Origin of the sequence: Parathalassolituus penaei, assembly GCF_026626885.1 — a bacterium.
Taxonomy (GTDB): Bacteria; Pseudomonadota; Gammaproteobacteria; order Pseudomonadales; family Oceanobacteraceae; genus Oceanobacter; species Oceanobacter penaei.
Genome location: NZ_JAPNOA010000058.1, coordinates 115344 through 173014, shown reverse-complemented (window position 1 = coordinate 173014; position 57671 = coordinate 115344). Strand labels below are relative to the sequence as shown.

Genomic DNA, 57671 nt, shown 5'->3' with positions numbered 1-57671 from the left:
GTGCAGCGTCCCGCACCGCCATCATCTCGGCATGGGCAGATGGGTCCAGACTGCCAATCGGGCAATTCGCCCCCAGGCCGACCACCAGCCCTTCACGAACCACAACCGCTCCAACCGGTACTTCACCCTGATCACCGGCCAGTTGTGCCAGCGCCAGAGCCATATCCATCGCCTGTTCGTCGCTTGTAACCGACTGACCATACCAATCGGGCAAGATTGCTACCGAGGACATACTCCTCAGCCACCGGACTTGCGAACAGTAAAACCGCGTTTGGTCAGCTCGGCAGCCAGCAAATCACGCTGATCCCCCTGAATTTCGATGATGCCATCTTTCAAAGCACCACCAACGCCACACTTCTGTTTCAATTCCTTGGCGAGGGTTTTCAACTCAGGGCCAACCAATGGCACGCCCGTTACCAGAGTAACGACTTTACCACCACGGCCTTTGCTTTCACGGGATACACGGACAATACCGTCACCGGCCGGAACCTGAGGTTCGCCACAACGGCATTCATTGATGGGTTGACTGCACTCCGGACAGGCGCGTCCGAATTCGGTTGAATATACAAGACCACCGGATTTGTTCTGTTTTGCCATCCGACTTACTCCCGGGCTATCACAAAGGCGCTCACACTAATGCAAGCCGGGACGGAGGGCAAACCAGCGCTTATCCCACAAACGGCAACAACAGGATTACGCTGGTTCCCTTGCCTTTTTCACTCTCGATTTCAAGGCTGCCGCCATGGTTGGCCATGATGTTATACGCCACCGTCAGCCCCAGACCGGTGCCCTTGCCAATTTCCTTACGGGTAAAAAACGGATTGATCGCACAGCTCAGGTCTTCAGGTGACATCCCCATACCTGAGTCCTTCACCACAATACGAATGCCATCGGCTACTTCCTCCGCAGCCACTTCGATTCGCCCGTTTCCAACAATGGCTTCCTGAGCGTTGTGAAGGATGTTGCGGAACACCAGACGGAGCTGGCCGGGAATGGCATCCACCGTCGGTAAACCTTCCATATAGGTATCCAGCCGGATGTTATCAACAGCATCCAGACGCAACTCGGCGACCGCCTGACGCATCAGCTCCGCCAGATTCACCGCCACCTTGGCCTGCCCTTCACAGTCGGCAAAGGTACGCAGTTCACTGACGATATTACGAACACGCTCAAGGCTTTGCTGGGAGGTTTGCACCAGCTCCGGCGCGTCGTCACGCACAAACTCGATATCGATGGCACGACGCATGGTTTCCAGCGATTGACGTATCGCAGCGTCCGCAATATCAGCCTCTACAGCCTGATATTGCTCGGCCAGTTCGATCAGCTCGGTCAGGTATTCACTGAGAGTAGCGATATTGCTGTACACAACCGCCACCGGATTATTGATCTCATGGGCAATCCCCGCCGCCAGATGGCCTAATGAGGCCATGCGCTGCGCCTGCAGCAACATTCGCTGGGTGCGCTGGAGTTCATTCAGGCTGTTTTGCAGACGCGAGTTACTGTCGCGTAATTCCTGGGTGCGAGCTTTTACTTTTTCTTCCAGTTTGTCGTTCAGATAATGAGCTTTCTGCTCTGCTTCACGCCGTTGCACCATCTCGCTGTCAATGGCTTGCAGCAGGCTGTTGATCTTGGCTACCAGCTCGTCGAATTCATGCAACTGCAGATTGGCCTCCAGCTTGGTATTCAGACTGGAAGCAGGGTCCAGCTGGCGGATATGTTCGGTCAGTTCCTTGATTGGACGCGTCAGGCGTTCTCGCAATACCACAATCAGTACCAGCGCCAGAAACGCGTTACGAGCAACTTCTATAGCAGCCGTTACCAATGCCCGCTCGCGAAATCCCTGGTGAATACGATTAGTATCCAGCCACAGCTTCAAAACCCCACTCTGGACCTCTGCTCCGCTCATTGGATCAATCGTAATCACGGGTACCTCCTGCTCTTCAAATAACAGCTGCCGCCGCTGATCTGCGGTCTGCCCGCCGCTCAGTTCGTAACCGGATGTGGAATCATGAATGGTTACCGCGACCACGGCAGGGTTGAGTAACAACCCTTCAAAAATCGCCTCAATCGCTTCGGTATGGTACTGCTGCAACGCCAGACCGAGCTGACGACTCTGATAGGCCAGCTGGTTATCCAGCTGCTGGTGAAAGCGCTCGTGATCATCAACGTAATCCTTACGAATCTGCACACCACTGAACAGCACCCCAACCAGGATACTGAACAGCAAGACATAAATGGTCAGCTTGCTTTCGACGGATGTGAATCGGGTACCCAAGGTGGCATCAACTCTCCATTAGTGATTCCACCAGTATAGACAGCACTGCCAGGACCGCTGGTTAAAATACCGGTAATGCCGAACGATCAATCACCTTGCGCATGACAAAGCTGGAATGCACACCACTGACGCCTTCAATACGGGTAAGGGTGCCCAGCAGAAAATGCTGATAGTCTTCCATGTCACGAACGATAATTTTCAGCACATAGTCTGCCGACTGGCCGGTAATCAGATAACACTCCAGCACTTCGGGACACTGGGCGACCTGGCTTTCAAATGCCTCGAAACGCTCCGGGGTGTGTTTATCCATACTGATATTCACCAGCGCCAACAGATCCAGCCCCAGCTTGCGAGCATTCAGATGGGCCCGATAGCCTTCTATTAACCCCATATCCTGCAGCGCCTTGATCCGCCGAGAACAGGGAGACGGCGATAACCCTACATTTTCCGCCAACTCCAGATTACTCAGCGAACCGTCCTGCTGTAACAAATCCAGCAGCCGACGATCAGTACGATCCAGTTCTGGCAATGGCTCGCGCACACGTGGCGCACGAAAATGGCTGTTTTGGTTGTTATTCGGCACAAGAATGCCCTCAGTGAAAACCGGATAGATATTTATTGCACAAATTAAAACTTACACGCAATTAATAACCCTAAAATCCTTCAAATACTGGCAACTTTGCAACCATTCACCCCAACAGTGGCGATAGACTGTATCTGTCGTCAATGATGCAAACAGGAAATCGCCATGACCACCCATCGCTACAGCAATCCACGTTTCAACCCGGCCCGTTACCGCCGTTTTGAAGTGATCAACAAACGCGACCGCCGCTGGCCAGACCAGCAGATCCAGGTTGCGCCGCTGTGGTGCTCTGTGGACCTGCGTGATGGTAACCAGGCTCTGATCGAACCAATGTCCGTTGCCCAGAAACAGGCCATGTGGGGTTTGCTGGTAAAAATGGGCTTCAAGCAGATTGAAGTCGGCTTCCCTTCCGCTTCCCAGCCGGATTTTGACTTCGTGCGCTGGTTGATCGAAGCCAACCAGATTCCGGCCGATGTCACTATTCAGGTACTGGTGCAGGCACGTGACGAACTGATTGAACGTACTTACGAAGCGTTGGAAGGTGTTCCGCGTGCCATCGTGCACGTGTACAACTCCACCTCTCCGACCCAGCGTGAAAAAGTATTCGGCCTCGACAAAGCCGGTATTATTGCCGTCGCTCGTAAAGGTGCAGCCAAGGTAAAAGCCGAAGCAGAAAAACACCCGGAAACCCAATGGACCTTCCAGTACTCACCGGAAAGTTTCTCTGGCACCGAAGTGGACTTCGCAGTTGAAGTCTGTGATGCCGTGATCGACGTATGGCAACCAACTCCGGACAACAAGGCCATTATCAACTTGCCGGCCACCGTTGAATCCGCGATGCCAAACGTCTTCGCCGACCAGATCGAACTGTTCTGCGATACCGTGAAAAAACGCGACAGCATCCTGATCAGCATTCACACCCACAATGACCGTGGTTGTGGTGTAGCCGCGGCCGAAATGGCCATCTTGGCCGGTGCCGACCGCATTGAAGGCACCTTGCTGGGCAACGGCGAACGTACCGGCAACATGGACATCGTCACCATGGCCATGAACATGTACAGCCAGGGCATTGATCCGGAACTCGACATCAGCATCGCCGACGAAATCATCGCTACTGTAGAAAGCTGCACGGCCATCAAGACCCACCCACGTCATCCTTGGGTTGGTGAACTGGTTTACACCGCGTTCTCTGGCAGCCACCAGGATGCTATCCGCAAGTGTCTGGCCGTACAGAAAGATGAAGCCTACTGGGATGTGGCCTACCTGCCAATCGACCCACAGGATATTGGCCGCAACTACCAGTCTGTGATTCGTGTAAACAGCCAGTCAGGTAAAGGTGGTGCGTCTTACCTGCTCGAACAGGCCATGGGTGTAACCTTGCCACGCTGGGTACAGATTGAACTGGCGCAACCGGTGCAGAAACAGGCCGAGCAGCAGGAAGGCGAATTGTCGACTGAAGACATCGTGCGGGTATTCCGCAAGAACTTCATGACCAGCCATGGCCAGTTGCAGCTCGACAGCTACCAGATCGACAGCCACGGTGGTGAACACCGCGTGCAAGCCGGTCTGAACGATGGCAGCAATATCCGTCTGGTACACGGCCACGGTAACGGTGCACTCAGCGCCTTCACCGATGCCTTGCACAAGGCGCTGGGTATCACCGTACAGGTGGTTCAGTTTGACGAGCAGGCGGTTTCCGAAGGCTCCGATGCCCAGGCGATTGCCTTTATTCAGGCAAACATCAATGGTCAGCGTTTCACCGCGGCCGCGCAGGATGAAGACACCTTGAGTGCCAGCATGAATGCCATCCTCGCAGTTGTAAATCAGGCATTGGAACAGCAAGCCGCTGTCGCCTGATTAACCCATCCAGCCAATCCACCGCCTTCCGGCAGATTGGCTGAAAATGGCTCTGTGGTAAAAACAGGGCCATTTTCTCTTAATGAGCCCCGCATTAACCCCTACCATAAGACTATCTGTTTTAAGTCTTTTACAACTTAAGTAGGTACTCGTATCTCATTATAAAGCGTTAGCATCTGGCGCGTTTTGACACAACACAAACGTTCAGTATTTACGCTCCTACGGAACCCCGTACCATGACTCAAAGTTCACGCATGCTCTGCCCTGCCCTTCAGGATCTCCTGATGAGTGCAGAAGCCGCCGCCCAGCTTATTCCTAACGGCTGTACCGTTGGTATGAGTGGTTTTACTGGTGCGGGATATCCAAAAGCAGTACCAAAAGCACTGGCCAGCCGCATCGAAAAACTGAATGAAGTCGGTGAACGTTTCAAGATCAACATCTGGACCGGTGCATCTACCGCTCCGGAACTCGACGGTGAACTGGCCAAGGTGGACGGCATTAACATGCGTTTGCCATTCCAGTCTGACCCGATCTGCCGCGCCAAGATCAACGACGGCACCATGGACTACATCGACATTCACCTGTCGGAAGTATCCCAGTACGCCTGGTCTGGCTTCCTAGGCAAGATGAACATTGCCCTGGTTGAAGTCAGCGGCATTCTGGAAGATGGTCGTCTGATTCCATCATCTGCTATTGGTAACAACAAAACCTGGTTGGAACAGGCTGACCACATCATCCTGGAAGTCAACAGCGGTCAGAGTAGTGGCCTGGAAGGCATGCACGACGTGTACTACGGCACTGCCTTACCACCAAACCGCAAACCAATCATGATTACCAATCCAACTGACCGTATTGGTGAAAAATACCTGCAGTGCGACCTGAGCAAGGTGATTGCCGTTGTTGAAACCAACGCGCCAGACCGCAACTCCCCCTTCAGCGCTCCGGATGAAGTATCACACCGCATCGCTGGCCACATCCTTGATTTCTTCAAGCGTGAAATCGAAATCGGCCGCCTGCCACCCGAACTGCTGCCAATCCAGTCTGGTGTAGGCAACATTCCAAACGCCGTACTGGAAGGTCTGGATGCAGGTCCTTTCCGTAACCTGACCGGTTTCACCGAAGTCATTCAGGACGGCATGCTGAAAATGCTGAAGTCCGGCACCATGACTGCCGTGTCTTCTACTGCATTCTCCCTGAGCCCGGCGGCCATGCAGGAACTGAACGACAACATCGATTTCTACCGTGAACGCATCATCCTGCGTCAGCAAGATATCAGTAACCACCCTGAGCTGATCCGTCGTCTGGGTGTTATTGCCATGAACGGTCTGATCGAAGCGGATATTTACGGCAACGTAAACTCTACCCACATTATGGGTAGCCGCATGATGAACGGTATCGGTGGTTCTGGTGACTTCGCGCGTAACGGTTACCTGTCGATCTTCGTAACCCCGTCTACTGCCAAAAACGGCACCATTTCTGCGATTGTTCCGATGGTTTCCCACGTGGACCACACCGAACACGACGTCAAAGTAGTGGTAACCGAATATGGTCTGGCTGACCTGCGTGGCCTGTCTCCACGTCAGCGCGCTCTGAAGATCATCAACAACTGCGCGCACCCGGACTTCCGTCCACGCCTGCTCGACTACTTCGAGCGCGCTTGCGCCAGTGGCCGTGGCATGCACACTCCGCACCTGCTGGGCGAAGCTCTGAGCTGGCACCAGCGTTACGAAGAAACCGGCAAGATGTAATCAAACCGGTTCCGGCCGCGCGTATAACACCGCGGCTGGAATATTCTGGCTGGCAAACCATGCCAGCCAGGATTTCTGATTCGCCTGTAATTGATCTCCAGGCCCTTTCACTTCCAGTAACTGGTAACCGCCATCCGGTTCCAGAATCAGCAAATCCGGCAACCCTGAACGATGTGCTTTCGGGTCCTGCCAGATAAACTCAAACATGGCTCGCCAGTGTTCAAGCGGTATACGCTTCAGAACCGTTTCGAACCAACCCTGCTCCAGACCTGCCGCCACAAACTCCCAATACACAAACGGGTTTTGTATACCCATCTTGTCGATAGCCCGTTGCTGAACACGGTCGATCCAGACACCGCTGTCGAGGTCCGCCTCTATTTCCTGCAACCATAACTGGCGCCTGGTCAGAAAATCCGGCTCATACAGATCATCGGGGCGATACTGGAACGGGTGAAAAAAAGCGCCTTCAACCGCCGCGAATAACAACGGCCAGTACAATAAACCAAACACCGAAACAATCAGTGCGTTTTCGACATAGATTCCTGGCCTGCCCTGCTCCGCCAATAAATCCAACACCGCCTGCTCAACCCGAGGCCAACGCTGTTTCCAGTCAGTCGGCAAGTTTAAAAACTGTTCTGCGGGTAACGCCGCTGCCTGATACCAGTCGATCACACCGGATGTTTGCAAACGTTGACGATCCAGTTTGCCGAGCTGCTTGCCCAATCGAGGCACAAAGCCTTGCAGGAATTGCCATTCATCTTCGGAGTAACTGTTAAACCAGGCAGCTCGGCACTCCGCCAGCGCTTGCCACGGATCACGAATCGCCAGCAGACGAATACGCCGTTCGCGTGCCGGATGGCATTCGCAACTCTGATACCAGTCCAGCGCCAGTTCCGGCAAAGCCAGACGCTCGGCCTGTCGCGCCAACCGTGTCACCATACGCATCCAGCGCCGCTGCAACCATTCATCATCAACCACTCGTTCGCGAATATCCTGCAGCGCATTCCATCGCAGCTGCAAGGCATCGGCATCAGCGGCTTTTAGCCAGTCATCATCGGGAGACAGATGAAACAACGCCCGATGGGCATCCAACTGAGTACGACTGTGAAATGGACACAGGCTTGCATCCAACGGCAAATCTTCATAACGAGCGAGGCCAAGATCCCGCAAAACAAACTCGGTGAGGCTTTGCTGCAAATTGCCAAAGTACAGTAGCAACAGGGTTTCCAGCCATTGTGAGCAGTCACTTACCAGCTGCCACCAGAGAGCCGTCTGTAAATCACAGCGCTGTAATTGCCCGGCCGTCAGTGCCTGTTTGCAGATCTCATCCAGCTGCTCACGGCGCCAGCTTTTCAGCTTGCTGCGACTAACACCCGTTATTCCAACCAGCTGATCCCCCCAGGCTTGCAGTAACTCGTCGCGGTTGTACAGGGCCAGCCATTCATCCACGCCCACCAGATCGTTCAGTTCAGCACGAGCGGTAATAACCCGCACCCAGCCTGCCGACACCAGCTCGGCCACTGGCTCTATCAGATCGGGTAATTCAGCCCAAGCCAGTCGTTCAGAACGGAACAGATTGCCTTTGCGGGTCAGCAGACGCACCAGCAAGGCCAGCGCCTGCGGTGATAACAGCAGAGCCATCGAAGTGAGTTGGCGCTCACGCTCCGTCTGGAGTTCAGCAGGTAATAAACCGGCACGATCCAGCAGTTGCTGGAAGTTATCGCGGTAATAAAAAGGCGGGAGAGTGATGGTATTCATGACCACACACTAGCAGAGGGCAGCGCCTCACGACCAGTTGTGTGGCCACAAACACTCAGCAGATCTGGTTAATGCAGAGGTGTCGCCAGCATTTCCTGAATAGCAGCAAGCGCCGCCTGGCAATCAAGGCCATTGGCTTCAAGTGCTGCCGCTTCGTTGCGATTCGGATACTGATTCAGAAAACCGAGAGCGGCGGTGCGTTTGGGGCCAAGATCGAGACGTCGGCAATGCCCCAGCAACACTTCCGGATGCAGGTCGGTCAGAATCAGACGATGCTGAACATGTTCCGGAAACAGACTGCTGATCAGCGATTCATCGGCCAGATAACGCTCTTCCTGCTCATCGCGAGCAACCCGGAACCGGCCCGGTTCCAGAATATACACCAGCGAATGAGCGGTTCCGGCTTGCTTCAGCGCCGCCGATACCTCACGAGCGATATTTAACGCCCGACTGCCACAGGCCACCAATTGCAGCTCAGCACCACAGTTGCCTGCCAGGCAGAGTGCGCCATGCGTCACCAGCTGCTCAGCCTGACGCGGCTCCAGCGGAATATGTTCATGCTCGTCCAGCACCAGCTGGCTGATCACACCAAATTCACCGTAACACTGCTTCAGACAACACATCGCCGTATTGGCATCCGGCACCATCAGCACCCGTACCTGATCCGCGTTCTGCGCCAGCATGGCTTCGGAAAACTCCAGCAAACGTGAGCCGGACTGACTGCCTGCCAACCACCAGTCGCTGCGGGTTAACAGGGGAATCCCCACCCACGCCGCCGGTTCGTCCACCATGGCCTGGGCTCGGGCAAAATGTGAGGACAACAACAAAGGGTCCAGCGCCGCCAACGCCTGCTGGTTATCCAGCAGCACCAGATTCAGTCCCATCTGATTGCCGAGTACCACCGACGCCATTTCCAGTCCATCCACCACTTCCACAATGGCACCGGATGGCTGATACCCTTCTTGCTGTAACGGCGAAATCTGGCGAACCTCGAGCAAATCCAGCGCCGTTGGCAAACGCTTGCGGGCTTCAACCGGCGCAGCCGCCAGCCGGACTCGCAAATGCGGATTCACTTCCACAAAATCAACAAAATACTGATCAAGCGCCGCCAGCATGGCAGAAGGCTCATGGCGCCAATGGGGTGCCGGGCGATTAACCGTCACCATCGAGGCACGCCGGTTACGCACTGTCAGCTTCATGGCCGATGCCGCCGCCTGCCACAACGCTTGCGGCTGGCGTGCACGCTGATACAACTCGGCAGCACATTGGGCATCATCTGCCGTTGATGACCACCAGTTGGCACCACGAACATAAACCATCGGGAAAGCCACCGGCGGTTCCAGTTCGTCTTCCACATAATCAGCAGCAATCTGGCCAAGGCGGGTTTCGGCTTCGAGAATCGCACACAAACAGGCGGCTGGATCACTACCATCGACAATACGGGTCACGCCAGCAGGAACCGCACCATCATCACAATCGACTAATACCGGCACCAGTAAACCGCAATCTTCTGGATGCCACCAACGCAGCGATTCCAACAACATGCCAACACCACGACTGTCGAGTAATACCAGCAGACGTTCACCGGGCAAAACCTGATGAACTGCCTGCCACTCGGTTGGTGCACCAACCGGCGCACGCACACCGGTCAACTCAGGAGAAATCCATGGTCCCGGATTCGACTGACTTTCCGACAAATCACCAAAATCAGCCAGCAAGGTTGCCCAGTCGACCGACTCACAACGACTGCCATACCGATGGCGACGATCCAGAGGCGCGGTTTCGAGCATCAACTGCAATACTTCGAGTGCCGCACCGGCATCACTGATATCGGTAAACCAGTCGCGTTGATGACGAGTCAGACGGTTCAGGGCCAGACGGGCACACAGAACCGGAACAGAAGCAAGCGCCCGGCGGGTATCACCGACAGCTTGTAGGCGTAAGGCATCATCAGGCAAAGTAGCGTCATCACACCAGCGCTGCAAACGGGTCAGCTGCAACACCATCCATGCCACATGATTACAGAGCACATCCAATTGGGTTAACAGCTTGAGGCACATGGCTGGATGGTCCACATAACCCGCTTCAGCCAGGTGTTCGACCAGCTTCCAGACTTCCGACTGCACGGCATCAGAATGCTGGATCAGCCCACGTCCCTGCGCCCATTCGGCAAAAGCCGGGTTGGTATTACGATACTGTTGTGTCAGCACCGCCAGCGATTCATTGATTCCCGCCGCCGGCTCAGCCAGCCGTTTGTGCCTCATGTTCGTCTCCGACGCAATTCTTGTAGTGGCAAGCATTGCACCGGAGGATAGAAGTTGGGTCTGACCATGATCTTGTCACATATCAATTATTACCCAGCCACTGGTCATTGATACCAGTCCACACGGTATCAGGTCAGGTTTATGGCAGATGATTTTTGACCCGGCCCATGTGGACAGCTTATTCAACGAACGACCGCCCATAAAAAAAGCCACCCGAAGGTGGCTTCTTTTACACTCGCAGGGCCGATCAGGCTGGCTGCTGAATGCCTTTCATGGTCAGCTTCACGCGGCCTTTTGGATCAACGTCCATTACGTGTACGTTAACCATCTGGCCTTCTTTCAGGTAGTCAGAGACGTTTTCAACACGCTCTTCGCTGATCTGGGAGATGTGCAGCAGACCGTCCTTGCCAGGCAAAACAGTGATGAATGCACCGAAGTCCACGATCTTGCTGACTTTACCAGTGTAGGTAACGCCTACTTCGATCTCGGCAACGATCGCTTCGATCATGCTGCGAGCCAGTTCGGAAGCTTCTTTGCCAGCTGCGAAGATCTTGATTTCGCCGCTGTCGTCGATGTCGATAGAAGCACCAGACTTGTCGGTGATGTCACGAATGGTGGCACCGCCCTTACCAATCACTTCACGGATCTTGTCTGAAGGAATCTTCATGGTGGTCATGGTTGGCGCGTTCTCAGCCAGCTGCTTGCGCGGCTCAGCGATAACAGCGTTCATCTGACCCAGAATGTTCAGACGGGCAGCCTTGGCTTTTTCCAGGGCGATTTCCATGATCTGCTCGGTGATACCTTCGATCTTGATATCCATCTGCAGTGCAGTGATACCTTCGTCAGTACCGGCAACCTTGAAGTCCATGTCGCCCAGGTGGTCTTCGTCACCCAGGATGTCGGTCAGAACGGCAAACTTGTCGCCTTCCTTAACCAGACCCATGGCGATACCAGCCACTGGAGCTTTCAGCGGAACACCGGCATCCATCAGAGCCAGGGAAGCGCCACACACGGAAGCCATGGAAGAAGAACCGTTGGATTCGGTGATTTCAGAAACCACACGAACGGTGTACGGGAATTCTTCGTGGGCTGGCATCATGGCCTGAACGCCACGACGGGCCAGACGGCCGTGACCAATTTCACGACGACCTGGAGTACCCATACGACCAGCTTCACCTACCGAGAATGGAGGGAAGTTGTAGTGGAACAGGAACGGGTCGTCCTGGGTGCCGTGCAGGAAGTCGATCATCTGCGCGTCACGGGCAGAGCCCAGAGTGGTCACCACGATCGCCTGGGTTTCACCACGGGTGAACAGAGCAGAACCGTGAGCGTTTTTCAGAACGCCAGTTTCGATGGTCAGAGGACGTACGGTGTCGTTGTCACGACCATCGATACGTGGAGCGCCATCGATAACACGCTGACGTACTACTTCGTACTTCAGGGTGCCAACCATTTCGGATACGTCATCAGCGCTGAAGCCTTCTTCACCGTCTTTGGCAGACAGTTTTTCAACAGCAGCAGAAGTGATTTCGTCCAGACGAGAGTAACGGGCCATCTTCTCGGAGATGGTGTAAGCCTCGCTGATAGCAACGGCAGTTTCCGCTTTAACAGCGTTGTACAGAGCTTCGTTGCGAGCAGCAGCAGACCAGTTCCAGCCTTCGATACCCAGTTCAACAACCCACTCGCTGATCGCAGTGATAGCAGACTGGAATGCAGTGTGGGCGAACAGAACAGCACCCAGCATTTCGTCTTCGGTCAGTTCATCGGCTTCGGATTCAACCATCAGCACGGCGTCTTTGGTACCGGCAACCACCATGTCCAGCAGGGATTCTTCCATCTGGGCACGGGATGGGTTCAGGATGTAGCCATCATCTTCGGTGAAACCAACACGAGCACCACCGATTGGGCCGTTGAATGGAATACCGGAAACAGCCAGAGCACCGGAGGTGGCGATCATGGCCAGGATATCCGGGTTAACGGTCTTGTCAGCAGACATTACAGTCACGATTACCTGAACTTCGTTCATGAAGCCTTCAGGAAACAGTGGACGGATTGGACGGTCGATCAGACGGGAGGTCAGGGTTTCGTTTTCGCTTGGACGACCTTCACGCTTGTTGTAACCACCAGGGATACGGCCAGCGGCGTACATTTTTTCCTGGTAGTGAACAGACAGCGGGAAGAAGTCCTGACCAGCTTTAACAGACTTGGCACCAACCACAGTGGCCAGAACCTGGGTTTTACCCATGGTAGCCAGAACTGCACCATCGGCCTGACGGGCTACGCGGCCAGTTTCGAGGGTTACGGTATCATTGCCAAACTGGAAAGTCTTGGTACGTGCGACGGGTTTATTGCTCATTAATAAACGATTCCTTTGAATTTTAACGGTCCTGTATCACCGCCGGTGCTTCTAAGCATTGGCCCCGGAATTCCGGACACAACAGAAGCCCATAGGTCCCACAGCCGGAACCGGCGACAAATGGTTAGAAGCACCACCGCAACAAACAGCGGGGTTGGCACCACAGTGTTTACAGGTGTAATGGAGTATGGACTGAAAAGCTCCAACATGCTGCGAGATGCAGAGTCGGACAACAGTTCCGGAGAGGATGGGCACAAGCCCTGTCGGATACAACAAAAGCCCCGAAGGGCCTTTGCTGCAAAAGCGCGAGATTAGCGACGCAGACCCAGACGCTGAATCAGGTTCAGGTAACGGGAAGAGTCTTTCTTCTTCAGGTAGTCCAGCAGCTTGCGACGCTGGTTAACCATACGGATCAGACCACGACGGGAGTGGTGATCTTTACCGTGTTCCTTGAAGTGACCCTGCAGGCCCTGGATGTTAAAGGTCAGCAGAGCAACCTGAACTTCCGGAGAACCAGTATCACCTTCAACAGTTTGGAACTCTTTTACGATCTCAGCTTTCTTTTCAGCAGACAATGCCATCTTCATTTACTCCGAAGAATGTGCGTCAGGATAAACCTGATGTTAAAAAGACATCGCTACCGTGCACATTAACAGTAGGATGATTCCGCCCCGGAAAACCGGCGACGAAAAACGGTGCTGTGACTCAGACCGGTGCGACAGGATCAAACAGGGCAACATTCAACAACCGAGTGGGTTGCAAACGGCCTTTCTGGATGGATCCGACACCGATAAACTGTCTGACGCCAGATTCAGCGGCCCACAATTGTACCGAAGCTGCATCGTCGAGGCTAGTATTGAGTGCCTGCCCCAGCATTACTTTTTGCGCCTGCGCCCACGACAGCTCAGCAAACGGCCAATGTGGCACGGCAGACTCCATCGGCATCAGCAAGGCATCCAGTGCGGCATAATCCTGGGCCTCGAACAAGGCTTCAAGATGATCAAGGCCAATCATCTGGCTACCACGATATGGCCCCGTCAGCACCCGATGCAAACGGCTGACATAAGCACCACACCCAATCGCCTCACCGATGTCTTCTACCAGAGTGCGAATATAGGTGCCTTTGGTGCAGACCACATTCAGATCCAGTTCGCAGCCATTACGGAAATCGAGCTTTTCAAGCTCCAGAATACGAATAACACGACGTTTGCGCTCGGCAATTTCGGTGGCTTCTTCAGCCGTCATACCCTGCCGGGCCAGCTCATACAAGGGTTTGCCATTGAACTTGAGCGCCGAAAACATCGGCGGCACCTGTTCAACGTCACCACGAAAACGCTCCAGCACCGCTTCAATAGCAGCATCATCGAGCTCGGGAACCGGCCGGGTGGACACAATCTCACCTTCGTTATCACCGGTGCTGCGGACAATACCAAGGTGCGCAGTGGTTTCGTAGCCCTTGTCGGATTCCAGCAACAACTGGGAAAACTTGGTGGCTTCGCCCAGACAGATTGGCAACAAACCACTGGCTTCAGGATCCAGAGCGCCGGTATGACCAGCCTTACGAGCGTTATAGATACGCTTTACGACCTGCAATGCCTGGTTGGAGCTCATGCCCAGCGGTTTGTTGAGCAGAACAATGCCGTGAACGTCACGGCCGCGATTACGTCGAGCCATTGATATCTGTGCCAGCCTGCTTACTCGTCAGATGAACTGTCACCGTCAGCCTGAGCGGCTGAACGACCGGAACGTACCTCATCTTCGGTACGAGCCTTGCGAATCAGATTAGTGAGGTGATGACCACGATCGAAGGACTCGTCGTAGTGAAAACGCAGATGCGGCGTAATCCGGGTGGTCAGGAAACGCGCCAGCTCGAAACGCAGGAAACCGGCAGCATCGTTCAGAATGGTTTCAGTCTGGACACGAATTTCGGCATCCGTTTCGCCGCGTGCGCCCATCACTGTGAAGTAGATATCGGCATAACCAAGATCCTTGGCAACCTTGACGTGGTTGATGGTGACCATGCCGAGGCGTGGGTCTTTCAGATCAAACTGGATTTTACGTGCCAGCTCGCGCTGGATCTGCTCGCCCAGTCGCGAGGTACGGCTGAATTCTTTTGGCATCCGGATACTCCGCCATGTTGGCTCTTGGGAGCCACGAATCATTGGATTTCACAGAAAACAAAGCCCGGACTGACCGGGCCTTGTTTCTGTAGAACTGACTGTACCGCTTACAGGGTACGAGCCACTTCCTTGACGTCGAACACTTCAATCTGGTCGCCAGGGCGAACGTCCTGATAGTGCTTCACGCCGATACCACATTCCATACCCTGGCGAACTTCCGCCACGTCGTCCTTGTAACGACGCAGAGATTCCAGTTCGCCTTCGTAGATCACTACGTTGGAACGCAGAACACGGATCTTCTTGTGACGGTACACGATACCATCAATAACCATACAGCCTGCAATCTGACCGAATTTCGGAGAGTTGAAGACATCACGCACTTCGGCGATACCCACAATCTCTTCACGCAGTTCAGGAGCCAGCAGACCCGCCATCGCCTGTTTCACGTCATCCAGCAGATCGTAGATCACGCTGTAGTAACGCATATCGATACCAGCGTTCTCAACGATACGCTTGGCTGCGTTGTCGGCACGTACGTTGAAACCGAATACCACCGCAGAAGAAGCAACTGCCAGAGTCACGTCAGTTTCGGTGATACCACCAACACCGGAGGACACCACGTTCACTTTCACTTCGTCGGTAGCCAGTTTCTGCAGGGAGCTATGGATCGCTTCCAGAGAACCACGTACGTCGGTTTTCAGAACGACATTCAGAACCGCTTGCTGACCATCGGACATACCGGCGAACAGAGCATCCAGCTTGGCTGCCTGTTGACGCTGCTGAACCTGTTCACGGGCACGGGATTCACGGAATTCCGCCACATCACGGGCTTTCTTCTCGCTTTCCACAACCATGAAGTTGTCACCAGCATCCGGAGTACCGTTCAGACCCAGGATTTCTACCGGGATAGAAGGACCAGCGCTTTCTACTGGCTGACCGTTCTCGTCCAGCAGGGCACGGGCACGACCGTAGCAGGTACCAGCCAGAACGATGTCACCTTTCTTCAGGGTGCCGCTCTGAACCAGCAGGGTAGCTACCGGACCACGACCTTTATCCAGACGGGACTCTACTACCACACCCATGGCCGGGCCATCGAAGTGAGCAGTCAGTTCCAGAATTTCCGCTTGCAGCAGTACCGCTTCCAGCAGGTCATCCACACCCATACCGGTGTGAGCAGACACTGGAACGAATGGTACGTCGCCGCCCCAATCTTCCGGCAGAACACCACGTGCAGACAGTTCGTTCTTCACGCGATCGATGTCTGCAGACGCCTTGTCCATCTTGTTGATGGCCACTACCAGTGGAACACCGGCAGCACGGGCGTGCTGAATCGCTTCTTCAGTTTGTGGCATCACACCGTCGTCGGCCGCCACCACCAGAATCACCACGTCAGTAGACTGGGCACCACGGGCACGCATTGCGGTAAACGCAGCGTGACCAGGGGTATCCAGGAAGGACACCATGCCACGGTCGGTTTCTACATGGTAAGCACCAATGTGCTGGGTAATACCACCCGCTTCGCCAGACGCCACTTTGGTACGACGAATGTAGTCGAGCAGAGAGGTCTTACCGTGGTCAACGTGACCCATTACTGTAACAACCGGAGCACGTGGTTTCTCGTCGCCTTCATAGGAAACGGATTCAGTCACTGCAACTTCCAGTGCGTTGTCCGCAATCAGCTTGGAGACCTTGTGACCCATTTCTTCTACCACCAGAGTGGCAGTGTCCTGATCCAGAGTCTGGTTGATGGTCGCCATCACACCCATACCCATCAGAACCTTGATCACTTCACCTGCTTTAACGGCCATCTTGGCAGCCAGATCACCAACAGTGATCGCTTCTGGCAGCTCAATATCGTAAATGACCGGCGCAGTTGGCTTGGTAAACGCGTGCTCGTTGGACTGACCACGACCGCCACGGCCCTTGGCCTTTGGCTTGCCGCGACCGCCACGACCACCACGACCACCTGAATCCTCGTCATCACTACCAAAGCGGCTGTCTTCACGAGTATCGGAACGCTTGCGATCCTGGGCCTTGGTGCCTTTCTTGTTGCGAGCATCTTCCTGACGAGCCTGGGCTGCTTCAGCTTCAGCGCGTTTTTGTGCTGCCTCTTCATCAACCGGAGCACGGCTCTTGTTGCGATCAGCACCAGCAGCGGTGCCACGAGGAGCAACACGCGCTTGTGGAGGACGCGGACCACGATCACCACCACGGTTATCAGGACGGTCACCATCACGTTGTGGACGGTCGCCTTCGCGTTGTGGACGGTCGCCTTCGCGTTGCGGACGATCGCCACTACGGTTATCCGGACGATTGCCGCCATCACGTGGAGGACGATTACCATCACGTGGAGGACGGTTGCCATCACGTTGTGGACGATCGCCATCACGCTGAGGACGGTCACCATCACGCGGTGGACGCGCTGGACGGCTGTCATCGCGGTTACCACGATTGTCGTCACGGTTGCCGCGGTTATCATCACGGTTGCCGCGGTTATCATCACGGTTACCACGATTGTCATCGCGATTGCCATCACGGGCTGGACGATCGGAACGCTCACGTACAGTGGCTACAGGGCCACTGGAGTTGCGATTGTCCTGACGCGGACGAATCTGTGCCGTTGGCGCCGAGTCAGTACGAGCACGTGCAGGGGCTGCAGGTGCTTCAGCAGCAGAGGCTACAGCCGCTTCACGAGCAGACTTTGCAGCGGCTTCAGCAGCCTTAGCTTCTGCTTCCTGACGCACAACTTCCGCCTGACGAGCGGCTTCAGCTTCCTGATCCACTTCATCGCGTTTTACATAAGTACGCTTTTGACGCACTTCGATAGAAACCGCTTTTTTGCCACCCTGACCAGTTTTCAGAGTAGTCGTCACCTTACGCTTCAAGGTGATCTTCTGTGGGCCAGAGGCTGCTTCGCCGTGACTCTTCTTCAAAAAGGTCAGCAGACGCTGCTTTTCATCATCAGAAACTTTCTGAGCGGCTGCCGTTTGTGGCAAACCAGCTTCTTTCATCTGGGACAACAAGCGATCAACGCTGGTCCCAACCACGTCGGCGAGTTCTTTAACTGTTACTTCTGCCATACGTATCTCCTATGCCGAGCGAGTGGATTAGTCGTTGCCCTCAAACCAGGGCTTGCGGGCGGTCATGATCAGATCCGCCGCTTTTTCTTCCGTCATATCCTCGATGTCCATCAAATCATCGATGGACTGCTCGGCCAGATCTTCCATTGTACAAACTCCCTTGCTGGCCAGAACCAGGGCCAGGTGCTTGTCCATACCATCCATCGCCAGCAGGTCTTCGGATGGCTGGGCTTCTTCCAGCTTCTCCTCGGAAGCAATCGCCTGAGTCAGCAAGTAATCTTTTGCACGATTACGCAGCTCAGTCACGATGTCTTCGTCCAGACTATCAATGGACAGCATCTCGTCGAGCGGCACATAAGCCACTTCCTCGAGAGTTGTAAAACCTTCTTCAACCAGAAGTACAGCAAGATCCTCGTCGATATCGAGGGTTTTCATGAAGTTGTCGATGTAGCCAGAAGCTTCCTGGTTCTGCTTGGCAGCAGCGTCCTCGACGGTCATGACGTTAATTTCCCAGCCAGTCAGTTCGGAAGCCAGACGCACGTTCTGACCGCCACGACCAATTGCCTGGGCGAGGTTATCTGCCTCGACAGCCACATCCATGGTGTTGGTGTCTTCATCCATAACGATCGACGCCACATCGGCTGGAGCCATGGCGTTGATCACCAGTTGTGCCGGGTTGTCATCCCACAGCACGATATCAATACGTTCGCTGCCACCCAGTTCGTTGGTAACAGCCTGCACACGCGCACCACGCATACCAACACACGCACCCACAGGGTCGATACGCTTGTCGTTGGTTTTTACAGCGATTTTGGCACGCGAGCCCGGATCACGGGACGCGCCCTTGATCTCAATAACTTCTTCCGCAATTTCCGGTACTTCGATGCGGAACAGCTCGATCAGCATTTCCGGACAGGTACGACTCATCATCAGCTGAGGACCACGGTTTTCCGGACGTACGGCTTGCAGAACAGCACGTACACGCTCGCCCATACGCATCACTTCACGACCGATCAATTGGTCTTTTGGCAGCAGGCCTTCAGCGTTGTTACCCAAGTCAACAATAATATTGTCACGGGTCACTTTCTTGACAGTACCGTTAATGATTTCACCAACACGGTGCTGGTACTGATCAACGATCTGGGCGCGTTCAGCTTCACGTACTTTCTGTACGATGATCTGCTTGGCAGCCTGGGCAGCAATACGACCGAAATCCGGGTTTTCGATACGTACTTCGTATGTGTCGCCAGGTTGCAGATTGGTATCAATCTCGTGGGCTTCCTGCAAGGTCAGTTCATCACCCAGACCTGGAACCACGTCGTTGCTGACGACCAGCCAGCTGCGGAATGTTTCGTAATCACCGGTCTTGCGATCGATGGTCACACGAATGGTCGCTTCTTCGTCTTCGTAGCGCTTTTTGGCGGCTGCTTCCAGAGCCGACTCAATAGCCTCAAAAATCACGTCCCGGGAGACGCCTTTTTCGTTGGAAACCGCTTCCGCGACCAGGAGAATTTCTTTACTCATCTTCCAGCCTCGCTGTGCAACCTTAATTAATCAAAAATGGGAACGATCTGAGCCTTTTCGATCAGATCAACGGGCAGTAGATACTCGTGATCATCAACCAGCAGCACGATATCTTCCTGTTCAACTCCTTTAAGGAGCCCTTTGAAACGACGACGGCCATCAAATGGCAGGCGCAGACGCAATTCAATGATTTGTCCAACCGACTGAACGTACTGTTCAAGGCGGAACAGGGGACGATCCATCCCCGGCGAGGAAACTTCCAGGGTGTAATCCTGGGCAATCGGATCCTCTACGTCGAGCACCGCGCTGAGCTGACGACTGACGTCTGCACAATTATCAACGGTAATGCCATTAGCATGATCGATGTAGACGCGCAGAACCGTCTGCTTACCCTGCATCAGCAGTTCCAGTCCCCAGAACACAAAGTCCATGGACTCGACTACCGGAGCCAGCATTTCGATCAAACGTGAATCGCGAGCCATTTTCACCCCCTAGAAACAAAAACTGGGCACCTAGTGCCCAGCCCGATTCATTATCCGGAACTCCCGGACAACATATCTGCCCAAACCTGAAACCTGTCGAATGCGACAAACAATTCTTAAGTAAATAACCAGAATGTTCGACTTGCAAAAGTGACAGTTACTAAAAAGCCCCTGACGTGAGGGGCTTCAAACAGCAACCGGAAGTCATCTGTGACACCCGGTTCTAAAAGCAACATCCATGCGCTTTCTGAAAAGGTTGGTGCGGATGGCGAGACTCGAACTCGCACGAGCTAGGCTCACCACCCCCTCAAGATGGCGTGTCTACCAATTTCACCACATCCGCACAACAGGACCAGCCGTTAACTCAGTTAGCTTTATCAGCTGCTGGTTCATTGGCTGCTGACGCATCCAAGTCGGGTGCATCAGAAGGAGGTACGTATTCTTCCACAACTGGTACATCCTTTTCAAGCTTTTCTATCACTTCCTGACTAGGAATTCCGATTTCTGATACAGAATCAGCCTTGTGCTTGGCATAAACGCCCAATGCAAGACTGGTTACGAAAAAACCGGCAGCCAGCCATGCAGTAGTGTGGCTCAGAAAATTGCCAGAACCGGCACTACCAAACACAGTCTGGGAAGCACCACCACCAAAAGAAGCGCCGGCATCGGCTCCCTTGCCCTGCTGCAGCATCACAAAGCCGATGATGCCCAATGCCAGCAGGATATGAACAACGAGAATGATAGATTCCATATTTACCTATGCCATACAAATTGCGGTGAACTGACCGACGTCCAAAGACGCCCCCCCCACCAGACCACCGTCGATGTCCGGCTGGGAAAAAAGTTCGGCAGCGTTATCTGCCTTGACACTACCGCCATACAGAACACGGGTTTCCGCCGCGATCCATTCAGCACGAGCCGCCAGCTGTGCACGAATAAACGCGTGCATGGCTTGTGCCTGGGCTGGAGTAGCGGTTTCGCCAGTACCAATTGCCCAGACCGGCTCATAGGCAACAACCATCTGTTTCCAGTCGTCATCACCCAGTTTGGCCAGCGCCAACGCCAGCTGACCACCAACCACAGATTCTTCCTGACCGGCCTGACGTTCCTGCAGGGATTCCCCCACACACAGAATGACTTTCAGACCCTGATCCAGCACCTGACGCATTTTGGTCAGCACCAGCTCATCCGTTTCCCCATACAGGGAACGGCGCTCAGAGTGCCCCAGAATCACATACTGGCAATTTACATCCGCCAACATGGCTGCAGAGACTTCACCGGTAAATGCACCGAATGCCTCTGCTGCACAGTTTTGTGCCCCCATAAGAATACCGCTTCCTGCCAGTTCGGCCGCAGCCGGAACCAGGTATGGAAACGGAGGACATACGAGCACATCCCGGTCGGTTGCAGACAGTGTTGCCAGCTGACCCAGCAACTCCGACACCATGGCGCGGGAGGCATTCATTTTCCAGTTACCGGCTACTAACAAACGTCGCACGATAAAGCCCCTTGAATTCGAAGGCGCAGATACTATCCAAGATGCGCCATCGAAACAAGGCCAACTCAGCCAGCCAGCGCCTTCTCGACCACAGCTGCCAGCTCCTGCGCCAGAGTTGCGGTGAGACTCTCATCCTCGCCTTCCACCATCACCCGCACCACAGGTTCAGTGCCAGAAGGACGCAACAGAACACGACCACGACCGGCCAGACGCGCTTCAACGCCTTTTACGGCTGCTTCAATTTCCGGGCAATCGCTAATCTGGCGCGAGCCATCACGGCGTACGTTAATCATTACCTGTGGCATCTTCGACATACGTTTCTGCCAATCGTACAAGCTGGTCTGGGTATCATTCAGGGCTTGCAGCACCTGCAACGCCGACACAATACCATCACCAGTGGTCTGTACATCCAGACACAACAGGTGGCCAGAAGACTCACCACCATAACGCCAACCGTTGGCAGCCAGCATCTGCATGACATAACGGTCACCCACCTTGGCACGCAGGAATGGAATATCCTGATCACGCATGGCCAGTTCCAGCCCCATATTACTCATCAGGGTCCCTACCACCCCACCGTGCAGACGACCAGCCTTACGAGCAGCGGATGCAATAATAAACAGCAGCTGGTCACCATCAACCAATTCACCCTTATGGTCGACCATCAACACACGGTCACCATCACCATCAAAGGCAATCCCCAGATCAGCCCGCTCGGCCAATACGGTTTGTTGCAACAGCTCTGGCGAGGTTGAACCAACCTCATCATTAATATTAAAACCGTCCGGACGGTTCCCCAGCACCACCACATCAGCACCCAGCTCGGAAAACACTGCAGGAGCAATCTGGTAAGTCGCACCATGGGCGCAATCCAGCACGATTTTCATGCCACTCAGGTTCAGTGAACCCACCGTGCCCTTGCAGAACTCGGTATAGCGACCCGCGGCGTCATTGATACGGACAGCCTTGCCCAACGAGCGCGAATCAACACACTGCATTGGTTCATCCAGACATGCTTCGATAGCAGCTTCGGTTTCATCTGGCAGCTTCTGACCATCGCCCGAGAAAAACTTGATGCCGTTATCGTAATACGGGTTGTGGGAAGCACTGATCACAATGCCGGCCTGCGCCCGGAAGGTACGGGTCAAATAGGCAATCCCTGGTGTTGGAATCGGACCCAACAAGCAGATATTCACACCAGCAGCAGACAAGCCAGCCTCCAGCGCCGACTCGAACATATAACCGGAAATACGGGTGTCCTTGCCAATCAGAATCTTGCTCTTGCCCTGACGGGAAAATACCTTCCCTGCTGCCCAGCCCAGACGCATTACAAAATCCGGGGTGATTGGATGCTCACCGACCATTCCACGAATACCGTCGGTGCCAAAATAACTTCTAGACATGTTGCTCTCCCAAGGTCGCTGCCACCACCTTCATGGCTTCAGCGGTTTCCCGTACATCGTGCACACGAACAATCGCAGCACCTTTCATTGCACAAATAACTGCACCCGCCACACTGCCATTCACACGATCCGCTGCCACACCAATACCGGTGGCGTCACCAATCATACGTTTACGCGACAAGCCGGTTAACAATGGCATCCCTAACTTTTGCAAACTCGCAAGCTCATTCAGTAAGCGGTAATTGTGGGCGGCAGTTTTACCAAAGCCAAAGCCAGGGTCAATCAGCAAGTGTTCACGTTTGATACCGGCCGCCATACACTCATCCGCACGGATCTTCAGCCATTGAGCAACTTCCGCCACCACATCCTGATATTCCGGATTCTGCTGCATCGAGCGCGGCTCTCCCTGCATATGCATAATGCACACAGGCAATCCGCTTGCTACTGCGGCAGCAAGAGCACCCGGACGAGTTAAAGAGCGTACATCGTTAATCAGATCAATCCCGAGTGAGGCCGTTGCAACCATTACCTCCGGTGCACTGGTATCCACAGAAATCAGGGTATCAAAGCGGCTGCGCAAGCCCTCAACCACCGGCACCACACGATCCAGCTCCTCAGCAACCGAGACATCCGGCGCCCCAGGTCGAGTCGACTCACCACCAACATCAATGATATGCGCGCCTTCAGCCAGCATACGTTCAGCATGACGTAATGCTGCATCAAAGGAGTTATGGCGACCGCCATCCGAGAATGAATCAGGAGTGGTATTCAGAATCCCCATCACCAAAGGTGATTGGGCAGCAGACAGGCGTTGCAGCAAAGACATGAACAGCTAATTCCTTGAAAAAAAAGAGCGGCTGACGCCGCTCTGTTTTATCGGTTCTGACCAGGACGGTCAGCCGTTATCTCAACGATCCGCAGCCGGATCAGCACCTTCAACGGTATCGTCACCGTCACGGGCCATGTCACGACTTTCCTGGGCAGGAGCCGCAGGACCAGACGGCCCCTTATCGACACCACTCCAGGCTTTAGGAGGACGAGGCTTGCGACCAGCCATGATGTCGTCGATCTGATCAGAATCGATGGTTTCGTATTCCATCAGAGCGTCTTTCATCATTTCCAGCTTATCGCGATTGGACTCCAGCAAATCGGTGGCACGACGGTAACAACGATCCAGAACGTCCTTGACCTCTGAATCAATCAGACGCGCAGTTTCTTCCGACAGGTGTGACAGCTGACCACCACCAGAAGACCCCAGGTAGCTGTTCTGCTCTTCTTCCGAATACAGCTGAGCACCCAGTTTTTCAGACAAGCCCCACTTGGTGACATAGTTACGGGCATATTTGGTTGCACGCTCAATGTCGTTGGAAGCACCGGTGGTGACACCGTCTTTGCCCAAAGTCATCTCTTCCGCGATACGCCCGCCGTACAGGGAGCAAATGTTGCTCTCGATACCGCGCTTGCTGATGGAGTGACGATCTTCTTCCGGCAGGAACATGGTGACACCCAGCGCACGACCACGCGGAATGATAGACACCTTGTAAACCGGATCATGCTCAGGCACCAGACGACCAACAATGGCGTGGCCAGCCTCGTGATAAGCCGTGTTTTCTTTCTCTTTCTCGGACATAACCATGGTCTTGCGCTCGGCCCCCATGAGAATCTTGTCCTTGGCTTTTTCGAACTCATCCATGGTCACACGGCTACGGTTGGCACGAGCAGCAAACAGCGCCGCTTCGTTTACCAGGTTAGCCAGGTCAGCACCGGAGAAGCCCGGAGTACCACGAGCGATGACCGACGCATTCACGTCTTCCGCCAGCGGCACCTTGCGCATATGCACTTTCAGAATCTGTTCACGACCACGAATGTCTGGCAGACCCACAACTACCTGACGGTCGAAACGACCAGGACGCAGCAGCGCAGGGTCCAGTACATCCGGACGGTTGGTCGCAGCAATCACGATGATGCCATCGTTCACTTCGAAGCCGTCCATCTCAACCAGCAACTGGTTCAGAGTCTGTTCACGTTCGTCGTTACCACCACCAATACCCACACCACGGGAACGGCCCACGGCGTCGATTTCGTCGATAAAGATGATACAAGGCGCCTGTTTCTTGGCCTGATCAAACATGTCGCGAACACGGGACGCGCCCACACCTACGAACATTTCCACGAAGTCAGAACCGGAAATCGAGAAGAACGGCACGCGCGCTTCACCGGCAATCGCCTTGGCCAGCAAGGTTTTACCAGTACCAGGTTGACCAACCATCAGCACACCGCGCGGAATCTTGCCGCCCAGGCGCTGGTATTTGCCCGGATCACGCAGGAACTCAACCAGCTCCTTCACGTCTTCCTTGGCTTCGTCACAACCAGCAACGTCTTCAAACGTGGTCTTGATCTGGTCTTCGCTCAGCAGCTTGGCCTTGCTTTTGCCAAACGCCATTGGGCCACCACGACCGGAACCGCCCCCCTGCATCTGGCGCATGAACAGCATGAACACAGCCAGAATGATCAGGATTGGCAGAGACGCCAGCAGCAACTGGGTAAAGAACCCTTGCTTCTCCGGCTTCTCGCCCACAACCTGAACGTGGTTATTCAGAAGAGTGTCCATCAGCTTGTCGTCATAGGCAGGCAGAATGGTTTCAAAGGTTTCGCCACCAGTCATGGTGCCGCTAATGGTCTGACCGGAAATGGTAACCCGATCCACCTGACCGCTTTCAACCTGGGAAATAAACTCGGAGTAAGAGTACTCCTTGCTATGACCCACAGTCTGGAAGTTCTGGAACACCATCATCAGTACGGCGGCAATCACCACCCACAAGACGAAATTTTTTGCCATATCAGGCACTACCTCTTCTATACCGGCGCAAGCGCCTTGATCCTGTGACGTTCAGCTTAGCAAGACCGCATCATCCACGGAAACCTTTTGCGACCAGATAAACCTCGCGTGAGCGAGGCCGGGACGCTTTTGGCTTGCGGATGTGGACCTTTTCGAAGGACTGACGCACTTCAGACAGATAGGCATCGTACCCTTCCCCCTGAAACACCTTGGCGACAAAATCACCACCTTCACTCAGCACCTGACGAGCCATGTCAAGTGCCAACTCAACCAGATACATAGCACCTGGCTGGTCGATAGAACTCATACCACTCATGTTGGGGGCCATATCGGAAATTACAAGCCCCACAGGCTTGTTACCAATAATTGCCATCAACTGATTGAATACCGATTCTTCCGTAAAATCACCCTGAATGAAATCGACACCTGCTATGGGGTCCATAGGCAGTATATCTGACGCGATAATCGTGCCGTGATCACCCACACGCTGGGCAACCACTTGCGACCAGCCTCCGGGAGCCGACCCGAGGTCAACTACCGTCATGCCTGACCGCATCAGATGATCTTTTTCATCCAGTTCAAGCAGCTTGTAACTGGCACGGGTGCGATAACCGTCCTGCTGGGCTTTCTGGACATAAATATCTTCAACATGTTCCCGTAACCAGTTGGCACTGGATTTGGATCGCGCCATAGTCGTTTTACTCTTCACTCATATATACTGATGGTTCGCCGCACATAATTGCCAGCGACCCCTGGCGGCCCAGGAAAACGCGCCGGATCTCTTCCAGCCACCGCCACACGATATTACCACCCACAGCAAGGGTCACACAGACACATGCCACTTTCGAACGAACAAAAGAAGGCTTACCGCGCCATCGGCCACACCCTCAATCCAGTTGTTACCGTTGCCAGCAATGGCATCACCAGCGGTGTACTGGAAGAACTGAATCGCGCTCTCGATGATCACGAACTCATCAAGATCAAGGTGTCAGTAGGCGACCGCGAAGTCAAACACGAGGTTATCGCCGAGCTGCTGAAACAGACTGGTGCCGAGCTGGTACAGCAAATCGGCAATACCGCCCTGTTGCTGCGCCGCAATCCGAAGGCCAAACCTCGCCTGTCCAACCTGCAGCGCGACTGATTTCACTCGCAGCGCCGGTTTGAGCTCCCCCGTTATAACACCTGACGGGGGGCAACCCATATCCACAGAACCCCAAGAGCGGCCTGGGCCTGCAATAAAATCATCTGCAACTTCCACCAGGGCATAAAGCCGAAATACACCCCACTCAGCAGCATCATCAACAAAATCAGACGACTTCCGAGCTGACTGGTTCGAAATAATCTGCGCGACATTCCTGCCGTCATCATCAAAAATCCCACCACCAGACCAGCACCTGCTATCCAATGCATGACCTCCATGCCGTGGTGCGGAAAATAACCATGATGTTCAAGCACCGGCCTGACCAGATACAGGCAGGTAAGCAAACCTCCCAACCAGGCACCGCGTAACAACAACAGGTAGTCGAGCGTTTTCATATTCAGACTCCATGCACCAAACGAAACCACCGGCAGACGTGCTCGCCCCCAGCGCAGGGCAAAACACATGACAAACTATTCCTGTCGACTCGTGAAATATTGGAATATCTGTATTGAACCGACATAATGCCAGAAATTTTCAGGGCTGCAGTTATGAAGAATACCGTAATTTCCGGCACCGGGTTGTTCGTGCCGCCAAATCAGATCACCAACGATGAACTGGTCGATGCCTACAACCGCTATGCAGAAGCGTTCAATCAGCAAAATGCCGAGGCCATTGCCGCCGGTACAGTTGAAAGCGTGCCGTTTTCCAGCAGCGAATTTATCGAAAAAGCATCCGGTATTCGTAACCGTTATGCCATGCACAAAGACGGCATGCTGGATATCGAGCGTATGCGCCCACGCTTCCCGGCCACCTCTGAACACTCCGAACCCGAAGTTGTGACCATGGGCCTGGCAGCCGCCCGCGACGCACTGGCTCAAGCGGGCATCCAGGCATCCGACATTGATCTGGTGATTGTCACCACCACCAACAACCAACGCCCATATCCGTCGATTGCCGTCGAAATCCAGCACAAGCTGGGCTGCAGCGGTTACGCCTACGATATGGGTATCGCCTGCTCGTCTGCCACGTTCGGCCTGATCGCCGCCAGCAATGCAATCAAGGCTGGCAGCGCCCGTAATGCACTGGTCGTCAACCCGGAGTTCTGCACCCCGCAGGTGAATCTGAAGTCACGCGACAGCCATTTTATTTTTGGCGATGTGGCAACGGCTGCCGTGATCCAGGCCGAAGACGAAGCAACTGCCTCACCGGCATTTCGTATTGTGAATACCCGCCAACAAACCCTGTACTCCACCAATATTCACTGCCTGGGCAACTACTCAGACCACTGCCAGGAAAATTCTGCCGAAGATCGTCCGCTGTTCCATCAGGAAGGTCGCAAGGTATTCAAGGAACTGCTGCCACTGGTGACCAACTTTATCGAAGGCCAACTTCATGATAACCAGCTCAGTCCTGACGACCTGAAACGTTACTGGCTGCATCAGGCCAATATCAACATGAACCAGTTTGCGGTGAAAAAGCTGCTGGGCGACCTGTCCGATCCGCAACGGGCCCCGATTGTACTGGACGAATTTGCCAACACCGCATCCGCAGGTTCGATGATTGCCTTCCATCGTTATCACGATGACTTTGCTGTGGGTGACAAAGGCCTGATCTGCTCATTTGGTGCCGGTTACTCGATTGGCAGCCTGCTGGTTGAACGTTGCACCTGACAAATATATGCAAACCCTCAAGGCATTCAGGAGTCACATCCCTGATAAACGCCTTGAGGCAGGCCATTTGTCGTCATAATGCCGACAAATTGCGGCAGAATTCGTCATCAGACTTCGCCTGAGCGCGATGTCGCTGTAAAATGCGCCCCCGCCCAATGCCGCAGGTGCATGCAGTTCTGCCGGCACAAGGACTAATTCGAATTGCTTAACTAACCTTCAATAGCCATTCGTGGCTGGCTGTGTCATCGTACGCGGCACTCTGAAGAACATGCTAATAAACGAGGAAGTGCGCATGACTCGCCAACACTCTTACGATCGTGAAGAATTGCTCGCCTGTGGCCACGGTCAACTCTTTGGTGAAGGCAATGCCCGACTGCCACTGCCGAACATGCTGATGATGGACCGCATCGTTAACATCAGCGATGAGGGTGGTGCTTACAACAAAGGCGAAATCGTCGCCGAACTGGATATCGATCCATCCCTGTGGTTCTTTGACTGCCACTTTGAAACTGACCCGGTAATGCCTGGTTGTCTGGGCCTGGATGCCATGTGGCAGCTGGTTGGTTTCTATCTGGGATGGCGTGGCAACCCTGGTCGCGGTCGCGCTCTGGGTTGTGGTGAAGTGAAATTCCGCGGTCAGGTTCTGCCAACTGCTCAAAAGGTCACTTACCGCATCAGCATCAAACGCGTGATGGAACAGAAACTGATCATGGGCATCGCCGATGCTGTGATGGAAGTCGATGGCCGTGAGATTTACTCCGCCAAAGATCTGCGTGTAGGTCTGTTTACCTCGACCGACAACTTCTGATGTCGGGGATTTGCTTCCATTAAGAAGCGAAAATGCAAAACGCCCGTCTCCACAAGGAACGGGCGTTTTGCGTTTCAAAGACAGGAAAGCTCAGCCAGCCTTACTGCAACTACAACAGCAGACTACTCAGAATTTCAAGTCACTCAGCGGTATCGTCTTAGCAGATGCAGGACGACGCTTACCTTCGATACACACCGATTTCGCACGCACCCAAGGGGTTTTGGCACAAAACAGAGACTTCAAACCAGCCTCGTCCGCAACCTTGCCGACAGCGTAAAAAGCTTGGCCAGGAGTATCCCGAAGACGCATCCATACCCACTTGTGCTGTTCTTCTGTCAGAAGATGCCAACCACTAAACGCCAGAGATAATAACCGCTCATCCTTGGCACGCTCGTTAGGAGCAAGGGTAATCAATCGCTGGAAACGAGCACTGACCACTTCAGCATCCTGCCCCGATAATATCTCCGCATCCAGCATTCCCAATTCGTAGAAAGGCCAGTCAGGACGAGCATTCATCGCGCGCTGCCAGGAAGCCATTGAGCGCTGCCAATACAGCTGGGACTGCTCACCGGACGTCTGCAAAGCCCACTCACGCTCAAATCGGGCCATTGATGCCTGAATATGTGGAGAAAACGGTGCCATTTTTGCAGCCGCCTCCAGCAGAGGATTATCACGCTCCTCAACAGACTGAGTCTGACCAATCCGCATCATCGCGTACGTCAGCGCAATGTATAAACAAACAAAAGCTGGCACCAGGGCCAGCCATAAAATCAGACGAGGAAAGACAAAGCCGTCAGGCTTTGTCTTGTTTGTCAGAGGTGTAGCCGTAGGCATCGTAATAACCGCCGTAATAACCATAACCGTAGCCATACTTGGCTTCTTTATGGACGTCCAGTTGGTTCAGTACCACACCAAGAACACGGACATTGGACTCATCCAGCTTGACCAGGCTGGATTTGACCAGCTTGTCACGAGTGGCATCCGCCTTGACGATATAAACCACACCATCAACCAGCGTCGAGAGATACAAAGCGTCACTCACCAGTCGCATCGGCGCAGAGTCAATAATGATGCGCTGATAACGACCACGCAAGGTATCCAGCAGCTCCCGGAAATTACGCGACCCCAGCAACTCCAGAGGGTTTGGCGGAATCGGGCCCGATGGAATGACATCAATCCCCAGATCCGGTATTTGGTGAATACATTCATCCAGAGTGTCCGGATACGCAACCGCATTCGACAAACCACGACTGTTATGTGGAAGCCCCAGCTTTTTGGCCATCGTCGGGCGACGCATATCGGCATCAATCAGCAGAGTCTTTTCCATCTGACCATACGCCTCAGCGATATTGGTCGACGTCGTGGTTTTGCCCTCACCCGGAATGGATGACGTAAACAGAATTACCTGAGCCGGAGACTCCAGACCAGCCAGTGTCAAACTGGTACGCAGTGTACGAACCGACTCAGTAAAGCCATGCACAGTATCTTCCGTGAAAGCACGAACGAGGCGCGCATCTTCTTGCGCCTGCGACAATTTACCATCACTTTTCTCGGACTCAACCATTGGAACCACACCCAACAGCGGCACACCCAACTTACGATCCACATCGTCAGCATTTTTCAGAGTGGCATCCAGAGCATCCAGCAGGAATGCCACCCCAACACCAAACATCAGACTCACCACCATGGTCAGCACCACAATCAGTTTTTTGTTTGGTTTGACAGGCACTTTTGGCACCACAGCCGGGTCAGAAATACGAGCGTTGGCCGATTGCAGATCACCGGTTTCCGTGGTTTCACGAATTCGACTGAAGAAAGCATCGTACAGCTCACGGTTGGCTTTCACTTCGCGTACATAATCGTTCAGGGTGAACTCAGTACGGTTAAGGTTACGAGCTTCTGCCAGTTTGTTATCCAGCACTTTTTGCAGAGAAACCTCTTTATCACGAGCGGTGTTGAAATCTTTTTCAATCGCTGCCGCAATACGATTCATTTGAGCCAACATACCATCGCGCACGGCCGACAACTCAGACTGTGCCGCAATCATTTTCGGGTGTTGGGCGCCATAACGCTTGGACAGTTCGGAAACTTTCAACTCAGCCTTGGTTTCATCCTGACGCAGACCCACAATTACCGGGTTGCCCATGATAAAACTCAGACTGCCCAGATTCTCGTAAGTGCGCTTGCCAACAGATTTCAGCTGCTGATAGGTACTTTCGGCTTCCAGACGTTTGGCACTGGCTTCGACCAGGCTACGGGTAATTTCATCAATCTGTTTGGAAATCAGGGTATCAACCCCCTCAACATCCACAAGATTATGAGCTTCGCGATATTCTTGCAGCTTACGCTCCGATGCATTCAGCTTTTCTTTTAGCCCTCCCAGGCGATCACTCAGCCAGGTTGCCGCCTGCTGGCTCATCCCCACACGGGCTTCCAGCTGGGAGTTGATATAAGCCTGAGCAATGGCATTGGCGGCTTGTGCAGCCAACTCCGGAGACTCACTGTCGACCGAAATTTTCACCAACTGAGTATTGCGGATTGGCTCAACCGAAACCACTTTCCAGAAAGCATCTATGGTATCAACCAGAATCTGATCTTCTGTCGCTGCTGCTTCCTCAAGACCTAATTTTTCTTTCACAAAACGCTTGAACGAAAACTTCTGCTTGTTAGCTTCGTGATGCGGGTTGAACTCCGGGTTCTTCACCAGATCCAGCTCCATGGCAACACGTTTGGCCAATTCGCGGGATTTCAGAATCTCGAACTGGGTTTGGTAGTATTCGTCACTAGCACTTGGCAAACCATAGACTTCTTCAATCGAGAGGATTTTGGAGTCCTGGGATTCAATCAGAAGCGTTGACGTGGCACGGTACACCGGAGTAACGGCCATTACTCCCAATACCGCCAGCACAGTAGCCACGATACCAAGCGTTACAATGCGGCCCAGATGGCGGCGAAAAACGCGCCAATAATGGGTCAGATCAATCACCTCTTCGGCGGCAGGGCCATTCATGGCCATAGTTCGATCTTTCATGTTCTGTATATGCCTGTCAGAAGAAACTCTGCTCAACCGTGATCACATCACCCGGCTGAACCACATCGTAGATTTTGACCTGATTACGCGCTTCACCACGGCCGGATTTATCCGATGCCGCGTCGTGAATCACGTAAATCTTGCTTTTCGACGCTCGCTCGGTAAAACCACCAGCAATCGAGATAGCCTTGTCGACCGTAAGCCCAGGGTGAAATGCGTAACTACCTGGCTTCTCAACCTCACCCGTTACATAAAACGGACGGTATTCCACAATGGACACCGTCACAGACGGATTCAACAAATATGGGCCTTTGAGGCGTGAAGTCAGCTTGTCTTCAAGATCTTTCGGGCTCAGACCCGATACCTGAATGTCACCCAACAACGGGTAAGAAATGGAACCGGACAGCCCAATACGCACCTCCTGACTAAGGTCAGGCTCGTCGTACACACTGATCTGAATAAGATCACCGGCACCCAAACGATACTGCTCAGAAGCAGCAATAGCAGAAAACGAAAGTACTGAGCACATCAGCACGACCAGCAGGTTAACCAACCGCAGCATTAACACGACATCCTGTAGCAAAAGCCTGAACAAAGGCACACCAGTTTAACGCAGCGTATATACACCACGTTGTTATGCTAGAGCGTCCGCACAGGAATTGCGAACGGCACTTCCTGTCATTTTGTCTGTTAAACCAAACAAGGGAGTTCTGTCCGGTGGCACGTACAAAATGGCCTGCAAAAGCAGGCCGTCCAGAATACCAACAACGATTACACCGGGACAATCGTCGTCAGTAACTGCATCAAAATGCCAGCTCTACCGCAACACCAATAACGTGCTGATCGTAGTCCAGAGCATCAGATGTAGAAGAACGCTTGGCTTTGTCCAGGCTGGCTTTTACATCAACGTTTTTGGTTGGAGAGTAAATACCAGTCAGACCCAGGTTAGTGTTCTTGTCGGAACGATCAATACCTACGTAGTCATCCTTGGACAGACCTGCCGTTGCGTTCATGCTCCAATAATTGGAGAACTGGTGATTCCAGTTAACGGTGGTGGTCTGGTTAGCAGTATAAGAACCACCAGCCGTGGTTTCGTTGGCGCTCTGGGCGGTGGTGACACTCACAGTAGAATAGGTAACCGGATTCCAGGTCAGCTTGCCTTCCCATGAGAAACGGCTATCAGAAGAGTTGGTAGACTCGTCGAATTCACGCTTGGAGTTACCCACCAGCAGCTCAGCCGTCGTCTTGCCAGTCACATCGTAAGAAGCACCCACCAACAGTTTCAGTTCAGAGCCTTCTTTGGCTGCAGCAGCGCTATCGCTGTAGGAAATAGTGGTGTTACGGGCCTCGAACAGAACGCGGGTTGCAGAGCTTACTTTCAGGCCCAGTTTGGCACCAAACTTGATTTTGTCGTGATTCAGAACGTCGGTAGAGGCAGCATTATTGCTGTATTCCTTGCCGTAAGAACCCACATAACCGGTCACGTTAGCAAATGCACTGTCAGCACCGTAGGTGTAAGCCGCATTCAGATCGGTTTCATCGTATTCATTTGGCTTGGTTACAGAAGACGCCGCAGCCCCCTGAGTTGAACCAGTACCACGAGGATCGTGAGCCATGTTCAGCTTGGCATCAAAATTCAGAGACTGACGGGAAGACAGTTCTACTGCTGCAGATCCCATCAACAGGGTGTCGAGGTAGTTGTCATCACTATCGAGATCGTAAGAACCACTTTCAACCTGAGCGTAACCGGTCAGGTTGGTAGCACCCAGATCGGCTACTACTGAAGCATTAGGACGCAGACGAGTAACAACGGAGCTGTCTTCGTTGCCACTTGATTGCAAATAAACGTTGCTGTCATCCTTGATGCTCAGCTCAACGCTTGGGTAAAAAGTAACGCCACTGCCCATTGCAATACCGTCAGGACTCACTGCATAAGCACCTGAACTGGCGGTCGCTGCTGCGATCAAGGAGAGCTGCCACGCTTTCATAATCTTCCTCTCTTATAACTGGTTCCAAAGTTTCGGCTGATGCGGCGCAACCGCCAGACCCTGATAATTTTCCCGGCAATTATGACCGCTGTTTACAGAAATTAACAGTGCGAACAAGTTACAGATCGGACATACGGTGTAAAGACATACATCAATAACCGCACCCCTCGCGCCCGTCAGACAATCTGCCGATCCATATTTCAGCGAATCTGTCTGCCACTGCCCACTCACACCTAATCACAACACTATCGATAATGCGCTATCAACCTGTATTCCCATATGGCAGACCCGACAAATGCCTGAACCACCCGAAGGAAACATGACGATCGCCGTACAAACAACTAGTGGACATTACTGCCTGTAAAGCCCTTGAAAAACGTCATGAATACAATCTTGACGTCCATCCATAATGACCAATTACGAATGTAATCCAGATCATAATCAACACGGCCCGACATTTTGTCGAGTGTGTCAGTTTCTCCGCGATACCCGTTGACCTGCGCCCAGCCGGTAATGCCGGGTTTTACCTTGTGGCGCAGCATGTAATACGGGATCAGCTTGCGATACTCCTCATTGTGAGCCACAGCATGGGGACGCGGCCCAACAACCGACATACGTCCTTGTAACACATTGATAAACTGGGGTAATTCATCCAAAGAGGTACGACGCAGAAAAGCACCAACCGGAGTGATACGAGCATCGCCCTTGCGCGCCTGAACCACCTTGTCGCCATTTTCCATCACCGACATGGAGCGAAACTTCCAAACCTGGATTTTTTTACCATCCAGACCATATCGATACTGTTTGAAAATAATAGGCCCTGGAGATGTCAGCTTGATGGCAGCCGATATAACCAGCATCGGCAATGCAATAACCGACAATACGCACAGCGAAAACGCAATATCAAACAGGCGTTTCAAAACGTCGTTGAATCCAAATATCGGCGTGTCGTACACACTGAGCGTCTGAATATTACCAATTTCGCTCAGGCGCGCATGGATCAGGTTGTACGTGAAGAAATCGGGTATCAGATGAACCGAGGCGGTAGTATCCCCACAACGTTGAAGGATATCATCAATACGTTTTTGGGCTTTTAATGGCAAGGCCAGAAAAATAACATCGTATTCCCCATTACGCGTGCGGATAATCAGATCTTCAATCGTTCCCTCCAGAACAGCATCGGGAAACTCCTCACACACACGATCCTGATTTCGATCATCAAAAAAACCGCCAAAGTCGTATCCCAGTTCCGGGTGCTTCAGCAACTGCGAATGCATACGAACTGCAGACTCATTAATACCAACAATCGCCGCACGGCGAGTGTTCAGGCCTCGGCTACGCATGTGACGCAACACATGTCTAAAGCCCATACGCCAGCCGCACAACAGCACAAGAGCACCTATTATCCAGGAGCCAATCACAACACGAGAAAAATCTTCACTGAGCTTGGTAAAGAACCCTACCCCCAACAACCCGACACAAACACAACTCCAGGCGGCCGCAGTGATAGACAGATGATGAAAGGCCGTTGATCCACGCCAGGAACGATACAAGTCGAAGGATTCGGCAAATAACAGGAAGGTAACCGATGCAATCAGACCCGCCGACAAATATTTGGGGCCAAAGGGAACATCGTACAGAGCCATGGCAACAACAAGACAGCCAACCACCAGCAGGATATCGATAAGACGGTAAACAGCACTGAAGCTATTTTGATGAGACCGGATCATTCCATGGCCCATAGGACTTTCCTCAATTAGGTCCCTATCAAGGGATAACAACACACAGCACAGCCGGACGGAGTGGAACACTCAGAAACATAATCGCCCGACTAATGCCACCTGATGATTCAACGGGTAACTGGCAGCACAGATCAAGAATCAAACAACTGCCGGTTCATCAACCACTGACTGACCAATCAAGCACTCTCTCTAGAGGGCGTTCTCAATTATTTGACGCGGCCTGTTATGAGTAAAAAATCCGCCAGGCAAGGCGTTGAACGCAGGGAATGGCGAGTCCTTTACAAGTTCAACAACACAGACTGGTGGATTTTCAACCATAACCCATCGGGCTGAGGCCAGTGGGTCCCAGTCCGGCGTTATTCGTCACTCATTTAACCCGTTAAACCACGATCCTCATGCCTGGTTCTGAAACCCACTGGCACTCAGCAGGCCCGGTTTAATAATTGAGAACGCCCTCTAACCACTCACTCTCACGAATCAGCGCTGACGTACCAGCTGCTGACCATCAATCACGGAGTCACAAAACAAAAACCACACAATCAAGAGCTATACAGCCATGACAGCAGGCCTGACACCGGATCGTGATTGTTAACTTTTGTTACCGATTTTAACAGTATTTTTACAATGTGGCGGCCTTGGTCTGAACCTGCACAAAATTATCTTCAGCTATGTGATCCGTGTCCAACTTTTATACGAATTTGACAGGTGAAAATCACGACAGATCTTGACAAGTTATGAAGACGCACAAAATTGCACCAAAAAAGTGCAAAACTGACAAAATTGTAACGAATTCACTCTGCTGTTGCGTCAAGAATTTGCCGTCGGAATCAACACCGTCGCCTGCGGACACAGGTTCTCCAATTCACGAGCCAATGCTTTTCGCGCCGCGGTATCGCCATGAACAATCCGGATTTCAGCTGGATGTTTGCGCATACCACGAACAAACCGCACCAGATCTTTTTGATCGGCATGGGCACTGTAACCACCAAGTGTTTCAATTCCAGCACGAATCACTGTGCGCTCACCGTCCAGATCCACATACCCACCTTCCGGGCCCCAATCCTGAATGGCACGCCCAGGTGTTCCAACGGCCTGATATCCAACAAACAACACGTTGGTACGCGAATCTGGCAGCAAGGCTTTCAGATAATTAACAATGCGCCCACCCGAGCACATACCACCGGCGGCTAACACAATGGCAGGCCGCCCGGAACGCTTCAAATACTGAACCATATCGAGATGCTGCTCATGGTGGTTAATTGTCAGCATTTTATCGAACTTCAGCGGGTGACGACCCCGTGCCAGACGTTGCCGTGCTTCGGCATCCCAAAGATCAGCAAGTTCCCGATAACAATCCGTAAATTCCGTGGCCAGCGGCGAATCCACAATAACGTCCACTGCCTGGAAAAGGCTCACACCACTGTCAGCATCCGATCGATTAGCCTGGAAGAAAATATCTTCGAGCTCGTACAGAAGTTCCTGGGTGCGACCAATCGAAAACGCCGGAATCAGCACAGCACCACCATCAGACAAGGCTTTTTTCAGCACCGACTCCAGACGCTGACGCCGTTGTTTGCGACCATCATGACAGCGATCACCATAGGTACTTTCAATCACCAGGGTATCGCAGCCCCAAGGCGAACGCGGTGCAGGCAATAATGGTGACCAGGGCGCTCCCAGATCACCAGAGAACACGACCTTTTTACGAAGGGGACTATTGGCAGAACCGATATCCAGCTCGACATAAGCAGAGCCCAGAATATGCCCTGCCACCTGAAAACGCAGACGCACATCCGGAAAGCCCGGCAGCACCAGCCACTGTTTGTAATCCAATGGGACCAGTTGCTGGCGCAGGCGTTGTAACACCATATTAATGATGTCGGCATCCTGGGTAACGCCAACCTTTACGGCATCCTCGATGACCAACGGCAACAAATACGCCGTTGCCCGGGTTGCGTAAATTGGTCCTTTGTAACCCGCGGCCAATAGCCACGGAATTCGGCCAACATGGTCTATATGGCAATGGGTAACAATCAGCGCCTTGACTGGCCGCCAATCAAAATCGATGGTATTGGAACCATGCTCAGAATTGCGGGTTTCAGCGCCCTGGAACAAACCACAATCTACCAGCAAGGCTTCGCCAGAAGATAAGGTCAATTGATGGCAAGAACCGGTAACGCCAGAAATGGCGCCATGATGGGTAATTTCAAACATCTTGTTTGTACTCTTCTGATCCATGAAGTGCTGTCAGTATGCTATGCGCCAGCAATGCTTGGCAAAGCCGCTGATCAGAAAACAACCACCAGCTAACCGTACATGTAGCCGGAAAAACACAGCGCGGCCAAAACAGCCGTTAGTGCAACATCCCCCCATGCAGGAGCGGCAACAGCGCAGCTGTTAGCCGCGATACAAACCGAACAGACGCTGTTAGCCGCGATCAAGGTTGGCTATAAGAACCGTTAGAACGAACGTCCGGTTACATCACAAACCCCGTTAATCCTTCCAGGCTTCGCGGCTAACAACTGCGCGTCCCGAGCCACTCCTGCACGATCAACCCATCGTTAAACATGCCGAACACGTCCGGTGTTATCCTTACATCCTTATGATTTTGGGCGAGATATACAAATGAAGGTTACCCCGCTGGCGCTGGATGGCGTATTACTGCTGGAACCCAGGGTTTTTCGGGATGAACGCGGTTTTTTTCAGGAAACCTTCCACAAACAACGCTTTCAGGAGCTGGGCTTGCCAACAAATTTTGTGCAAGACAATCACTCCCGCTCCTGCCGTGGCGTGCTGCGTGGTTTGCATTTTCAACTCCAGCACCCACAAGGCAAACTGGTGCGGGTAGTAAGCGGTGAAATCTTCGATGTAGCAGTGGACATTCGCCCCGCCTCCCCCACTTTGGGGCAATGGTGTGGAACCATGCTGAACGATCAGAACCATCACCAGCTGTGGGTGCCACCCGGTATGGCGCATGGTTTTGTGGTGCTGTCGGAACGCGCGGATGTGCTGTACCGCTGTACCGACGTTTACGCACCTGACGATGAATATTCCGTACGCTGGGACGACCCGACCATTGGCATCAAGTGGCCACTGGATTCCCTGGCCGATACGCCTGTCATCATTTCCCAGCGCGACCAGAACGCCATGAACTGGCAGCAGCTGCAAACGCTATTGGGTATTGGCACATGAATGCCAACACCAACCTGTCGACCAAATGGCTGATCACCGGAGCTGGCGGATTATTAGGGCAGGAACTGGTAACGCAGCTGCGTGCTGGCGGATATGCTGTTTTGGCGGCCGATCGCAAAACTCTGGATATTACCGATGCCCAAGCCGTTACTGCATTTATAAAAAAGCACCTGCCAGATGTGATTATCAACTGTGCCGCCTATACGGCAGTAGATGCAGCGGAACAGCAGAACAATGCCGCATTTATGGCAAACCACATGGCCGTTGAACATCTGGCGACGGCCTGCACCCGCATGGGTGGCCGATTGATCCAGATTTCTACCGATTACGTATTTTCCGGCCCACTGAATCGCGGCTGGCAAGAACGTGATCCGGTAGCACCGTTATCGGTTTACGGCACATCGAAACTGGCTGGCGAACAAGCGGTTCAGGTTCTTGGCAGCAACGGGCTGGTTGTACGGACATCCTGGTTATTCGGACGCGGCAACCGCCATTTTCCGGAAGTGATTTTGCGACGGGCTCTGAATGGCGACTCTCTGCGGGTGGTCAACGACCAGACCGGTTGCCCAACCTGGGCCCCAGACCTCGCTAACACCCTGATAACCCTGGGTATACACATGGTCGAAGGCCGAACACTGCCGCCGATTTTGCATTACAGCGGAAGCTCAGCTCTTACCTGGTGGCAGTATGCTCAGGTTCTGGTGCGAGAGGCTCATACCCAAGGGCTGTTAGCTGCAGTGCCCGCAATCACACCGGTCAGCTCGGCGGAGTTTGGTGCCAAAGCCACACGCCCGCAGTGGTCAGTGCTGGATTGCCAGCAAGCGCGTGATCTGGGGTTAACCTTGTCAGATTGGCGCGCAGGATTAAGCCAATGGCTGCAAGAACGGCAAGGGTAAAACAGCAACCAACACGCACAGACGTCCCCTGCAGATCGCTGCAGGAGCGGTAGCAGCGAAGCTGTTAGCCGCGATACACTCCGCACAGAAGCCGCTCCTGTAACACCTGCCAAACCACCAAGCCCAGATGCACATCGCTAATAATCACGTAAACTGTCGGCCCCGGCCGCCAGCGCACTGTGGCCTTCTGAATTTTGGTACACCTGTTTTTCATGAAACTTCTGATTACCGGCGGCGCCGGTTTTATTGGCAGCGCCCTGATCCGTCACGCTCTGCTGGAATGCCCGACCCCGTTCCGGATCACCAATCTGGATTGCCTGACCTACGCGGGTAATCTCAGCTCATTGCAGCCGGTGGCCGACCACCCGGATTACCAGTTTGTTGAAGGCGATATTCGCCACTTCAACCAGCTGCAGCAGATCATCAACAACACCCAGCCCGATGCCATTCTGCACCTGGCGGCGGAAAGCCATGTCGACCGCTCCATCGATGGCCCGGATGATTTTATTCAGACCAATATCGTCGGCACCTTTAACCTGTTACAAGCCAGCCGCGATTACTGGCAGCAGCTGCCAGAAACTCGCCGCAGGCAATTCAAGCTGGTGCATGTATCCACCGACGAAGTGTACGGCGACCTCGAACACTCAGCCGCCGCGGCCACAGAACAAAACGCCTACGCGCCCAGCTCGCCCTACTCCGCCAGCAAAGCCGCCGCCGATCATCTTGTGCGCGCCTGGCACCGTACCTGGGGCCTGCCTGTAGTCATTACCAACTGCTCCAACAACTACGGCCCCTGCCAGTTCCCGGAGAAACTGATTCCGCACATGATTCTCAACGCCATCAGCGGACGGCCACTGCCGGTGTATGGCAACGGCCTGCAGATTCGTGACTGGTTATTCGTAGACGACCACGCCCGCGCATTGTTAACCGTTGCCCAACAGGGGGTTCCCGGTGAAACCTACAACATCGGCGGCAATTGCGAAAAAACCAATATCAGCATCGTTGAAACCCTGTGCAGCCTGCTGGAAGAACTGGCTCCCAACAAACCAGAAGGCATTCGGCACTACCGCGACCTGATACGCTTTGTGGAAGACAGACCTGGACACGACCGCCGCTACGCCATTAACTGCGACAAAATCAAACAGCAACTCGGCTGGGAACCAACCGAGAATTTTGAAACCGGCATCCGCAAAACCGTGGAATGGTACCTGGCCAACCCGCAATGGTGGCAACAGGTCATCAGCGGTGAATACCGCCTGCAAAGATTAGGAATTTAATCCCGGTAAACAAACTCCGCAGCAAGAACGCCAGAAACGGAAAAAACGAAGCTGTTAGCCGAGATCTAATGCGCATTACTTACATAAGCATCCCTATCATCACGATCTTCGCGACAGACAAACCGGTAGGATGGGCATTTATGCCCATCACAATCTCGGGATAACACGAAAAGGCTAGCCCTCGCATTAACGCAGACTGGCCAACTTGCCCAACACAAAGGTTACCAACTGGCTGGCGGCTTCCGCCGACGCCGACTCGGCATAACAGCGCAACTCAGGTGCGTTACCCGACGGACGCAAATGCACCACCTCACCATTGTCCAGCGTCAAACGCAGACCATCGGTATTGTTCACATCCACCACCTCGGCCGACATTCCCAGAAACGCCAGTAAACCGGCCACGTCTTCGCGCCAGCCCGCAATCAACGCCTGACTTTTTTCGGTCGGAAACTCCTGAATACGATCACTGCCGGTATAACGCGCTGGCAACTCTGCCAATACCGCCGAAATCGGCTTGTTTTCAGCAACCGAAATTGCCAGCAACACCAGCGCCGGTAACAGCGCATCACGGGTTGGCAAGGCACGTACCGAGGCACCGTTTACCTGAATATCAGTACCCAGCAAGAAACCACCGTTGGCTTCAAAACCGGCCACACCGGCAAACTCACCCGCCAGCTGCTGCATGCCTTCAATCACATACGGAGAACCGATACGGGTACGCATAACCCGCGCAAATGCACCGCTGGCTTCAATAGCACTGTTACAGCTCACCGGCACAGCCAGCGCCTGAATCCCAAGATAACGGGCACACAACAGACCCAGAATATCGCCACGCAACCAGGTACCGGTTTCATCACCCAGCAATGGGCGGTCACCGTCGCCATCGGTCGAAAACAACGCATCCAGCTGGTGTTCGGCAGCCCATTCACGGCCACGCTGCTGGTCTTCTGCTGATACCGCTTCGGTATCAATCGGCACGAAGGTTTCGGTACGACCCAGCGACACCACGGTAGCGCCCAGCTGCTCCAGCACATCACGGCAGATATCGCGGCCAGCAGCCGAGTGCTCGTACAAACCAATACGCTTACCCGCCAGCAAACCAGCTGGGAACATATCCAGATTACGGCTGCGATAAAACGCCACCGCCGCATCAGAAGCCTCTGGCAAACATGGCTCAACCGCTGGCACCTCTGCTTCTACCGCCAGAATCGCCAGCTCGTCGGCTTTTTCGATTTCGCCATCCGGGCGATAAAACTTGATGCCATTACGATCAAACGGAATATGGCTGCCGGTAATCATGATGGACGGAATACCATCCGCCATACTCTTCAGCGCCAATGCAGGCGTTGGCAGAATGCCGTAATAATCCACCTCAAGGCCCAGCTGCTGCAGCGCACCGGCACACGCCGCCGCCATTGCCGGGCTGGAAGGACGACGGTCGATACCAATCGCCACCCGATCAAATACAAAGCTCTGGCGCATCACCGCCACAAACGCACAGGTAAACGCCGCACAAGCCTCGTTGGTAAACTGCTCCACCAAACCACGGGCACCACTGGTACCGAATTTGATGCCGCTATTAGCCAGCACCGCTGAAGAAACAACCGACATACCAATCCCCCAAAATCATTCCATTATTCGAAAAAACACATGCCCAGTCCGGCCACAAGCATAACACCCCATCCCTGCAGGAGCGGCAGCAGCGAAGCTGTTAGCCGCGATAAGCGTTAACCCCAAAATCGTTAACCACAACATAACACCCTGCCCCTGTAGGAGCGGCAGCAGCGAAGCTGTTAGCCGCGACCTGATCCGTTCCTACAAAGCCTGCAAAAACAAAAGGGGCTTGCGCCCCTTTTATTTCACCACGCCATCAGGCCCGGCCGTACAGGTCTTTAAACCGCACGATATCGTCTTCACCCAGATACGAACCAGACTGAACTTCAATCATCTCCAGCTCGATAACACCAGGGTTTTCCAACGCGTGAATCTGGCCAATCGGGATATAGGTTGACTCGTTTTCGGTTACCAGATAGGTCTTTTCACCATTGGTAACACGCGCCGTACCCGATACCACAATCCAGTGCTCGGCACGATGGTGGTGCATCTGCACACTCAGCTTCGCACCCGGCTTAACAGTAATACGCTTCACCTGATAACGGCTGCCGTTATCAACCGAATCGTATTTACCCCATGGACGATACACTTCACGGTGCTGCTGATGCTCGTTACGCTGGGCTGCCTTGATTTCAGCCACAATGTTTTTCACATTCTGGACTTCATCTTTATTGGCAACCAGCAGGGCATCCGGGGTATCGATAATCACCAGATTATCCACGCCCAGCGTTGTGATCAGGCGTTTTTCACCATACACAAAACTGTTGGTGGTGTTGCTCATAATCACATCAGACTCGCCCAGAGTCGCGTTATTGCCTTCGTCTTTTTCGGCAATGTCCCACAGGGCAGACCAGCTACCAACATCACTCCAGCCAGCATCCAGTGGAGCAACCACCACTTGTGGCTCACCTGCAACCGCCGACAGCGGCTCCATAATGGCGTAGTCAATGGACTCATCCGGGCAGGCTTTAAACGCTTCACCATTCACACGCACAAAATCCAGATCAGCCACCACATTGGCCATGGCTTGTTCACAGGCCTGGTAAATATCGGCACGGAACTGCTTAAGCAACTCCAGATAGCGATCGGCACGCACCATAAACATGCCGCTATTCCAGTAATAATTACCGGCGGCGACATACTCCTGAGCGGTTGCCAGGTTCGGTTTTTCGATAAACTGCTCCACCACAAACCCGGCATCAGCAGCAACACCGGCACGGATATATCCGTAACCAGTCGCCGGTTCGGTAGGCACAATACCCAGCGTACCTATCTTGCCCGCTTTTACCGCTGGCAGCAGCGCACTGGCCGCTTGCTGGAAGGCTTTGGTATTACGAATCACATGGTCGGCTGCCAGCACCAGCAACACCGGGGCTTCATCACCGGTGTTCTGAGCCAATGCCTGAAACGCCGCCAGCGCAATCGCCGGTGCCGTATTACGGCCAACCGGCTCCAGCAGAATGGTGGCTTTTTTACCGTGTTGCAGCAGTTGGTCTGCCACCAAAAAACGGTGATCTTCGTTACAGATCACCATTGGAGCCTGTTCAGACAAACCATCCAGACGCGCAGCGGTTTGCTGCAGCATGGTCAGCTGGCCATCCAGCGCCAGAAATTGCTTGGGAAATGCCGTGCGGGACAGTGGCCACAGGCGAGTGCCGGAACCACCGGCCATAATTACAGGGATCATGCCCGATATCCTTTATCTGTTTCGAAATACCATTTTGAGTGCTCATGCACTCTTTCATCGGCTATCAAATCGGCCTCTGATAGCCACCGATAACCATCGTGCTGATCGAACGGCAGACTCAGCAACGCCGAATCAAGCACCAACTCGAAACCATTCACGATGTAATGGGTCGACACGTTATCATCAAACACTGAATCGCTGTAGAAGTGCTCAAACAGCCCGATAAATCGGGCTTGTTTAATGGAGAGCGCAGTACCTATTTCAGCCAGAGTCAGGCGCTGGAATGCATCCGACAACAGTTCATTCTTGACGACTCGTCCGCCAGGTACAAACCAATAACCTTTTGCCGGACGATTACAGCGCTGCCCTACCAGCACCTGCCCCTGTTCGTTACGAACAATCAGGTCGATAGAAATCAGAGGTGTGCTGTTAATAACGGTTTTGAAGGTTTGTTGATCCAACCAAGTCATTAAGAGTCATCACCATATCCGTTCGGATGACGTGATTGCCAGGTCCATGAATCACGAACCATATCATCCAACGAACGAGAAACCTTCCAATCCAAAACACGCTCAGCAGTACTGGCATCGGCCCAATAAGCAGGCAAATCACCAGCACGACGAGGTTTGAAGCTATAGGGGACCTTCACACCATTAACACGCTCGAATGCTTCTACTATTTGCAAAACGGAGTAACCGTAACCAGCGCCAAGGTTTACCGCCGTAAAGCCACGATGACTGTTAACCCACTCAAGGGCTTTCAAATGCCCCTCTGCCAAATCCATCACATGGATGTAGTCACGTACACCGGTACCATCAACGGTATCGTAGTTGTTGCCGAAAATACCGAGTTCTGGCAGTGCACCAACAGCAACTTTGGTCAAATACGGCATCAGGTTATTGGGAATACCTTTCGGGTCTTCCCCGAGGTCACCACCAGGATGAGCACCAACCGGGTTGAAATAACGCAAAGCAATAGCAGACCATTCAGGCACCGCACCGCACTGGCTTTGCATCATGGTTTCCACCATGGCTTTGCTATGTCCATATACGTTAAACGGTGAGATTGGATGACTTTCGGTATACGGGTTGAACTGAGGAAAACCATAAATAGTAGCGGAAGAAGAAAACACAAAGTTGGTGACGTTGTGATTACGCATAACTTCCATCAATACCGCCGTGCCACCGACGTTATTACGGTAATACTTCATCGGTTCCCGAGTCGATTCTGCGACTGATTTGTATCCCGCAAAATGCACAACTGCATCAAATTTGTGGTTTGAGAAAATACCGTTCAACAAACCAATATCATGATCAATGCCCTTATAAAAATAGGGTCTGATTCCAGTAATCGATTCAATCGCATCAACTACTTTTGCGGAGCTATTCTCCAAAGAGTCAACGATCACCACATCCATGCCAGCTTGTTGGGCAACCACCACAAAATGGCTACCAATATATCCAGTACCACCCGTTACAAGAATTTTCATCGTATATGCTCCTGATCAGCCCCTGAAACTATCCTGATTCGCCAGGAACCAGGCATACGTAGATGCCAAACCGTCTTTCAGATTGATGTTGTAGTTCCAGCCCAATTTGGCCAGCGTTTCTACACTCATCAGCTTACGTGGTGTGCCATCCGGTTTGGTTGAATCAAACACAACCTGCCCAGTGAAGCCGACCACTTCCGCCATGGTATGAGCCAACTCGGCAATCGTGCAGTCAACACCTGTTCCCACGTTAATGTGAGACAGCATTGGCTCAGTGCATGACTCGTAAGTCGCCTGATCTACGTTCATAACGAAAATAGACGCAGCTGCCATATCGTCCACGTGCAGGAACTCACGCATCGGCTTGCCTGAACCCCAAACCACCACCTCAGGCGCATTAACCAATTTGGCTTCATGGAAACGACGCATCAACGCAGGAATAACATGAGAGTTATTCGGGTGGAAGTTGTCGTTCTCGCCGTAAAGATTGGTCGGCATCACACTGCGGTAGTTACGACCATACTGGCGGTTGTAACTTTCACACAGTTTGATACCTGCAATTTTAGCAATGGCATAAGGCTCGTTGGTAGGCTCCAGAATCCCGGTCAGCAGCGCTGACTCAGCCATCGGCTGCTCTGCAAACTTCGGATAGATGCAAGAAGATCCAAGGAACAAGAGATCCTGAATACCGGCCAGATGAGCAGAATGCACGATGTTGCATTCAATCATCAGGTTCTCGTAGATAAATTCAGCCGGATAGGTGTTGTTGGCAACAATACCGCCAACCTTGGCCGCCGCCAGATACACAGCATCAATTTTTTCCTGTTGAAAAAATGCCTGTACATCAGCCTGACTTAACAGATTAAGCTGCGAACGATCACGAACAACCAGTTCAACACCGTCGGTTTTACTCAGCTGGCGAACAATCGCCGAACCGACCATGCCTTTGTGGCCAGCAACAAATATCCGTTTCATAAATCGATTCCTTATCCTTCTACAGAAACACTAACGTCGTAACCGTGCGATTTCAGTAACGCATGCTGTTTGGCTTTCAGAAGATCGTTCTGGACCATTTCGGCACACATTTCTTCAACGGTAATTTCCGGAACCCAACCCAGTTTTTCTTTGGCTTTGGATGGATCACCCAACAGGGTTTCAACTTCGGCAGGACGGAAGTATTTCGGATCGATACGAACAATCACGTCGCCCACTTTGACGCCCGGAACAGCTGCCTGGTCAGCAATCGCTTCAACGGTGGCGAATTCGTTCACGCCTTCACCTTCAAAGCGCAGGGTGATTCCCAGTTCTTGAGCAGACATGGCAATAAATTCACGTACAGAAATCTGCTTGCCGGTTGCAATCACGAAATCATCGGCTTGCTCTTGCTGCAGCATCATCCATTGCATACGAACGTAGTCTTTGGCATGACCCCAGTCGCGCAGAGAATCGATGTTGCCCATATACAGGCATTTTTCCAGACCCTGAGAAATATTGGCCAAACCACGAGTAATCTTACGGGTCACGAAGGTTTCACCACGACGTGGAGATTCGTGATTGAACAGAATGCCGTTACAGGCATACATGCCATAGGATTCACGGTAGTTTACGGTGATCCAGTAGGCATACATTTTGGCAACCGCGTATGGAGAACGCGGGTGGAACGGCGTGGTTTCTTTTTGTGGAATTTCCTGAACCAGACCATACAACTCAGAAGTAGAAGCCTGGTAAAAACGGGTTTTCTTTTCCATGCCCAGGAAACGAATCGCTTCCAGCAAGCGCAGGGTGCCAATAGCATCGACATCCGCTGTATATTCCGGTGCTTCGAAAGAAACCGCTACATGCGATTGAGCGCCGAGATTATACACTTCATCAGGTTGAACTTCGCGCAGAATACGGGTCAGGTTGGAAGTATCGGTCAGGTCACCATAATGCATAAAGAAATTAACGTTATCTTCATGGCGGTCGCGATAGATATGATCAATACGTTCAGTATTAAAAGAGGATGCACGACGTTTGATACCGTGGACTTCGTAACCTTTTTCCAACAGAAACTCTGCAAGGTAAGAACCGTCCTGGCCAGTGATACCAGTGATGAGAGCGACTTTCTTAGACATAAAAATCCCTTGTATAAAACCAAAAGTTATAAAATTATCAGTACTTACCAGTAAGAGTCAGAAGTTCCTGACGAAACCGCGCAAGTATCGCATTTTTATCAAGATTTTGCTCAGCATAACGACGAGCAACCATGTTAGTACCATTGGAACGTTCCAGCTCAACACTCAAGCCAGTACAAAAAGCATCCAGATTTTCCGGCTCAACACAGGTGTAAATGCCAGAATATTCCGTTGCCAATCGCCCCAGTTCAGTTTCAGGTTCCGCCGTGACAACGGCGAATCCACCGGCTGACAAAATATTGGTCAGCTTGGAAGGCAACACAGCATCGGCAGCACCCTTTTTCTGCACGACTAAATGCACATCAGCCATGGCCAACATAGCAGGTACATCTTCCCAGGCCTGTAATGGTTTGAAGTCGACGTTTGGCAGGTTCTTCTCTGCAGCTATGGCTTTTAAGGTATCAACATAAGCACCAGAACCGACCATTACAAACTTGACGTCGGGTTGGTCAGCAAAACGCTGAGCCGCATCAATAACCAGCTCCAGCCCCTGTTTGGCGCCCATATTCCCTGCATACAACACAATACGATCTGACGCTTTATAGCCCCAGGCTTCCCGGATACGGCTGCCATCTACTTCAGGGGTAACAAACCCGGTATCTGCCCAGTTTGGAAAAAACATCAGCCGCTCAGCAGCAACGCCCTTTTGTTTTGCCTTTTCCAGCATGCTGAACGATATACTGGAAACCTTATCAAAACGTTTCATTAACCAGGATTCAACACCATATGCCAGCCTGCCAATGAAGCCGGCCGACTTACCGGCCATTCCCAACCCTAGCATCGCATCGACTTCGTAATCCTGAATATGCAAAACAGCCTTGCTGCCACGTAATTTGCAAAACAAAAGTGCCGCAGGCACACAAAACAGCGTGGGTTCAACGACAAAAACCACGTCAGGCTTCTGCTTCCATAATGAAAACAGGCGCCACGCCGACGATGCAGCAAAGGAGCTTAAATGCAGGATACGCTTAATTGTTGTCGGTTTTTCTGGCACATATAGAGGACAGCGATGAACAACAACATCATGCTGTTTCGAAGACTGAAAAGAATATGCATTAAATCCGTTATGAATTTTCCACTCAGGGTAATACGGTGGTGCTGTTACTACATGAACAGTATCACCTGCATCAGCCAACCAGGGACACATTTCACCGTTATATTTGCCAATACCAGTTAGTTCAGGGGCGTAATTGATGCTGTAAACTAGAAAATTCATTACAAATCAAGCCCGGTAAGATCTTTCAAAATCTGTACACGCTCTGCTTTTGACTGGCAGTGCTTCATTTGCATTTCAGCCTCATATACTCGTAAATCGACCAAAGTTCTATACCAAAACCCCTGCATAAAATGAAAAGCAAATCCCTTAACACCATCCATAAATCCCAAACGTATAAAATATCGATACAGAAAATAAAAAGTAGGCCTTATAAAAACCGGCAAGCTATTATACACCCGTTCCTTCACAAATCGCTTTATGCGAGCCTGATTATTACTAGAATCCTTAGCAATTGACTCATCTTGCTCAAACAAATCGTATTTACGACCAACAATATCTATCATTTCACGATCAGCATATCTATTGTGCTTATCTATGTACCAGCGAGTGTTATTAAGATTATCATCCACAATATGTCCATTAAGAAACATTGTATTTCCATCTCCAGACAATACAATGTGTTCATCCATCCACCGCGCTTCGATTCGCCCTTTACCATTACGCCAAATGCGCAGCAAATTCAATGGATAAACCGCCCCTTTCTTAATCCACTGCCCAAGAAAAAAATATTTTCTTCGAATATAAAGCCCGGATATATTTGAGGGAACACTAATTAGACCTGTTCTAACCTCATCAATTAAATCAGGCTCCAGATACTCATCTGCATCCATTCGCATAACCCACTCAGTATTTATAGGGCAATTATCGAGCCCCCATTGAAACTGATCCGCATAATTCTTCCATTGATTATAAAAAACCTGAGCACCAAGACGTTCTGCAATTTCAATAGTGCCATCACTTGAACCAGAATCAATAACAAATACCGAAATACCAGCATCAGTCAAACTTTTTATACAACGCTCAATATGAAGCTTTTCATTTTTTGTCAGAATAATAGCAGAAATACTCATAAAAAATTCCTTCTGTCTTTGATCTTTTTAGCAGGGTTCCCAGCATATATTGACCATGGCTCTGTTTTTTTCGAAATTACAGCCCGCGCACCTATTACTGACCCTTCGGATAGATGAGATCCGGGACCAACAAAAGCATCAGCACACACCCACACATCATTCGCAATAGTTATAGGTGCAAGAATCAGCGGATGAAGAGGATCGTTGTAATCATGAGTACTAGCACAAATATGAGAGTACTGGCTGACGATAACTCTTTCATCAAGAGATATTCGGCCTTGATTGTACACATTAACTGCTGGACCAATCGTACTATCCTTCCCCATACTTAAATTACTAGGTATCCAAATTTTAGCAGAAGGATAAATTCGAGCTGAAGAATGGATTTTTGCTCCAAACCATATCAGCAGCATTCTACGCCAAGAAAACATAGACACAGGAGAGAATCGGAAAAACAGTAAATAGACCACATTCCAAGCCAGCCGTACCAACTTATTTTCTAGAGAAAACACCGAACAATGCAGCGTTTTTTTCTCATTAGGAAAGTTCATTTTAAAATCTCCCGATACAAGGAAATAAATTGCCCAGTAACCAAATCCCAAGAATATCGGCTACAAGCATAATCAAATCCTTTAGCCGACATTCTATTTAGCTCGCTTGGTGTCATTTCAGTAAGATTTCGAATAGCCGCCAAAATACTAGCTTCGGTAGTGCCGCAATCCAAAGCAGCAGAAGCACCAAAAGCTTCTTTCAAATTACAGAATTCAGATTTCAACACAATTAGTCCATTCGCCCAAGCTTCCAATATAGCAACAGGAAGCCCCTCGGAAAATGAAGGCAGTAAAAAAGCATGACTATCATTGATTAGCGCTTCTTTTTCAGCACCAAAAACTGGCCCGATAAATCGAAATCGTTCAGGATGGCCTGAGGCAATCATTGACTCAATTTTGTTTTGATAAAAAACATCCCCCCAGCCAGCAATACTAAGAACAAATGGTCGCCTTTTATATTCATATTCAGGCAGGCTATTAACAGCAGAAACCAACGCATGAAGGTTCTTTTTTTCGTGCAGACGACCAAGGAAAAGAATATTTAAAATACCTGAGAAATTTTTACAGGGTACTGACACACCAAAATCCATACCATTAGGTATCACCTCGATACGAGCACCAGGAACAACGGATTTAATAGAATCAGCCTCCGATTCATTCAATGCATGAAAACAGGCAGCATGTCTCCAGCTATAATTTTCATAAGCGATTCTTGCCAATTTCTTTTTTTTGGCACTGCGCTGCAATATCCAAGGGTCAAGCATCCCATGTGGCGATAGAATGAATGGATTTGATCTGACTAAATGCTTGAGGTTATGGGCCATAGTTGTAGCCATCCACATCCCGTGGGAATGTGTCAGATCACTCGATTCAACCAAGGAAGCTAGTATCATCGAAACTGACAGACCTACATCCTTAGCCCTAATTGAGCTATAAAAATCCACAACAATATCAACATCAGGAACCACTGAAACTTCAGAACCATCAAACAATGTCTTCAAATAAATTGAATCAATTTCCTTGGTTCTAACTAGTTTATTGGCAAGCGAGATCACAGCAGGACCGACGCCACCGGAAGCTCTAGATATAGACGGGGTGAAAAATGAAATATTCACTCTTTAAAACCTCCCGCAAAATCATTCGACACTTGATATAACATCAGAGAAACTAAGATTAACTTCGCGATAACGTGCCACAGCATTTTTGATTTCCAGTTCAGCATCATGGTTTTTATTCCAATCACTTGAAACGCACCCATATATATATTCAACATCCATGTCATTTATAGACCAGCTTCTATGACCAAGACCCAAATCTTTCATTATAAATTCAGTTTTAGGAAGATATGAGATGGCAAATGTCGGTCGCCCTGACATCATTGCAAATATACATGAATGGAATCTCGTACCTAGAAAAACCTTAGACGTTGCGATTATTTTCCGTAATTTATTGGAGCTTTTCGGAGATATATCAACAAGAACGCGATCTTTTCTTTTACACAATGACCTCACAAATTCCGCCGTTGCTATATCATCATCCACCTGATTATAAATCACAACGCTAGCCCCAAGTTCATCGATCGCCCGATCTAAGATATGTGCCAAGGATTCACAATACACTTTATATTTTTTATTAGCATCATCACAATCGGGAAATGTCCAACCAACAACTGTCACACCAAGAATCTCAGAATTATCATCGACCGATTCTTTTTCTCCATCATCTGGATGATCATTCCAAAAAGCACTATCACCAGTTTTGATAACTTTTTCACGCTCTACAAAAACCTTATTTATCAGAAAGTCATAACTATAACTTTCGCGAGCACACACTTTATCCACCTTATTCAAAACGTATCCAGTAAAAAATCGTGAAAATTTTGATTTTAAAGGGCCATAACTCTGAGGGGCCATTAACACTTTACGCCCCATCAACCAAGCAATAAAAATATTTAAAAGCGCAATGATATAGGCATGATTTGTATCATGAATATACCCCCCTGGAGCACTAATAACGAAATCCGATTTTTCCATCTCTTTTAGAGATAGGCATTGAGAGAAAGGTAACATTTTCAAAAAAAAATTGCAGCCCGTAACAGCGTAAGCAAGCGCAATAGTTAATATATAAACTTGAGCCAACTTTCCAACAAGACCTTTTACATTTATATTTCCTATCCTCTCAAAGCTATTAACACGCTCATGTTCTGCATTTCCTTCAAAAAGCAGAACAGATATTTCTGCTGATTCATCAAAAGAAAGTACCTCTTCAATACACTCCGTTAACAAAACCGAATCACCTCGGTTTGAATGCCCATAGGCGTTAATAATAGTATATTTCACACCCACTCCTCACTCTCATTGTAAATTTCTTTAAGCTTATTAGAATAAGCCACCCAGTTCATTGTATCTTGAACAGAACTAATCGCTAAATTGCGCATTAGTAATCGAGCATCGCTCTCGACAAGTGTATTTACAGCTCCTGCAATACTTTCAGCATTAACCGTATCTATAACCAGACCATTGTTCCCATCAATAATTTCTCCAGCCCCAGAAGCTTTAGAGCCAATAACAGCCAAACCACTAGCCATTGCCTCGAGAATTGATAAAGACAATCCCTCTTCTAATGAAGGTAGTATAAAAATATCAAAACCTCGCATAAACTCTGGCATCTCTGCTCCAGGAACTCGTTCAACATGTAGAAAACGCCCAGAGAATTTTTTGACAATTTTCCTAACATTAGAATCGATCATCCCAACTAGGGTAACCTCAACCCTACTATCTAATATATCCAAAGCCTCTAATAGGTGTAGCTGTCCCTTGCGAAGCCCTATTTGCCCAACACAAAGGACTTTTACTCTACTTTCATTTCTAAAAACTCCGGCAGAAAATTTTTTGGTATTTGCACAGTAAGGTAGTACATACGAGGACTTAAACGCCATTGTTTCCGCATAAGATTCAGATACAATATTCGTCGGTGCTAAAAGAGAATCCGATAAAGAAGCCTCCTCAATAGCTAGGTATTCTCGTGGGTAAAGATCCTGCCTGAGAGGAAGACCAAAATACGAAGCTTGCTTATTAACGACATTGAATCTGTTAACTGGGTGAGTATTTACCGCCTCCAGTATAATCTTAGAACCTTCATCTTTAGCTTTTTTAATCATATCCAAAGACGCACCATGCGATATAACATGAAGTATATCACAAGACTCCCAACGCCTAAGCATTGACTTCTGCCACATATCATGATACCAAACAATCGATTTTTCATATCCAAATCTAAAAGGAATCTTACCGTGAAGCTGGACCAAAATTTGCTTCATACGATCATTAACAGCTCTATTATCATCAACCCCTTTAATAGAGCTCAAATACAATCGTCCTAACAGACTTTCAAAGTCTTTAGAAAGAGCATAATTCAACAAATGATATTTACCACAAACCGCAATATTTACTTTCATAATCCCTTCCTGTTAGAAAATTCAAGCCGCCCAATTCTGGAAACAAAATAAACGGCAACCATGGAGAATATCCAAAAATAAAACACAGTAACCCCCCCATCTCGCATTATCGTTTTTATATATATAATAAAAACCCAGAAGAACATATAACCAAAAACAGACTTTTTATTTAAAGCAAGTTCATATACATAGGCCATAAACCACCCAAGAAGGAACATCATAATCACAGAAGAAAAAAGTCCAAAGGCCATGTAAACATCAGCATAAAGCGTTATTGTCAAATATCTAAAATCGCCATAGTCATTCAACTCGACAATGTTAGTCAAAACAGGCTTGTCATTCCATATTTGCCTGGGAATAGGCCACACGAGTAATCGAAGATATTGACTACCGTAACTAAATTCAGAGTTATCATTAACGACTTTAATTGTAGCCATAGCCACATCAAATTCGACAACATCTGAAGTCAATGCATTATCGCCTCGCTCCTGAAAATACTCATCCAGAATAGTAGAAATCGATGATTCACCAGCAAAAATCTTCCTCATCGCATATCTATCATTACCTACCACATCAAAAATAAAAGCAAAAATAAAAGCAAACACTACAATTTTAATATTTGGGTATCTTTTCCCTGAATACATCAAATACATAAAAAATAAGGCAAGCAAAACAACAACAAAGGAAAGTCGCTGGGCACCGCCATACATACGAACAATCATAAACGATGCAATAAAAACAAAAGGTATAATCTTATTTCTGCAAGTCAATGTTAAAAATATTGCTATGATTGGCAAAAATTCAGCGAGAGCTGTTTGATATCCAGAAACATCCTGGAGCCTTCGTACACCACTACTTTCCGATGTAAACTGATAAGCCAGAACACTATCAAGTCCAGCACCAAAAAATGACTTATATGTTCCATAATAACCTAAGGCCGTAAGAATTAAAACACACACCCAAAAACGCCGAATATTTAAACTTTCGAGTTTTTGAAAATCTAACATTGGTATTTTCCTGGAAAATCCAGATCTGAAAAAATATCCAAACATAAGCATAGAAAATGAAACATTTATAATTAAACTACCAATCACTATATCTTCCGTAGACGTAGGATATATGCCTATTCTATCCCACAAAAACGATCCATTGTTTTGATATACAATTAGCGGCCTCATCACAAATCCGATAAAATGATAAACCATTACCATGAACAATGGGTTATACATCGGAACTTTAAGTAAAAACAAATAAAACGCCCAAAACAACCAAATAAATAGATTGATCAAGCCACAGACCAAAATACCTGAATAAATTTCCACAAAAAGACCCTTAAATAAATATATTCTTACTGATAGATTGCCAATATTCGTCTTGGCCTTATTTTTTCCCTCAAAGCCAACAGAGGCTTTTCTACAAGAAGCCCAATTAAAACACCTAAAACAATGGAGCTAATAAAATAAATCAGAGCCACAAAAGCCCAACGAGCAGAGTTTCCGTAATCAGCCAACCAGCCTTGCTCTAGCTGAATGCTTATTGCCTTTTGGCAATATACGTGAAATAAGTATATTGGGTATGAGTATTTCCCCAAAAATGCTGCAGCATTAAATATTCGAAATTTGGAAAAATAACTAGAATAAACACCGGTCAAATACAAAACCCCAGCCCATCCAAGAGCCAAAAATGTATAGCCAAATGCAGAAACCCATAGAGATGTATTCGGATTCAATAAAAAGAACGAAAAAAACATTAAAATCAAAAAAACAATATAAAACTGCCGATCCTCTCCCCAAGCCAAATAGGATCTCCTAAATGAATAAATCCATGCCATCGAGACCCCAACAATAAATGAGTCAAATCTAAAGTGCGATTGAACTCGTATATCAAGCAACTCAAACTCCAAAAAAAACACGGTGTAAACTCTATTCACCATGACACACACCAACAGAAATACTAAAACCCTAAAAAAATCTGGCGATGATATGCTCTTCCGAAATTTTAAAAACAACAAGATAATTAATGGAAGTATGGCATAGAAATGCTCTTCAACTCCCAAACTCCACAAGTGCCCTAAAGGAGAAGGTATTGGAAAAAAATAATTCTGGACATGAAAAAAAACAGGATATAACTGAGAAATCAAACCACCCCTATCGCCTCCAAACATAATAGGATATATAATAATCAATACCAAGGGACACAAATAGTACAATGGCCAAATTTTCAAAGCTCGGCGAATATAAAAACCTAAAAGGTCAATCCTGCCATATTTTATCTCCTCATTAAACAACATGCCTGCAATCAAAAAACCACTTAAAACAAAAAAGAAATCAACCCCGGACCATCCCACTCTAGCAAAAAAAGCTGCTAATGGAAAAAAGACTCCAGACTCCTCCCAAGAAATCGGAAAGTGTGCTCCCAACACTAAAATGATGGATATACAACGTAACCAATCTAACCAATCTAATCGAATACCAGTCAACATACCCTCTCCAGAAAGCAACTAAAATTTCGTCATTTATCAAAATCAGACAACAATAAACCACTTTCTTTACGACTATAAACAAAAAGCAAAAACTCAAGGGCAACCAAGATCAAAACAGCATCAACAACACTGTTCACAGAAAAAAATCCTATAACTAGTGCAATAGCATTTGCGAGCAACATAAACAAAGCAAGTTTCCCATGATTATTTGTCGATATCAAAAGTATTCTAGAAAGATGCCATCCACCTCCAAGAATTGAATAGATAAAAAATACAGCAGACAAACCTGGATCAAAAACCACCTCGCCGTTTGTCCAATAAGAAATAAAAAAATAATAAAACACAAAAACACAGATAGCTAGTGCAATAACCCCCACCCATATATAAGCAGTTAGCGATTCATAAAGATCTCTAATTCCAGCTCCTCCAGCTCCATACATCCTTGAAAATTTCGGCCAAGCTGAATGACTGACAATAGAAACCATCTGAATAGCCATCCTAGATATAGTCCTATATGAATTAAAAACAACCAGATAGACCGGCCCCAGCAAGCTACCA

The 57671-nt window shown here is 50.7% G+C and carries 49 protein-coding genes and 1 tRNA gene (2 of these 50 cut by a window edge); 8 read left to right on the top strand and 42 right to left on the bottom strand.

What is annotated here, in order from left to right; translation table 11 throughout:
- From tadA to OUO13_RS17490, 4 genes are all read right to left on the bottom strand, one after another.
- A protein-coding gene (gene tadA, locus OUO13_RS17505) for a tRNA adenosine(34) deaminase TadA (RefSeq protein WP_283175193.1) crosses the window boundary here: on the bottom strand, positions 1 to 232 show its 5' end (the start). The gene continues 326 nt to the left of window position 1, outside the view; only the first 232 of its 558 coding nucleotides appear in the window; the start codon lies at positions 230 to 232; the stop codon falls past the left edge of the window.
- 5 nt (positions 233 to 237) lie between these two features.
- Positions 238 to 597, bottom strand: coding sequence for a translation initiation factor Sui1 (locus OUO13_RS17500; protein ID WP_283175192.1), 360 nt, complete (start codon positions 595 to 597; stop codon positions 238 to 240).
- A gap of 70 nt (positions 598 to 667) precedes the next feature.
- Positions 668 to 2275, bottom strand: coding sequence for a sensor histidine kinase (locus OUO13_RS17495; RefSeq protein ID WP_283175191.1), 1608 nt, complete (start codon positions 2273 to 2275; stop codon positions 668 to 670).
- A 61-nt stretch (positions 2276 to 2336) separates the two neighbouring features.
- A complete protein-coding gene (locus OUO13_RS17490; protein ID WP_283175190.1) occupies positions 2337 to 2858 on the bottom strand; it encodes an Lrp/AsnC family transcriptional regulator in 522 nt (173 codons plus the stop codon).
- Positions 2859 to 3023: 165 nt separating this feature from the next.
- Here OUO13_RS17490 and OUO13_RS17485 point away from each other — a divergent pair, with 165 nt between their 5' ends.
- Complete coding sequence (locus OUO13_RS17485) at positions 3024 to 4715, top strand: 2-isopropylmalate synthase (protein ID WP_283175189.1); 1692 nt, start codon at positions 3024 to 3026, stop codon at positions 4713 to 4715.
- 236 nt (positions 4716 to 4951) lie between these two features.
- Positions 4952 to 6463 (top strand): succinyl-CoA:acetate CoA-transferase ScpC, encoded by a 1512-nt coding sequence (gene scpC, locus OUO13_RS17480; protein WP_487362618.1) that lies wholly within the window; start codon positions 4952 to 4954, stop codon positions 6461 to 6463.
- Here scpC and OUO13_RS17475 read toward each other — a convergent pair whose 3' ends face one another.
- The 16 genes from OUO13_RS17475 to rlmE form a co-directional block, all read right to left on the bottom strand.
- Positions 6464 to 8221, bottom strand: a complete 1758-nt coding sequence (locus OUO13_RS17475; protein WP_283175187.1) for a VRR-NUC domain-containing protein — start codon at positions 8219 to 8221, stop codon at positions 6464 to 6466.
- Positions 8222 to 8289: 68 nt separating this feature from the next.
- Positions 8290 to 10485, bottom strand: coding sequence for a hypothetical protein (locus tag OUO13_RS17470; RefSeq protein ID WP_283175186.1), 2196 nt, complete (start codon positions 10483 to 10485; stop codon positions 8290 to 8292).
- 247 nt (positions 10486 to 10732) lie between these two features.
- Positions 10733 to 12841, bottom strand: a complete 2109-nt coding sequence (pnp, locus tag OUO13_RS17465; protein WP_283175185.1) for a polyribonucleotide nucleotidyltransferase — start codon at positions 12839 to 12841, stop codon at positions 10733 to 10735.
- A 311-nt stretch (positions 12842 to 13152) separates the two neighbouring features.
- On the bottom strand, positions 13153 to 13422 hold the full coding sequence (rpsO, locus tag OUO13_RS17460) for a 30S ribosomal protein S15 (RefSeq protein WP_283175184.1): 270 nt from the start codon (positions 13420 to 13422) through the stop codon (positions 13153 to 13155).
- Positions 13423 to 13546: 124 nt separating this feature from the next.
- Positions 13547 to 14515, bottom strand: a complete 969-nt coding sequence (gene truB, locus OUO13_RS17455; RefSeq protein ID WP_283175183.1) for a tRNA pseudouridine(55) synthase TruB — start codon at positions 14513 to 14515, stop codon at positions 13547 to 13549.
- 20 nt (positions 14516 to 14535) lie between these two features.
- Positions 14536 to 14961, bottom strand: coding sequence for a 30S ribosome-binding factor RbfA (rbfA, locus tag OUO13_RS17450; RefSeq protein WP_283175182.1), 426 nt, complete (start codon positions 14959 to 14961; stop codon positions 14536 to 14538).
- Positions 14962 to 15068: 107 nt separating this feature from the next.
- Positions 15069 to 18041, bottom strand: a complete 2973-nt coding sequence (gene infB, locus OUO13_RS17445; protein ID WP_283175181.1) for a translation initiation factor IF-2 — start codon at positions 18039 to 18041, stop codon at positions 15069 to 15071.
- Between the two features lie 27 nt (positions 18042 to 18068).
- Positions 18069 to 19565: a transcription termination factor NusA gene (nusA, locus tag OUO13_RS17440; protein ID WP_283175180.1), complete on the bottom strand. Its 1497-nt coding sequence runs from the start codon at positions 19563 to 19565 to the stop codon at positions 18069 to 18071.
- Positions 19566 to 19591: 26 nt separating this feature from the next.
- Positions 19592 to 20047 (bottom strand): ribosome maturation factor RimP, encoded by a 456-nt coding sequence (rimP, locus tag OUO13_RS17435; RefSeq protein ID WP_283175179.1) that lies wholly within the window; start codon positions 20045 to 20047, stop codon positions 19592 to 19594.
- Positions 20048 to 20304: 257 nt separating this feature from the next.
- Positions 20305 to 20390, bottom strand: a tRNA-Leu gene (locus OUO13_RS17430).
- A 21-nt stretch (positions 20391 to 20411) separates the two neighbouring features.
- Positions 20412 to 20798, bottom strand: coding sequence for a preprotein translocase subunit SecG (secG, locus tag OUO13_RS17425; protein ID WP_283175178.1), 387 nt, complete (start codon positions 20796 to 20798; stop codon positions 20412 to 20414).
- A gap of 6 nt (positions 20799 to 20804) precedes the next feature.
- Positions 20805 to 21545 carry a triose-phosphate isomerase gene (gene tpiA / locus OUO13_RS17420; RefSeq protein ID WP_346429371.1) on the bottom strand — a complete coding sequence of 247 codons (741 nt, stop codon included), beginning with the start codon at positions 21543 to 21545 and terminating at the stop codon, positions 20805 to 20807.
- Between the two features lie 65 nt (positions 21546 to 21610).
- Positions 21611 to 22948: a phosphoglucosamine mutase gene (gene glmM / locus OUO13_RS17415; protein ID WP_283175177.1), complete on the bottom strand. Its 1338-nt coding sequence runs from the start codon at positions 22946 to 22948 to the stop codon at positions 21611 to 21613.
- Positions 22941 to 23774 (bottom strand): dihydropteroate synthase, encoded by an 834-nt coding sequence (folP, locus tag OUO13_RS17410; RefSeq protein ID WP_283175176.1) that lies wholly within the window; start codon positions 23772 to 23774, stop codon positions 22941 to 22943. The genes glmM and folP overlap by 8 nt, the downstream gene beginning before the upstream one ends.
- An 81-nt stretch (positions 23775 to 23855) precedes the next feature.
- Entirely contained in the window at positions 23856 to 25787 is a 1932-nt protein-coding gene (gene ftsH / locus OUO13_RS17405) for an ATP-dependent zinc metalloprotease FtsH (protein ID WP_283175175.1), read from the bottom strand.
- A 70-nt stretch (positions 25788 to 25857) separates the two neighbouring features.
- Positions 25858 to 26478: a 23S rRNA (uridine(2552)-2'-O)-methyltransferase RlmE gene (gene rlmE / locus OUO13_RS17400; protein WP_283175174.1), complete on the bottom strand. Its 621-nt coding sequence runs from the start codon at positions 26476 to 26478 to the stop codon at positions 25858 to 25860.
- A gap of 144 nt (positions 26479 to 26622) precedes the next feature.
- Between rlmE and yhbY the strand changes: the two genes are divergently transcribed.
- Complete coding sequence (gene yhbY, locus OUO13_RS17395) at positions 26623 to 26928, top strand: ribosome assembly RNA-binding protein YhbY (RefSeq protein WP_283175173.1); 306 nt, start codon at positions 26623 to 26625, stop codon at positions 26926 to 26928.
- Positions 26929 to 26960: 32 nt separating this feature from the next.
- Here the strand turns inward: yhbY and OUO13_RS17390 are convergent, their stop codons facing one another.
- Complete coding sequence (locus tag OUO13_RS17390) at positions 26961 to 27392, bottom strand: hypothetical protein (protein ID WP_283175172.1); 432 nt, start codon at positions 27390 to 27392, stop codon at positions 26961 to 26963.
- Between the two features lie 84 nt (positions 27393 to 27476).
- Here OUO13_RS17390 and OUO13_RS17385 point away from each other — a divergent pair, with 84 nt between their 5' ends.
- The gene (locus tag OUO13_RS17385) at positions 27477 to 28598 is read left to right on the top strand and encodes a beta-ketoacyl-ACP synthase III (protein WP_283175171.1); all 1122 of its coding nucleotides are present in this window, start codon (positions 27477 to 27479) and stop codon (positions 28596 to 28598) included.
- A gap of 292 nt (positions 28599 to 28890) precedes the next feature.
- Positions 28891 to 29406 carry a 3-hydroxyacyl-[acyl-carrier-protein] dehydratase FabA gene (gene fabA / locus OUO13_RS17380; protein ID WP_283175170.1) on the top strand — a complete coding sequence of 172 codons (516 nt, stop codon included), beginning with the start codon at positions 28891 to 28893 and terminating at the stop codon, positions 29404 to 29406.
- Between the two features lie 126 nt (positions 29407 to 29532).
- Here fabA and OUO13_RS17375 read toward each other — a convergent pair whose 3' ends face one another.
- The 6 genes from OUO13_RS17375 to OUO13_RS17350 form a co-directional block, all read right to left on the bottom strand.
- Positions 29533 to 30276 carry a hypothetical protein gene (locus OUO13_RS17375; protein WP_283175169.1) on the bottom strand — a complete coding sequence of 248 codons (744 nt, stop codon included), beginning with the start codon at positions 30274 to 30276 and terminating at the stop codon, positions 29533 to 29535.
- A complete protein-coding gene (locus OUO13_RS17370) occupies positions 30200 to 32437 on the bottom strand; it encodes a GumC family protein (protein ID WP_283175168.1) in 2238 nt (745 codons plus the stop codon). The genes OUO13_RS17375 and OUO13_RS17370 overlap by 77 nt, the downstream gene beginning before the upstream one ends.
- A 16-nt stretch (positions 32438 to 32453) precedes the next feature.
- The gene (locus OUO13_RS17365; protein ID WP_283175167.1) at positions 32454 to 32999 is read right to left on the bottom strand and encodes a polysaccharide biosynthesis/export family protein; all 546 of its coding nucleotides are present in this window, start codon (positions 32997 to 32999) and stop codon (positions 32454 to 32456) included.
- A 241-nt stretch (positions 33000 to 33240) separates the two neighbouring features.
- Positions 33241 to 34365, bottom strand: coding sequence for an outer membrane beta-barrel protein (locus tag OUO13_RS17360; RefSeq protein ID WP_283175166.1), 1125 nt, complete (start codon positions 34363 to 34365; stop codon positions 33241 to 33243).
- A 401-nt stretch (positions 34366 to 34766) separates the two neighbouring features.
- The gene (locus OUO13_RS17355) at positions 34767 to 36167 is read right to left on the bottom strand and encodes an undecaprenyl-phosphate glucose phosphotransferase (protein ID WP_283175165.1); all 1401 of its coding nucleotides are present in this window, start codon (positions 36165 to 36167) and stop codon (positions 34767 to 34769) included.
- An 807-nt stretch (positions 36168 to 36974) separates the two neighbouring features.
- The gene (locus OUO13_RS17350; RefSeq protein ID WP_428982360.1) at positions 36975 to 38324 is read right to left on the bottom strand and encodes an MBL fold metallo-hydrolase RNA specificity domain-containing protein; all 1350 of its coding nucleotides are present in this window, start codon (positions 38322 to 38324) and stop codon (positions 36975 to 36977) included.
- Between the two features lie 468 nt (positions 38325 to 38792).
- On the opposite strand from OUO13_RS17350, the gene rfbC reads away from it, so the two are divergent.
- The 3 genes from rfbC (at position 38793) to rfbB (ending at position 41532) form a co-directional block, all read left to right on the top strand.
- A complete protein-coding gene (rfbC, locus tag OUO13_RS17345; RefSeq protein ID WP_283175163.1) occupies positions 38793 to 39359 on the top strand; it encodes a dTDP-4-dehydrorhamnose 3,5-epimerase in 567 nt (188 codons plus the stop codon).
- Positions 39356 to 40255: a dTDP-4-dehydrorhamnose reductase gene (gene rfbD / locus OUO13_RS17340; protein WP_283175162.1), complete on the top strand. Its 900-nt coding sequence runs from the start codon at positions 39356 to 39358 to the stop codon at positions 40253 to 40255. The genes rfbC and rfbD overlap by 4 nt, the downstream gene beginning before the upstream one ends.
- A gap of 212 nt (positions 40256 to 40467) precedes the next feature.
- A complete protein-coding gene (gene rfbB, locus OUO13_RS17335; RefSeq protein ID WP_283175161.1) occupies positions 40468 to 41532 on the top strand; it encodes a dTDP-glucose 4,6-dehydratase in 1065 nt (354 codons plus the stop codon).
- A 186-nt stretch (positions 41533 to 41718) separates the two neighbouring features.
- Here the strand turns inward: rfbB and OUO13_RS17330 are convergent, their stop codons facing one another.
- The 15 genes from OUO13_RS17330 to OUO13_RS17260 all read right to left on the bottom strand — a co-directional run.
- Positions 41719 to 43143 carry a phosphomannomutase gene (locus OUO13_RS17330; RefSeq protein ID WP_283175160.1) on the bottom strand — a complete coding sequence of 475 codons (1425 nt, stop codon included), beginning with the start codon at positions 43141 to 43143 and terminating at the stop codon, positions 41719 to 41721.
- A 259-nt stretch (positions 43144 to 43402) separates the two neighbouring features.
- Positions 43403 to 44833, bottom strand: coding sequence for a mannose-1-phosphate guanylyltransferase/mannose-6-phosphate isomerase (locus OUO13_RS17325; RefSeq protein WP_283175159.1), 1431 nt, complete (start codon positions 44831 to 44833; stop codon positions 43403 to 43405).
- Positions 44830 to 45303 (bottom strand): GDP-mannose mannosyl hydrolase, encoded by a 474-nt coding sequence (locus OUO13_RS17320; protein WP_283175158.1) that lies wholly within the window; start codon positions 45301 to 45303, stop codon positions 44830 to 44832. The genes OUO13_RS17325 and OUO13_RS17320 overlap by 4 nt, the downstream gene beginning before the upstream one ends.
- On the bottom strand, positions 45303 to 46322 hold the full coding sequence (gene galE / locus OUO13_RS17315; protein ID WP_283175157.1) for a UDP-glucose 4-epimerase GalE: 1020 nt from the start codon (positions 46320 to 46322) through the stop codon (positions 45303 to 45305). Before galE ends, OUO13_RS17320 begins: the two co-directional genes overlap by 1 nt.
- A 15-nt stretch (positions 46323 to 46337) precedes the next feature.
- Entirely contained in the window at positions 46338 to 47297 is a 960-nt protein-coding gene (gene fcl, locus OUO13_RS17310; RefSeq protein WP_283175156.1) for a GDP-L-fucose synthase, read from the bottom strand.
- Positions 47298 to 47308: 11 nt separating this feature from the next.
- Positions 47309 to 48436: a GDP-mannose 4,6-dehydratase gene (gene gmd, locus OUO13_RS17305; protein ID WP_283175155.1), complete on the bottom strand. Its 1128-nt coding sequence runs from the start codon at positions 48434 to 48436 to the stop codon at positions 47309 to 47311.
- Positions 48437 to 48473: 37 nt separating this feature from the next.
- Positions 48474 to 49712: a glycosyltransferase WbuB gene (locus tag OUO13_RS17300; RefSeq protein WP_283175154.1), complete on the bottom strand. Its 1239-nt coding sequence runs from the start codon at positions 49710 to 49712 to the stop codon at positions 48474 to 48476.
- Positions 49712 to 50623, bottom strand: coding sequence for a glycosyltransferase family 2 protein (locus OUO13_RS17295; RefSeq protein ID WP_283175153.1), 912 nt, complete (start codon positions 50621 to 50623; stop codon positions 49712 to 49714). Before OUO13_RS17295 ends, OUO13_RS17300 begins: the two co-directional genes overlap by 1 nt.
- A complete protein-coding gene (locus OUO13_RS17290) occupies positions 50620 to 51174 on the bottom strand; it encodes an LbetaH domain-containing protein (protein ID WP_283175152.1) in 555 nt (184 codons plus the stop codon). The genes OUO13_RS17295 and OUO13_RS17290 overlap by 4 nt, the downstream gene beginning before the upstream one ends.
- Positions 51171 to 52289 (bottom strand): glycosyltransferase, encoded by a 1119-nt coding sequence (locus OUO13_RS17285; protein ID WP_283175151.1) that lies wholly within the window; start codon positions 52287 to 52289, stop codon positions 51171 to 51173. The genes OUO13_RS17290 and OUO13_RS17285 overlap by 4 nt, the downstream gene beginning before the upstream one ends.
- Positions 52290 to 52310: 21 nt before the next feature.
- Positions 52311 to 53513 carry a polysaccharide pyruvyl transferase family protein gene (locus tag OUO13_RS17280; RefSeq protein WP_283175150.1) on the bottom strand — a complete coding sequence of 401 codons (1203 nt, stop codon included), beginning with the start codon at positions 53511 to 53513 and terminating at the stop codon, positions 52311 to 52313.
- Entirely contained in the window at positions 53510 to 54631 is a 1122-nt protein-coding gene (locus tag OUO13_RS17275; protein ID WP_283175149.1) for a glycosyltransferase family 4 protein, read from the bottom strand. Before OUO13_RS17275 ends, OUO13_RS17280 begins: the two co-directional genes overlap by 4 nt.
- The gene (locus OUO13_RS17270) at positions 54628 to 55953 is read right to left on the bottom strand and encodes an O-antigen polymerase (RefSeq protein WP_283175148.1); all 1326 of its coding nucleotides are present in this window, start codon (positions 55951 to 55953) and stop codon (positions 54628 to 54630) included. Before OUO13_RS17270 ends, OUO13_RS17275 begins: the two co-directional genes overlap by 4 nt.
- 26 nt (positions 55954 to 55979) lie before the next feature.
- Positions 55980 to 57113: an acyltransferase family protein gene (locus OUO13_RS17265; RefSeq protein WP_283175147.1), complete on the bottom strand. Its 1134-nt coding sequence runs from the start codon at positions 57111 to 57113 to the stop codon at positions 55980 to 55982.
- Positions 57114 to 57142: 29 nt separating this feature from the next.
- Positions 57143 to 57671: the 3' end of a lipopolysaccharide biosynthesis protein gene (locus OUO13_RS17260; protein ID WP_283175146.1), read on the bottom strand. The gene runs 722 nt beyond the window's last position; the window shows 529 of its 1251 coding nt (coding positions 723–1251); its start codon lies beyond the right edge, outside the window; its stop codon occupies positions 57143 to 57145.

Bases quoted from the DNA above. Each gene is read 5' to 3' on its own strand.
- infB (WP_283175181.1), bottom strand. From the start codon at position 18,041: ATGGCAGAAGTAACAGTTAAAGAACTCGCCGACGTGGTTGGGACCAGC.
- pnp (WP_283175185.1), bottom strand. From the start codon at position 12,841: ATGAGCAATAAACCCGTCGCACGTACCAAGACTTTCCAGTTTGGCAAT.
- OUO13_RS17320 (WP_283175158.1), bottom strand. From the start codon at position 45,303: ATGACTTGGTTGGATCAACAAACCTTCAAAACCGTTATTAACAGCACA.
- nusA (WP_283175180.1), bottom strand. From the start codon at position 19,565: ATGAGTAAAGAAATTCTCCTGGTCGCGGAAGCGGTTTCCAACGAAAAA.
- OUO13_RS17370 (WP_283175168.1), bottom strand. From the start codon at position 32,437: ATGAAAGATCGAACTATGGCCATGAATGGCCCTGCCGCCGAAGAGGTG.
- folP (WP_283175176.1), bottom strand. From the start codon at position 23,774: ATGTCTTTGCTGCAACGCCTGTCTGCTGCCCAATCACCTTTGGTGATG.
- rfbD (WP_283175162.1), top strand. From the start codon at position 39,356: ATGAATGCCAACACCAACCTGTCGACCAAATGGCTGATCACCGGAGCT.
- OUO13_RS17385 (WP_283175171.1), top strand. From the start codon at position 27,477: ATGAAGAATACCGTAATTTCCGGCACCGGGTTGTTCGTGCCGCCAAAT.
- OUO13_RS17475 (WP_283175187.1), bottom strand. From the start codon at position 8,221: ATGAATACCATCACTCTCCCGCCTTTTTATTACCGCGATAACTTCCAG.
- truB (WP_283175183.1), bottom strand. From the start codon at position 14,515: ATGGCTCGACGTAATCGCGGCCGTGACGTTCACGGCATTGTTCTGCTC.
- fcl (WP_283175156.1), bottom strand. From the start codon at position 47,297: ATGAAACGGATATTTGTTGCTGGCCACAAAGGCATGGTCGGTTCGGCG.
- OUO13_RS17330 (WP_283175160.1), bottom strand. From the start codon at position 43,143: ATGTCGGTTGTTTCTTCAGCGGTGCTGGCTAATAGCGGCATCAAATTC.
- gmd (WP_283175155.1), bottom strand. From the start codon at position 48,436: ATGTCTAAGAAAGTCGCTCTCATCACTGGTATCACTGGCCAGGACGGT.
- rlmE (WP_283175174.1), bottom strand. From the start codon at position 26,478: ATGGCGCGATCCAAATCCAGTGCCAACTGGTTACGGGAACATGTTGAA.
- glmM (WP_283175177.1), bottom strand. From the start codon at position 22,948: ATGTCTAGAAGTTATTTTGGCACCGACGGTATTCGTGGAATGGTCGGT.
- OUO13_RS17300 (WP_283175154.1), bottom strand. From the start codon at position 49,712: ATGAATTTTCTAGTTTACAGCATCAATTACGCCCCTGAACTAACTGGT.
- OUO13_RS17375 (WP_283175169.1), bottom strand. From the start codon at position 30,276: ATGGCTACGGTTATGGTTATTACGGCGGTTATTACGATGCCTACGGCT.
- rfbC (WP_283175163.1), top strand. From the start codon at position 38,793: ATGAAGGTTACCCCGCTGGCGCTGGATGGCGTATTACTGCTGGAACCC.
- ftsH (WP_283175175.1), bottom strand. From the start codon at position 25,787: ATGGCAAAAAATTTCGTCTTGTGGGTGGTGATTGCCGCCGTACTGATG.
- rfbB (WP_283175161.1), top strand. From the start codon at position 40,468: ATGAAACTTCTGATTACCGGCGGCGCCGGTTTTATTGGCAGCGCCCTG.
- yhbY (WP_283175173.1), top strand. From the start codon at position 26,623: ATGCCACTTTCGAACGAACAAAAGAAGGCTTACCGCGCCATCGGCCAC.
- galE (WP_283175157.1), bottom strand. From the start codon at position 46,322: ATGAAAATTCTTGTAACGGGTGGTACTGGATATATTGGTAGCCATTTT.
- secG (WP_283175178.1), bottom strand. From the start codon at position 20,798: ATGGAATCTATCATTCTCGTTGTTCATATCCTGCTGGCATTGGGCATC.
- OUO13_RS17275 (WP_283175149.1), bottom strand. From the start codon at position 54,631: ATGAAAGTAAATATTGCGGTTTGTGGTAAATATCATTTGTTGAATTAT.
- OUO13_RS17500 (WP_283175192.1), bottom strand. From the start codon at position 597: ATGGCAAAACAGAACAAATCCGGTGGTCTTGTATATTCAACCGAATTC.
- OUO13_RS17265 (WP_283175147.1), bottom strand. From the start codon at position 57,113: ATGTTGACTGGTATTCGATTAGATTGGTTAGATTGGTTACGTTGTATA.
- OUO13_RS17295 (WP_283175153.1), bottom strand. From the start codon at position 50,623: ATGAGTATTTCTGCTATTATTCTGACAAAAAATGAAAAGCTTCATATT.
- fabA (WP_283175170.1), top strand. From the start codon at position 28,891: ATGACTCGCCAACACTCTTACGATCGTGAAGAATTGCTCGCCTGTGGC.
- OUO13_RS17355 (WP_283175165.1), bottom strand. From the start codon at position 36,167: ATGGGCCATGGAATGATCCGGTCTCATCAAAATAGCTTCAGTGCTGTT.
- OUO13_RS17290 (WP_283175152.1), bottom strand. From the start codon at position 51,174: ATGAACTTTCCTAATGAGAAAAAAACGCTGCATTGTTCGGTGTTTTCT.
- OUO13_RS17485 (WP_283175189.1), top strand. From the start codon at position 3,024: ATGACCACCCATCGCTACAGCAATCCACGTTTCAACCCGGCCCGTTAC.
- OUO13_RS17470 (WP_283175186.1), bottom strand. From the start codon at position 10,485: ATGAGGCACAAACGGCTGGCTGAGCCGGCGGCGGGAATCAATGAATCG.
- rimP (WP_283175179.1), bottom strand. From the start codon at position 20,047: ATGGCTCGCGATTCACGTTTGATCGAAATGCTGGCTCCGGTAGTCGAG.
- rpsO (WP_283175184.1), bottom strand. From the start codon at position 13,422: ATGGCATTGTCTGCTGAAAAGAAAGCTGAGATCGTAAAAGAGTTCCAA.
- OUO13_RS17325 (WP_283175159.1), bottom strand. From the start codon at position 44,833: ATGATCCCTGTAATTATGGCCGGTGGTTCCGGCACTCGCCTGTGGCCA.
- rbfA (WP_283175182.1), bottom strand. From the start codon at position 14,961: ATGCCAAAAGAATTCAGCCGTACCTCGCGACTGGGCGAGCAGATCCAG.
- OUO13_RS17365 (WP_283175167.1), bottom strand. From the start codon at position 32,999: ATGCTGCGGTTGGTTAACCTGCTGGTCGTGCTGATGTGCTCAGTACTT.
- OUO13_RS17390 (WP_283175172.1), bottom strand. From the start codon at position 27,392: ATGTGTTTTGCCCTGCGCTGGGGGCGAGCACGTCTGCCGGTGGTTTCG.
- scpC (WP_487362618.1), top strand. From the start codon at position 4,952: ATGACTCAAAGTTCACGCATGCTCTGCCCTGCCCTTCAGGATCTCCTG.